The following is a 56,838-nucleotide window of genomic DNA, read 5'->3' on the forward strand; positions in this document are numbered from 1 at the left end:
CTGACGGCCGCTTTGACTGACAGTGATGAGCCTGAGCGCAACGATTGCCCGACAGACTATATTCAGCGCGATAGCCCCCAACAACGTGTAGCTGATCTGGATGCGGTTTTAAAGCAGCTGCAAAGCCAGATCCGCTATGAAAAGTTGTTTGCCGTGGGTGGCAGCGAGGGAGCGGTGATTGTTCATTTGCTGGCGGCTCAGACTTCTTATCTGGATGCGGCCGTCAGCTTCAATGGTGGCGGGCGCTGGTTTCAGGACGATGTGCTCTATAGCCTGTCGATGGAAGAGATGCCAGCTGCTGACAAGAAAGCCATGCTGGAGGGGGTGGGTGATTTTCTGAAGCAGGCCAAGGCCGGCTTGGATACCGAGATGAGTGGGCATGGACGCGATTGGTGGCAGCAGATGCTGAACTTGGATCAGGCCGAGGTGCTGCGACAGATTGTGATCCCCACACTGGTGATTCAGTCCGGGCGCGATACTTCGGTCTCGCCGCAAGCCACTGCCCAGATGGTGGCACAGGTGGATAACCCGCATGTGGTGTGGCGCACCTATCCCGATCTGGATCACGTCATGACGCAGGCCGATGGCAGCTCGGCCATGCCCCAGGTCGTGGGCGACATTGCCCAGTGGTTGAGCCAACTCAAAACTGAGACCCCTTAAGTCTTTTATATGGTCGATGACGTGATGAATTTGCCGTCATTGCCCTTTTTATATTGGAGTAGTGAATGAGCGAGATAGTCTTCTTGCGCGCTGCAGTGCCTGACGACGCCCGCGAATGCCTGCGTATCCGGGGACTGACTCGTGAAAATGCTTTTTCTGAAGAGGATCTGGCCTCCTTGGGAATTACCGCCGAAAGCTGGGCCGCAGGTATTGAGGATGGTAGTTGCCCCGGCTATGTGGCCCTGGTCGATGAGCAGATGGCTGGCTATTGCTTCGGTGATAGCCAGAGCGGCGAGATCATGGTGCTGGCGCTGTTGCCCGACTATGAAAGCCTGGGCCTGGGCCGTCGTTTGCTGACACAGATGATGCAGGACTTGCAGGGGCGTGGTTTTACGCGCCTGTTCCTGGCTTGTAATAGTGATCCTCAGGTGCGCTCCTATGGTTTCTATCGTCATTTAGGCTGGAGCGAAAGCGGCCAGCGTGATGAGTTCGGTGACGATATTTTGGAATATCACTTTGCTGATTAGGTTTGGAGCTGTGTGTGGCCCTTTGTCCGGCAACCGATACGTTAACTTTGCGCCAAGGTATAAAAAACGCCCCAAAAGCACACAGGCTTTTGGGGCGTTTTGTTGGGTTGTGCCGTTCAGGCTGCCGGTACTCTTAGACCGACTGGGCGTTTTGCAAAGCCTGGATACGTGCCGCGATAGGGGGGTGGGAAGCGAAGATCGCGCTGATCGAACGACCACCCGAAATACCGGAGGCTTCAAAGTTCTTGGGCAGTTCGCCTGGTGCCATGCCGCCCAGACGGGCCAGCGCGTGAATCATGGGTTGACGCGAACCCAGCAACTGAGCGGAACCGGCATCAGCACGGTATTCACGCTGACGCGAGAACCAGGCCACGATGATGGAGGCCAGCACGCCAAAAATCAGCTCAAACACAAAGACCGAGGCGTAGTAACCCATGCCCACATCGCGATCATTGCGCAATAGCACGCGGTCAACAAAGTAGCCGGCCAGACGGGCCAGAAAGATCACAAAGGTGTTCACCACGCCTTGGATCAAGGTCAGGGTGACCATGTCGCCATTGGCAATGTGGGCAACTTCGTGGCCCAGTACGGCCATGACTTCTTCTTCGGTCATGCCGCGCAGCAAGCCGGTGGACACCGCGACCAGAGCATCATTCTTGAAAGCGCCGGTGGCAAAGGCATTGGGCTCGCCTTCGTAAATGGCGACTTCAGGGCGGCCAATACCGGCACGGTCGGCCAGTTGGTGCACGGTATCGACCAGCCAGGCCTCTTCGGCATTGGCGGGGGCGTTCGGGTCAATGACACGGGCGTTCACGCTTTGCTTGGCCATCCATTTGCTCATCAGCAAGGAGATAATGGCGCCGGTAAAACCGACCAAAGCCGAGAAGATCAGCAATTGAGTCAGGTCCAGACCTTGCGCGTTCAGGTAACGTCCCACACCCAAAATATTCATGGAGGCGCTGAGCACCAGCATGACGGCCAGGTTGGTGATTAAGAAAAGGACAATTCGTTTCATGAATGCGGATTCCGGTGTAACAGAAAAAATCGTGATCGTGAGAACACGATCTGCGCGAATTTTAGCCTTGATTCCAGGCGTGAAAATAAAATATTCAGCTTTTAGTCAGCTTCCGGGCAAGATAGTTTCTTGCGCTGCGGTTCTTGCTGTTGCGTAAGTGGTTTGGATATGGGGTTACCGGTCCACTTTTACAAGGTGGGGAGTATAGTAATGGCTTTCCCTTATTACTGAATCTGGTTTGATCACATGCAGTCATTATGGATGCTGGTAGCCTGCGCCATGTTTGCCATTATGGGGGCCTGTGTCAAAGTGTCCGCCGATGCCGGGGCGTCGATGGCGCAAATCGTTTTGTTCCGGGGCGTGCCCTCGGTTCTTCTTCTGGTGTTCTGGGCTAAAAGCCGTGGTTTGAGGCTGGCTCCTCAAAGCTGGAAACTGCATGTCCGGCGTAATGTTTCCGGGGTCAGTTCCATGTGGCTGGGCTTTCTGGCTCTGGCTAATCTGCCCTTGTCCACGGCGGTCAGCCTGAACTACACCGCTCCCTTGTTTATTGCTTTCTGGATGCTTGCCTGGGGTGGCACCCAGCGTGACCCTGTGCGTCTGATTGCCGTGTTGCTGGGCTTTATGGGCGTGATCGGTGTCCTGCGCCCCAGCATTACGCCAGACCAATGGTGGGCCGCCATGCTGGGCCTGTGTGCCGGTGCCTTGAGTGCGGTGGCCATGATGCAGGTACGCGCTTTGGGGCGCTCTGGCGAGCCGGAATGGCGCACCGTGCTGCTGTTCTCCTGTTTTGTTGTCTGTTCCAGTCTGGTTGGGCTTTTGTGGGAAGGCTGGCGCGAGCTGAGCTGGCGCGCGTGGCTGGCCTTGCTGGGCGTGGGCCTGTCCGGCTTGTTCGGGCAGTTGACCATGACGCGTGCTTTTGGCTTGGGCTCGGCCTTGTTGACCGCAGCCTTGCAATACACCACCATTATTTTCGCCGCCCTGATTGGCATTGCTTTCTGGGGTGATGTGCCTGACTGGTTAGCCTGGGCAGGTATGGCATTGATTATTGGGTCTGGTCTGTTGTCGGCCTGGCGTACCTACAGCGAGGATCGTATCTTGCGAGGTCAGGCCGCGACAGCGGAGCAGGCTCCCGTCAAGGAGGCAGAACGTGTTTGAATTTCTGATTAGCGCAGAGCAAGTCCAGGCCAATCTGAATAATTCGGAGTGGCTGATTCTGGATGTACGCCATGATTTGGCCGATCATCAGGCAGGACGACGCGCTTACGAACAGGGGCATATTCCGGGTGCCGTGTTTCTGGATCACGAGCTTGATCTGGCTGCACCCAAGACGGGTCTGAATGGTCGTCATCCTTTGCCCAGCCGTCAGGAACTGGCGCAGCTTTTGCAGAAAAACGGCTTGCGTGATGGTATGCAGGTCGTGGTTTACGACGCCCAAGGTTCTTTATTCGCCAGCCATATGTGGTGGATGCTGCGCTGGTTGGGGCATCCTCAAGTCGCTATTCTGGATGGGGGCTGGCAGGTCTGGCAGCAGTTGGACGGAGCCGAAGAAAGCGGCCCGGCCAAGCCTGTACCAGCGGCTGCTAAATTGAATGTGCCTGAGCAGGCCGCCATGCCTACTGTGCAGACCGAGCAGGTACTGAAAAACCTGTCCAAACCTATCTTTACCGTATTGGACGCACGTGCTGCCGAGCGATATCGCGGTGACGTGGAACCGATGGACCCGGTCGCGGGTCATATCCCCGATGCGCTTAACCGGTCGCACCTGAATAATCTGGGCGAGCAAGGGCGTTTCAAACCGGCCGATCAACTGCGCCAGGAGTTTCAGGACTTGCTGGGAGCGATTTCGGCAGAGATGGTTGTGCACCAGTGTGGTTCCGGTATTACAGCTTGTCACAATCTTTTTGCCATGGAGCTGGCCGGTTTGTCTGGCTCCAGCATTTATCCCGGCTCCTGGAGTGAATGGGTCAGTGACGCCAGCCGACCTGTTGCGCGCAGCTAGTTCAACGCCCTGAGTTTCTGGTGCTGAGAAAGCCGCTCCGGAGCGGCTTTTTTGCTGTGGAGCGCTCCCAAAGTAGAAAGTATTCCTTGGGAAGGGCAGCAAGCCGCCGCCTCCCGTACAATGCCACTTCCAATTGGGCCTCAGCCAGTCCTGACGGCCCTCATTGATCAGGAATAGTTATGGTTAAATCTCGCGATGATAATCAAAGCGCCCAGGCGCCAGTCCAGCAGGATTTCGAGTCCGCTCTGGCGCAACTGGAAGCGCTGGTCGCTCGCATGGAAAGCGGGGCATTGCCGCTGGAGCAGGCTTTGCAGGCTTACGAGCAGGGCGTTGAATTAGCCCAGTTGTGTCAGCGCAAGCTGGACCTTGCACAAGAACAAGTCAGCGTATTGCAAGGCAATCTGCTGCGCCCCTTGTCCGGGGATGAAGCTGTTGGAGATAGTTAAGATGAGTTCTACCAGTTTTTCTGATTGGCTGCAGGCGCGGGTTGAGCAGACTGAGACCGTACTGGAGCAATTGCTGCCCCCTGTCAGCCAGGAACCTGCTCGTTTGCACGAAGCCATGCGCTACTCCGTGCTGGGTGGTGGCAAGCGCGTGCGCGCTGCCTTGGTGTATGCCGCCGGTGAGGCTGCCTTGCAAGGCAAGCCCATGGCGGCTGCCCAACTGAAAGCCTTGGAGCTGGCAGCGGCGGCGGTGGAATTGATCCACGCCTACTCGCTGGTTCACGACGACTTGCCGTGCATGGATGACGACAAATTACGTCGTGGTCGCCCGACCACCCATGTTCAGTTTGATGAAGCTTGCGCCATGCTGGCTGGCGATGCCTTGCAACCCTTGGCCTTCGAGTTGTTGGCACAAATGCCGATTGCCCCTGCACTGATTGTGCAAGCCATTACCCAATTGGCTCAGGCCGCGGGCAGTGCCGGGATGGCCGGTGGTCAGGCTATTGATTGCGCCAGCGTGGGCATGGCCCTGGACCGTGATCAGTTGCAAGAGATGCACAGCATGAAAACCGGTGCCATGTTGCAAGCCAGCGTTTTGCTGGGTGGTATTGTGGCGGGGGCTTCCTCTACCGTGCGTAACGGTTTGGAAGAGTACGCCCAGGCCGTGGGTCTGGCCTTCCAGGTGGTGGACGATATTCTGGATGTGACGGCTGATACCGCCACGCTGGGCAAGACAGCCGGTAAAGATGCCGCCGATAACAAGCCCACCTATGTCTCCATCCTGGGTATGGACGGATCGCGCGAGTTGCTCGGTGCTCTGAATGAGCAGGCCCAGTTGGCCTTGCGTCCTTTGGGACCTGCTGCGGCACGTCTGACGCAACTGGCTGATTACATCGTGGGTCGCAATCATTAAGCGACGCGGGCCTGTGCTACTTTGGCACAGGCCGCGAAGCGTTTTACAATAGCCGATTGGCGATTGTTTTTAGACAGTCGTTTCACTTATTTGCCCGGATAGACGTCTTTAGTATGACAACCGTTTCCCTAGAGCAGATCCAGTCTCCCGCCGACTTGCGCCAGCTTGATCAACGTGATCTTCCCGAGCTGGCACGACAACTGCGCGAGTTTGTTCTGCAATCCGTATCCAGAACCGGTGGGCATTTGTCGTCCAATCTGGGCACGGTTGAATTGACCACTGCCTTGCACTATGTGTTCGAGACTCCCCACGACCGTATCGTGTGGGATGTGGGTCACCAGTCTTATCCGCACAAGATTTTGACTGGCCGCCGCGATCAGATGAGTGGTTTGCGTCAGCAAGATGGCATCTCCGGTTTTCCCAAACGCTCCGAGTCCGAGTACGACGACTTTGGTACGGCGCATTCCTCAACCTCGATTTCCGCGGTATTGGGTATGGCCGTGGCCTCGCGCAATGCCGGGATCGAGCGTCAGCACATTGCCGTGATCGGTGATGGCGCGATGACGGCCGGTATGGCGTTTGAAGCCCTGAACAATGCCGGTGTGACGCCCGATGTAAATGTGCTGGTGGTGTTGAACGACAACGACATGTCGATCTCGCCGCCGGTGGGCGCCTTGAATCATTATCTGGCTCGCCTGATGTCGGGCCGGTTCTACGCCGCTGCCAAGAATGTAGGCCGTACTGTCTTGCAGCATGTCCCGCCTGTGCTGGAGCTGGCGCGCAAGTTTGAAGGCCACGCCAAGGGGATTCTGTCTCCGGCCACGCTGTTTGAAGAGCTGGGTTTTAACTACGTAGGCCCGATTGATGGCCACGATCTGGATGCGCTGGTCTCTACCTTGAGCAATCTGCGTGATCTGGGTGGTTTGCAGTTCCTGCATGTGGTGACCCGTAAAGGGCAGGGCTACAAGCTGGCTGAAGCCGATCCGGTGCTCTACCACGGTCCAGGCAAATTCGATCCTTCTGTGGGTTTGGTGACGCCTACGACCAAGCCGCGCCCTACGTTTACGCAGATCTTCGGTCAGTGGCTGTGCGATATGGCCAAGCAGGATCAGCGTCTGTACGGTATTACCCCCGCCATGCGTGAAGGCAGTGGCATGGTGGAGTTCGAGCAACAATTCCCTCGTCGTTATTTCGATGTGGGTATCGCCGAACAGCACGCCGTGACCTTTGCCGGTGGCTTGGCCTGTGAAGGGCAAAAGCCGGTTGTGGCGATTTACTCTACCTTTTTGCAGCGCGGCTACGATCAACTGATTCACGATGTGGCCCTGCAGAATCTGGATGTCACTTTTGCGCTGGATCGCGCCGGTATTGTGGGCGCAGACGGGGCAACGCATGCCGGTAATTACGACATTGCCTTTTTGCGCTGCATTCCGAATATGGTGGTGGCCACGCCTTCGGACGAAAACGAAACCCGCTTGCTGTTGACCTGTTGTTATCAGCACCCAGGGCCCAGCTCGGTGCGCTATCCGCGCGGAGCCGGGATCGGTGCTGAAGTGGATCAGGAGCTCCATACCGTGCCGCTGGGCAAGGCCAATCTGCGCCGTCAGGGCAAGAACCTGGCCATTCTGGCTTTTGGTCCTGTATTGCACGAAGCCCTGAAAGCAGCCGAGGCTCTGGATGCCACCGTGGTAGATATGCGTTTTGTGAAACCCATGGACGAAGCCTTGCTGCAAGAGCTGGCACAAGGCCATCAGGCTTTTGTGACCGTGGAAGAGGGCTGTTTGATGGGTGGCGCAGGCAGCGCGGTGCTGGAGTTTGTCAGCCGTGAAGCGCTGGTAATGCCGGTATTGCAACTGGGTTACCCTGACGAGTTCATCGATCACGGCGATCAGAAGAAAATTGCTCAGGATCTGGGCCTGGATGCCGCTGGCATCGAGCGCTCCATTCGTGAACGTTTCTCAAGTTTGCTTGAGGCGTGAGGCAATTTCTGCACAGTTTAGGGTTTAAATACCCCAATATGCGCGTTCTTGTTAAGGTTATCGAACCTCGCTTGCGATAAGCGTAAGATAATAATTCATTATTGTTTTTATTTACGGTTGCGGCTCTGTCGTGGCTGAACCTGATGGATATGAATACAGTGTCGGAATCGCCTTTGGCCATGCCAGATGTGCAAAGCAGCACGGATACACGCCGTGTTGCGATTCAGCGCGTGGGTGTGCGCGGGGTGCGGCATCCGATGATGCTGGACCTGCAAGGGCAGGCCGTGCCCACCGTGGCGCAATGGGAGTTGACGGTGGCCTTGCCACCCGAAGAAAAAGGCACCCATATGTCGCGCTTTGTGGCTTTGCTGGAAGAGTACCGCCGTCAAGCCATGACGCCCGCCGGTTTTGTGCAGATGGCCCAGGCCATGCTGCCTTTGCTCAATGCCGGGCGTGGCGACATGACAGCCACCTTCCCCGTTTTCCTGGAAAAAGTGGCGCCCGTATCCGGTGTGGCCAGCCTGATGGATTACACCGTCAGCTGGACAGCACGCGTCGGTGTGGATGCCCAGCCCGAATTTGAATTGTCCGTGCTGGTTCCTGTAACCAGCCTGTGCCCGTGCTCCAAGGCAATTTCGGAGTACGGTGCTCATAATCAACGCTCGCACGTTACCGTGCAGGCCGTGTTTGCGGATCCGGCTGCGCTGGACTTGCCTACGTTGATCAAATCGGTTGAAGAGCAGGCGTCCTGCCAGCTGTGGGGCTTGCTCAAGCGCACTGACGAAAAATACGTCACTGAATACGCTTACGACAATCCCAAGTTTGTCGAAGACCTGGTGCGTGATGTGGCCGTCAGCGTGCGCAGCCTGCCCGGAGTGTTGCGTTATAGCATCGAAGCCGAGAATTTTGAGTCGATTCATAATCACTCTGCCTACGCAAGTGTGCAGGGCTAAGGCTTTTGGCTTGTCAGCCAGCCTTTCTTGGTGCTAGTATCTATGGTTTCTTGCTCGACCCGGATTGAATGGGCGGGCTGTCGCGCTTGGTGCCTGACTGGTTTTACAGCAGGTAGCAGGCGATATCCACAAGGAGTTGTTCCATGCGTCACTACGAAGTAGTGTTCATTGTGCATCCCGATCAAAGCGAGCAAGTGCCCGCCATGATCGAGCGCTATTCGGCGATTGTTACTTCCGAAGGCGGTGCTATTCATCGTCTGGAAGACTGGGGCCGCCGTCAACTGGCTTACCCAATCCAGAAACTGGTCAAGGCTCACTACGTGTGCCTGAACATCGAATGCGGTCAGTCCACCCTGGACGAGCTGGAGCATTCCTTCCGCTACAACGACGCTATCTTGCGTTACCTCGTCGCTGGCACGAAGAAAGCCCCTGAAGGCGCTTCGGTCATGATGAAGTCCGTCGAACGCGAAGAAGCACGTAAAGCAAGTACTGAAGCCAGCGCTCCTGCAGCCGCTGAAGCCGAAGCTCAAGCTGAAGAGTAATAGCTCCGACTGCGTGAACCAGTTCTCTCTTGCCGGTCAGCTTATCGACATCAAGCCTTTGCGTTATACGCCGGCGGGTGTCCCAGCTCTGGAATTGGTCCTGGAACACGAATCTTCCGTAATGGAAGCCGGTCACTCCCGGCAAATCGTCTTGACGATGCAGGTAGTGGCTCTGGGAAATAATGCATTGGGTCTGGCAGACACTCCTTTGGGAGCCCGTTTGCAACTACAAGGTTTTATTGCCCCAGCCCGTAAAGGCTCGACGCGACTGGTGCTGCATGTGCAGCAATATCAGCGTCACTTTCCGGGACAAGGCTCTGTTACGGTTTGACTGGTCTGGCTCGATCGTCGCGAAGTGTTCAACACCTCGCTTCACACTGAATTCTTCCGGGTATAGCCCGGTTACTAACGAGGCACAAAATGGCTTTCCGTAGAGGCAAAGACAAAAAACGCAAATTTGCACAACAGAACCCACTGTTCAAGCGCCGCAAATTCTGCCGCTTCACCGTCGCTGGCGTTGAAGAAATTGATTACAAAGATCTGGACACCCTGCGTGATTTCATCCAGGAAAATGGCAAGATCATCCCTGCACGTTTGACGGGCACCAAAGCTCACTACCAGCGTCAGCTGGACACCGCTGTCAAGCGCGCTCGTTTCCTGGCTCTGTTGCCGTACACCGACAACCACAAATAATCCAGAGGAACCTTAGTCATGCAAGTTATTTTGCTCGAAAAAGTCGCCAACCTGGGTAATCTGGGTGATGTCGTGCGCGTACGTGATGGTTACGCTCGTAACTTCCTGCTGCCACGCAAAGTTGCTCGCCGTGCTACGGCTGCCGCTCTGCAAGAGTTCGAGGCACGCCGTGCCGAACTGGAAAAGCTGCAAGCTGAAAAGCTGGCCGCTGCTCAGGCTCAGAACGAAAAGCTGAACGGCCAAACTTTCACTCTGGTTCAAAAAGCCGGCGTGGACGGTCGTCTGTTCGGTTCCGTGACCACCATGGACATCGCCAATGCATTGCAAAATGCTGGCTTTGCCGACCTGGTCAAGACTCAGGTTCGTCTGTCCGACGGTCACCTGAAAGCCGTTGGCGAGTACCCCGTTCAGGTTGTTCTGCACCCTGACGTGATCGCTGAAATCAGCGTTGTGGTTCAAGGCGACGTCGCCTAAGACTAGTGCGTTGACGCATGGTACATTCTTTCATGGAGTGTATCTGCCAAGCTCAAAAAAGCCGGTGCAAGCCGGCTTTTTTGTTTTCTCTTCATTCTGTTCGAAGAGAGCCAGCACGCCTGCCGCGTGACTGTGCTGCCGCATCCGGTCCTGTCAGCCAAACATGCTGTTGAGCCTGACTGTTCTGACCCCAGATACACATACTGTTCAAGCCCGCACAACACATTCTGTTGGCTGCGGCGTCGATTTTTTTCCTTGATTTGAAGGTATATGCATGGAAAGCACGTCAGCCAAATCCGATTCAACGCTGGATTACCTCAGGGTCCCGCCTCATTCCATTGAGGCGGAGCAGTCGGTGCTCGGTGGCTTGTTGCTCGATAATGCCGCGTTTGACCGGGTGGCCGATATTGTCACCGACGAGGATTTTTATCGTTTTGATCACAAGCTGATCTGGCAACACATTACCCGCTTGATTGGTCTGGCCCGTCCTGCTGACGTCGTCACGGTCTTTGAGTCCTTGTCGGTTGCAGGCAAGCAGGAAGAGGTGGGTGGGCTGGCCTATTTGAATGCTCTGGCTCACAACACGCCATCGGCTGCCAATATTCGCCGCTATGCCGAGATCGTGCGCGAGCGTTCCACGCTGCGCAAGCTGGTCACCGTGGCTGATGATATTTCCTCGGCCGCCTTCAATCCGCAGGGCAAGGAGGCTCGTCAGATTCTGGACGAGGCGGAAACCCGTGTGTTTCAGATTGCCCAGGAAGGGGCGCGTGGCTCGCAAGGCTTTCTGGAAATCCAGCCCCTGCTAAGCCAGGTGGTGGAACGTATTGACGAGCTGTATCACCGCGAAGGTGATTCGGAAGTAACCGGGGTGCCAACTGGCTTTATTGACCTGGACAAGATGACGTCAGGCTTGCAGCCAGGCGACCTGGTGATTGTGGCGGGTCGGCCTTCCATGGGTAAAACCTCGTTCTCCATGAATATTGGCGAGCACGTTGCGATTGCCCAGGGTTTGCCCGTTGCCGTGTTCTCCATGGAAATGGGCGCGGTGCAGTTGGCCATGCGTATGGTCGGTTCGGTCGGGTTGCTGGACCAGCACCGTATGCGTACCGGCAAGCTGACAGCCGACGATTGGCCGCGTCTGACACATGCCGTGCAGCAGGTGCAGGAAGCCCAGATTTACATTGATGAAACGCCCGGCCTGTCGTCCATGGAAGTGCGGGCACGAGCTCGACGTCTGGCACGACAGTGTGGGCAACTGGGCTTGATCATCATCGACTACTTGCAGCTGATGTCCTCAAGCGGTGGCGAGAACCGGGCAACGGAAATTTCTGAAATCAGTCGTTCCTTGAAAGGTCTGGCCAAAGAATTGAATTGTCCCTTGATTGCTTTGTCGCAGTTGAACCGAAGCTTGGAACAACGCCCCAACAAACGTCCTGTGATGAGTGACTTGCGGGAATCGGGGGCTATTGAGCAGGATGCTGACTTGATCTTGTTTATTTACCGAGACGAGGTCTACAACCCAGACTCGCCTGATAAAGGCACGGCTGAAATCATTATTGGTAAGCAGCGTAACGGCCCTATTGGTTCGGTTCGTCTGACCTTTGCTGGCGCCAGTACGCGCTTTCTGGATTACATGCCGAATTAAGAAGCACAGTGGCTGCTTCGGTGTGCGGGCGGTCGAGTCTGTTGAGCAGAGATCAGGAAAAAAAAGAGGCATACCGCGGTATGCCTCTTTTTTATTCATTGTTCAGTCTGTATGGGCAGCTACGCAAGGTGGCTTGCCGTTCTCTTAGTGTTCACTGCGAGCAGCCAGTCTTTTCGCCAGCCACGCGCACACCAGCAACTGCCATTGGTGAAACAACATGATCGGCAAGATGATAGGCCCCACCATGGCGCTGGGGAAAATCACGTTGGCAATCGGGATGCCGCTGCTCAGGCTTTTATTGGAACCACACATCAGCAGGCTGACACGGTCTTCAAAGGAGAAGCCCAGCCAGCGCCCCAGATTCCAGGCCAGCAATTGCGCCAAGGTCAGCAGAACAGCGTTGGAGAGCACAATCAGCCCCAAGGCACTGAGTGGGGTGGAGGACCACAGACCGCCCACCACCGCGCCTGAAAAAGCCGTATACACCACTAGCAGAATCGAGCCTTGATCCACGACTTTCAGCAGTTGCTGGCGCTTCATGACCCAAGAGCCGATCAAGGGACGCAGCATATGCCCAAAGACAAAGGGAAAAAATAGCTGCAGCATGATCTTTCCCACCGCCTCCAGCGACACGGTGGCCTGGGCGCTAGTCGCACCCGCCAGCATGATGCCGACCAGAAGGGGAGTGATGAACACCCCCAGCAAGGTGGAGGCCGAGGCGCTGCAAATCGACACCGGCACATTCCCTCTAGCCATTGCGGTCAGCGCCACCGCAGATTGCACGGTGCTGGGCAGGCAGGCCAGAAACAGAATTCCCAGGTACAGATTGTCGGTTAGCCAGGGACGCAGCACAGCCGCCACGCCACTGCCCAGAATAGGGAAGAGCACAAAGGTGACGGACAGAATCAACAGGTGCAAACGCCAGTGGGACAAGCCGCCCCAGATAGCCTCACGAGACAGGCGGGCACCATGCAGAAAGAACAGCAGGGCAATCGCGATCTGCGTGATGTGTTGAAACAGAGGCACGCCCCAACCTTGGGCGGGCAGCAGGCTGGCAAGAGCAACAGTGGCAAACAGCTTCAGCAAAAACGGGTCAATCGGTAAGCGCTTGATCATGCTTGATGCGCGCTCATGGAAAGAGCCATACGGTAGGCATAGCCCAAGGAGGAGGCGTCGGCCTTGCCCTGTCCGGCAATGTCGTACGCCGTGCCGTGGTCCACACTGGTGCGGATAAAGGGCAGGCCCACCGTCACGTTCACGCCTTCGTCCAGACCCAGCAGCTTGATGGGAATCAGCCCCTGGTCATGGTATTGCGCAACCACAATATCGAACTCTCCCTGACGAGCCCGCATGAAAATCGTATCGCCAGGCCAGGGGCCGCTGGCCTGGATGCCTTCAGCGCAGGCTTGTTCAATAGCCGGTGTGATCTGTTCTATATCTTCCAAACCAAATTTGCCGCCTTCACCCGCGTGGGGGTTCAGGCCAGCGACGGCCACACGGGGCTTGGCGATTCCGGCCTGGGTGCAGGCCAGTTGTGCCAGTCGTATGGTTTGCAGCACGCGTTCTGTAGTAATCAGGGAGGGGACACGGGCCAGCGGTTCGTGAATGGTGACCAGAATGGAGCGCAAGTGTTCGTTAGCCAGCATCATGGCGTAGTGCTCGGTGTGGCTGCGCTCGGCCAGAATCTCGGTATGGCCGGGGGCATCGATACCGCCTTTTTGCATGGCCAGCTTGTTCAGCGGGGCAGTGACGATGGCACGGATCAGGCCAGCCTGGGCGTCATCAATCGCGTGGCACAGGTATTCGTAGGCACCGCGTCCGGCCTGGGCGTGAACTTCACCATAGGGCAGATCTTCGGGCAGGGCTTGCCAGCGATTCAGTACGGCAATTACCCCTTTGGGCGTGCAAACGGGCTGCTCCACTTCCTCGACGTACCAGTCTTGAGCGGCACCAATCAGTACCAGGGCACGGCGCATTGCGCCTGCATCGCCATAAACCACGGCAGGGTGGGGCAAGCCTTCAACAATCAGGCGGGCAATAATTTCCGGGCCTATGCCAGCGGCATCGCCCATGGTAAGCCCGATGGGCTGTGCGGTACGTTTCATAGCAGTCATTAAAAAATCCTCCACGCTGCATCTTTGCTGTGCTTGTTGGCCTTGATGCAGCCTGGCGGTAAAAAAAAACCGGGTCCAGGACCCGGTTTGAGTGAGTAGAGATTCGGTTTAGAGTGCGTCGCTGGCGTAATCGGCCAGACGGGAGCGCTCACCACGTTGCAAGGTAATGTGGCCTGCGTGCGGCCAGCCTTTGAATCGGTCTACCACGTAGGTCAGCCCCGAACTGCCCTCGGTCAGGTAGGGCGTGTCGATCTGGGCAATATTGCCCAGGCAGACAATTTTAGTTCCTGGACCGGCGCGCGTCACCAGTGTTTTCATCTGCTTGGGCGTCAGGTTCTGGGCCTCGTCGATGATCAGGAACTTGTTCATGAAGGTACGGCCCCGCATGAAGCTCAGGGATTTCACCTTGATCTTGGAGCGCACCAGTTCCATGGTGGAGTTGCGCGGAGCCTCGGTGCCTTGCGGATTGTTCAGGTTGCTGGAGGACTTGCCGGTGCCCAGGTGCAGGACTTCCAGGTTGTCTTCCAGCGCACCCATCCAGGGCTGCATTTTCTCTTCCTCGGTACCGGGCAGGAAGCCGATGTCATCCCCTACAGGCACGGTAGCGCGGGTGATGATGATCTCGTTGTAGCGCTTGGTCTCCAGGGTTTGGGTCAACGCACTGGCCAGGGCCAGCAGCGTTTTACCCGTACCGGCATGGCCCAGCAGGGAGACGAAATCAAAATCCGGGTTCATCAACAGATTCAGGGCAAAGTTCTGTTCGCGGTTGCGAGCCGTAATGCCCCAGACGTTGTTCTTGCCGTGACTGTAGTCGCGCAAGGTGGCCAGTACGGCGGTATTGCCAGCGGTTTCGCGTACCTGGGCGTACAAGGGATCGTCGCCTTCGGTAAACACGAACTGGTTGACCATGAACTGGCTGCACAGCGGCCCGCTGATGCGGTAGAAGGTGGTGCCACCCTGTTGCCAGGATTCCATGTTCTTGCCGTGCTTGGTCCAGAAATTGTCCGGCAAGGGCATGACGCCGTCATACAGCAGGTCGGAGTCATCCAGAACGTGATCGTGGCGGTAGTCTTCGGCCAGCAGGCCCAGTGCCTTGGCCTTCAGGCGCATATTGATGTCTTTGGACACCAGCACCACTTCGCGTTTGGGCATGCTCTGGGTCAGGGCATTGACCACGGCCAAAATGGCGTTGTCCGCCTTGCCCAGCGGCAGCTGGATAGGCAGGGTGGTATCCAGAGCGCTGGTCTGGAAGGTGACGGCGCCACGCGCTTCGGTATTGCCGATGCCATCCAGATTGATGGGCTTGTCCAGACCATGATCGCCCACCAGACCTTCCAGGGAGCGGCTGACCTGACGCGCATTGCGAGCCACTTCAGACAGGCCCTTTTTCTGGTGATCCAGTTCTTCGAGCACCATCATGGGCAGGAAGATGTCGTGCTCTTCAAACTTGAACAGCGAATTGGAGTCGTGCAGCAAGACGTTGGTATCCAGCACAAACAATTTGCGCTGGGTGGGGGCCAGACGGGTGCGTTTGCTGGCTGCGCCGGCGACAGGCTTGGGAGCGTGGGCAGGGCTGGCGGCAGCGCTTTTGCTGGGAGCTGCTTTGGCCACACTGGCGGGCGCAGGCGCTGCTGCGGGGGCCGCAGGCGCCGTTTTGACGGGCGCAGGCTTTTTGGAGCGTGGCGTAGCAGCCGCTTTACTGGGGGCGGCTGGGGGGCTGGCGGGGGGAGTGTCGGGTTCGTCTAGTGGTACGGGTGGATCGGCAAGGATGACACTGTCATCTTTTTCGCTAAGCAGGGTTCCCAGCTTGGTGGGCAACGTTGGTAGCGGCATATAACACGTACTCCTGGTTGTGTGCCGACCTGCAGGCCGGCACGGTAAGGTTTCAGGCGGCTTGCTGGACAGCCTGTAATACAGCTTGGACGTGGCCGGGCACTTTGATGCCACGCCATTCTTGAATCAACACACCTTGGGCGTCGATCAAAAAGGTGCTGCGCTCGATGCCACGTACCTGTTTACCGTACATGTTTTTCATTTTCATGACCCCAAACAGTTCGCACAAGCGCTCTTCGGTGTCGGCAAGCAAAGGGAAAGTCAGGGCTTGCTTGTCGATAAAACGTTCGTGCGAACTGAGCGAGTCGCGCGAAACGCCAATGATTTGCGCGCCTGCAGCCTGAAATTCGGGCAGGGCATCGCGGAAATTCTGGGACTCGGTGGTGCAGCCCGGCGTGTTGTCTTTGGGGTAAAAGTACAACACTGTCATTTTTCCTTTCAGGTCAGCGGCGCTGAACTCGCCCTGGGTGGAGGGCACGGAAAAGTCGGGGATGGGGGCACCAATTTGTAGGGCTGTCATGCTTTTTCCTGTATGAGTAAGGCGGCGACAACTTTGCGGCCTTCGGACATGAGGATATTGTAGGTTCTGGCGGCGGCCTGGGTATCCATGATTTCCACACCTATGCCCCACTGCAGCATTTCCTGCGTGACAGCCGGGTGCAAGAAGTGCTGGCGCTGGCCAGTCCCAATCAAGATCAATTCGGGGGCGTTGTCAGGGCGCGCCGGTGGGGCATCGTCCAGAAAGGCCATGGGGTCTTGCTTGACCGATTCCAGTCCGGCAATCCGGCGCAGCAACGGGGCTGTCAGCTCGGTTGCGCTTTGAATGGCCAGGTCCTGCACAGGACCTTCAGGGCTAAAGAAGATGGAATGATCGTGGTTTTGAAAGTTGATTGCCACATAGTCCTCACCGTAAGCGGTGATGGCATTCATGGCTGGATTGTGTTCGCGTTGCAGTTGCACGATGAGTCTCTCCCGTTACAGGGTCGATGATAGCGCAAAGAGTCAGGGACGATGCGGCACCTGATCTGTTTGCAGTGATTCTCAGTAAGTCAATCATGGATTAAACTCTTTGATTTACTTCGCACCTTTTGGTTTGGGTCTTCGCTGTTTTCTTCTCAAGGAATGTCATGATTCGCTTTCCGCGCATCGAGCGTTTGCCGCCTTACGTGTTCAACATTACCGGCGAGCTGAAAATGGCCGCCCGCCGTCGTGGCGAGGACATTATCGACATGTCCATGGGGAACCCGGACGGTGCGACACCGGCGCACATCGTGGAAAAGCTGGTCGAGGCGGCCACCCGCCCGGACACTCATGGTTATTCTGTCTCCAAAGGCATTCCGCGTCTGCGCCGAGCCGTGACCAATTGGTACGAGCGCCGCTACAATGTGCACTTGGATCCTGATAGTGAAGCGATCGTTACCATCGGTTCCAAAGAAGGTCTGGCCCACTTGATGCTGGCAACGCTGGACAAGGGCGATACCGTGCTGGTGCCCAACCCCAGCTACCCCATTCATATCTATGGTGCCGTCATTGCCGGCGCGAATATCCGTTCGGTACCCATGGTCCCAGGCGTGGACTTTTTCGAGGAAATCGAAAAAGCCGTGCGGGAGTCCATTCCCAAGCCCAAAATGATGATTCTGGGTTTTCCCAGCAATCCGACGGCCCAGTGCGTGGAACTGTCCTTTTTTGAGCGTATTGTGGCGCTGGCACGCGAGCACAATATTCTGGTGGTACATGATCTGGCCTATGCCGACATTACCTTTGACGGCTACGTGGCCCCCTCCATCATGCAGGTGGAAGGCGCACGCGATGTAGCGGTCGAGTTTTTCACCATGAGCAAAAGCTACAATATGGCCGGCTGGCGTATTGGTTTCATGGTGGGCAACGAGTCCTTGGTCAATGCTCTGGCACGTATCAAGAGCTATCACGACTACGGCACCTTCACACCGATTCAGGTGGCCGCCATTGCGGCGCTGGAAGGGCCACAAGATTGTGTCAGCGAGGTGGTGGAGCAGTACCGCCGCCGTCGCGACGTACTGGCCAAGGGCCTGCATGAAGCAGGCTGGATGGTCGATGTCCCCAAGGCATCAATGTATATCTGGGCCAAGATTCCCGAGTTCTACAAGGACATCGGTTCGCTGGAGTTTGCCAAGCGCTTACTGAGCGATGCCAAAGTAGCCGTATCCCCCGGCATCGGCTTTGGTGAGTATGGCGACAACTATGTGCGCTTTGCGCTGATCGAAAACGAGCAACGTACCCGTCAGGCGGTACGCGGCATCAAAGAAATGTTCCGTAAGGACGGATTTGTTCAATGAGTCCTATCAAAGTAGGTTTGCTGGGTTTGGGTGTGGTTGGCAGCGGCACCTGGAACGTATTGAAACGCAATGCAGATGAAATCGCTCGCCGCGCCGGTCGCCGTATTGAGGTGGTCGCTATTGCTGTGCGTGACCTGGAAAAGGCACGTGCGCTGGTTGGGGACGACGTCACCCTGACCACAGACGGCATGGATGTGGTGCGCAACCCCGAGATCGATATTGTGGTCGAGCTGGTGGGTGGCGACACCCTGGCACGCGAGTGGGTCATGGAAGCCATTGCCCAGGGCAAGCACGTGGTCACCGCCAACAAGGCGCTGCTGGCCAAGCATGGCAACAAGATTTTTGCCGCGGCTCACGAGCGCAGTGTCATGGTGGCATTTGAAGCCGCTGTGGCCGGTGGTATTCCTATCATCAAGGCAATTCGCGAAGGCCTGACGGCCAACCGTATTCAGTGGCTGGCCGGCATTATCAACGGCACCACCAACTACATCCTGTCCGAAATGCGCAACCGTGGCGTCAGCTTTGCTGAAGCCCTGGCCGATGCCCAGCGTCTGGGCTACGCCGAAGCTGATCCTACTTTCGACATTGAAGGGGTGGACGCGGCGCACAAGCTGAGCCTGCTGGCCTCCCTGGCCTTCGGTATTCCGGTGCAGTTCAGCAAGGCCCACGTGGAAGGCATTACCAGCCTGGCACTGGAAGACCTGCAACACGCACAGCGCCTGGGCTACAACATCAAGCTGCTGGGTATTACCCGCGCCCGTGAAGAAGGTATTGAGCTGCGCGTACACCCCACACTGGTTCCGCTGCAAAGCATGCTGGCCAATGTCCAAGGTGCCATGAACGCGGTACTGGTGCATGGCGATGCCGTGGGCCAGACCGTGTACTACGGTGCCGGTGCCGGCGCCTTGCCAACTGCTTCGGCGGTGGTAGCCGACCTGGTCGACGTGACCCGTCTGCAAACGGCAGAACCCGAACACCGCGTGCCTTACCTGGCCTTCCAGCACAACGCCATGTCCGATACCCCCATCCTGCCTATGGATGAAGTGGTGTCCTCGTACTACCTGCGTTTGCGTGTGGATGACCGTCCTGGCGTTCTGGCTGATGTGGCTCGCATTCTGGCGCAAGCCTCGATCTCGATCGGTTCCATGTTCCAGGAGCCAGCCGGTGAACAGGCTGACATCATCTTCCTGACGCATGAAGCGCGTGAAGGTGCCATTAATGGCGCGATCAGCCAGATTCAGAATTTGCCTTTTGTGCAGTCTGCCGTGACCCGTTTGCGCGTGGAGAACCTGTAATGAATTACATCTCTACTCGTGGCGGCATGAAGGCCCAGCCATTCTCGGACATCCTGCTGGAAGGCCTGGCTCCGGATGGCGGTTTGGCCATGCCAGAAAGCTACCCTCAAGTCAGTGCAGAAACACTGGAATCCTGGCGCGCCCTGAGCTACCCCGAACTGGCCGCCAAAGTGCTGGGCCTGTTTGTCACCGATATTCCGGCTGATGAACTGTCCGCCTTGACGGCACGTGCTTATGCCCCCGGCGTGTTCGACAGCGAGCAGGTGGTACCGGTCAAGGAACTGGAACCCGGTTTCTCCTTGCTGGGCTTGTCCCAAGGCCCAACTCTGGCTTTTAAAGACATGGCCATGCAGTTCCTGGGCCAGGTTTTCGAATACGTGCTGACACAGCGCAACAGCACCTTGAACATTGTGGGTGCCACGTCCGGCGACACGGGTTCGGCGGCTGAATACGCCTTGCGCGGCAAGCGTGGCGTCAGCGTGTTCATGCTCTCGCCTTACGGTCGCATGAGTGCTTTCCAACGCGCTCAGATGTACTCCTTGCAAGACGAAAACATCCACAATCTGTCGGTGAAGGGTGTGTTCGATGATTGCCAGGACATCGTCAAGGCTTTGGCGGGCGATCTGGAATTCAAGTCCAAATGGCATCTGGGTGCCGTGAACTCCATTAACTGGGCCCGTATTTCCGCTCAGGTGGTGTACTACTTCTGGGGCTGGTTGCGAAGCACCAGCCAGGCGGGTCAGAAAGTCTCTTTTGCCGTTCCTTCGGGTAACTTCGGTAATATTCTGTCGGGCCACATTGCTCGTCAGATGGGTCTGCCTATCGCCAAGCTGGTTCTGGCCACCAACGAAAACAACGTGCTGGAAGAATTCTTCCGCACCGGTATTTATCGTCCCCGTGGTTCCGAGCAAACTTACGCCACGTCCAGCCCATCCATGGACATTTCCCGCGCCTCCAACTTCGAGCGCTTCGTGTTTGATCTGCTGGGCCGTGATGGCAGCAAGGTCAAGGCATTGTGGGAGCAACTGGCCAAAGAAGGCCAATTCGACCTGAGCGAGCATCTGCCACGCTTCCAGGAAGAGTTCGGCTTTGTGGCCGGCGCCAGCTCGCACCAGGATCGTCTGAACACCATTGCTCAGGTGAACAAGCAGTACCAGACTCTGATCGACCCGCACACGGCAGACGCCGTCAAGGTGGCTCAGAACTTCCGCGAAGAAGGCATCCCCATGCTGGTGCTGGAAACCGCGCTGCCTGCCAAGTTCTCCGAGACAATCGAAGAAGCGATTGGTCAGCCCGCTCCGGTGCCAGCGCACCTGGCCAGTCTGGCAGACTTGCCACAGAAAGTGGTGGTGATGGATTCGGATGTAGCTCAAGTACGTCGCTACATCGAGGAACACGCCCCAACCTGATGCCCGCTATCTGCGCTGGCCCTGTGCTGGCGCAGCCATGGCGGCCAGGTAGTCGTTTCAAACCCCGATTTTGATATTCCTGCTGGCCTGACTGAAGTTCAGTTTGCTATGCAGGAAAGCAGAAATCGGGGTTTTTGCGTTTTTGGCCGGTTTTGCCGCAAGACTGGTCGGGCTGCGGTTTTGCAGCCAACTGAACTTTTTCTATCAGGCCTTCATCAAAAACACACGATATGCGGGCATGATGTCTATGGCCTTTGGTATAGGCAGATAGGCGGCTCGTCTATCGAACATAGAGAAAGGATAGAAAAATCATGAGTAAAACGACTCACGTTAAATTACGCCCGCTGGAGCGCGAAGACTTGCGCTTTGTGCATTTGCTGGACAATAACGCCAGCGTGATGCGCTACTGGTTCGAGGAACCTTACGAAACCTATGGCGAGCTGGCGGCTCTGTACGATGAGCATATTCACGATCAGCGTGAACGTCGTTTCGTTGTGGAGTGGGAAGGGCAGCCGTCCGGTGTGGTGGAGCTGGTGGAAATTGATTATGTACACCGCCGGGCAGAGTTCCAGATCATTATTGCGCCGGAGTTCCAGGGCAAGGGCATTGCCTCGCGGGCGACCAAGCTGGCTATCGAGTACGGCTTTGGGGTGCTGAACCTGTACAAGATCGTGCTGATTGTGGACAAGGAGAATCACAAGGCTATCCACATTTATCAGAAGTTTGGTTTTCAGGTGGAAGGCGAGCTCAAGCACGAGTTCTTCATTAACGGCCAATATCGGGATGTGGTGCGCATGTGCTTGTTTCAGCAGGAGTTTCTGGCGGCTCATAAGCCCGCGCAGACTTTGCTGACACCGTCGGCGCAATAGTGCTCAGTCGTGGCCCTTACAGATGCGCCGCTTTCAGCCCGCTGCGCACAGCGCCTTCCAGCACACCGGGGTAGCCGGTATCGGTCCAGTCGCCTGCCAGACGAATAGCTGGCCAAGGTGTCGCTACCGATGGGCGACGCAGACCGGGCACAGCCGCAAACGTAGCCCGTTTTTCGATAATCAGCTCGCTGGCCCGTATGGCAGGCATGGCTTTCAGGTGCCGGGTCTGGCTGCGTACCTGCTCGATGATCGCGGCAATGGCTTGCTCGCGGTCCAGCGCTTGCAGGCGCACAGCATCGCTGATGACGATCCCCACCAACGTTTCACCGCTGCCCGGTTTTAGAGTGCTGTGATCAAACAGCCATTGGCCACCACTGCCGCTTTTATCGTCCAGCATCAACATGGAATGGGGCAGATTCCAGGCTTGCTCCAATTCCAGATACAGGGTGGCAATAGGGATGTAGCTGAAGGCTTCCAGATCGGCCAGTAGTTGTTCGCTGGCCGGGCTGCTGGGTAGGCTATGCAGCAGGCGTGCAGCCTGGACGGGCGGGCAGGCCACAATGGCTGCATCAAACTGCAGGCCGTCAATTTGTACACCTGTCTCTGTCAGTTCCAGTCTTTGTACTCTGTGGCCCAGCTGTAGCTGAATATCACGCAGGGCGGGCTCGCACCACAGTTGGCTTAAATCCATCAAGGGAATCAAGGTTTGGCTGGCTTGCCGGGGGCCGCCGAGGCTGTCGCGCAAGACATGGGCAAATAGTTGGGCGCAGGCTTGCTCAATGGGCGTGTTCATGGCCGCCACGCAGAGCGGCTGCCAGAACAAACGGATGACATGGCTGTCTTGCTGATGCTGCTCCAGGAGCTGCAAAACCGTCAGACCATCCGGGGTGCGCCATTGCTGTTTCATCAGCCAGCGGCAAAAACGTGCCAGCTTGATTTTCTGCGTCCAGCTCAGGCCCTGGGCACCCAGCAGGCCGGTCAATAAATGGAACGGGGCAGGCAAGGGGCGGTTGCGCAGGCGAAAGCGCCCATCGGCCGAGATCACGTCCAGATCTTTGCGTTCAAGACGGGATGCTTCGTCCAGCCCGATTTCTCCCATCAAACCCAGAATGACGGAGTAGGCGCCCAGCATGATGTGCTGGCCGTTATCAGTATCACGCCCCAGATTGGGGCTGTGGATGCGGCGGGCACGCCCGCCTATATGGCGCGAGGCTTCAAAGACACTGACCTGATGGCCTTGCGTCTTCAGTCGCCAGGCGGCGGCACAGCCCGCCCAGCCCGCCCCGATAACGGCGACTTTCATCGGCCCAGTTTGCGTTGCAAGCTGTGGCCGCCCGATACCCAGGTTTTCCAGGCCAACCAGAATTTGCGAATGGGTGTCAGCGAAATGCGCTGTTCCAGCACATGCCAACGATCATTGGCAATTTCCACCAGCAGGGCATGGTAGATGGCGGCCATCAACAGGCCTGGGCGTTGCGCCCGGCGATCAGCGGCGGGCAGGGCGCGCATGGCCTGGCGGTACAAGTCCTGGGCGCGTTCGGTTTGAAAGGCCATCAGGGCCTCGAAGCGCTCCGAATGCTGCTGATCCAGGATTTCGTGAGGCGATACACCAAACTTGTCCAGGTCTTCCTGAGGCAGGTAGATACGGCCACGACGAGCGTCATCGCCTACATCACGGATAATATTGGTCAGCTGAAAAGCCAGGCCCAGTTTTTGGGCATAATCGCTGGTCTGCTCCTGGGTTTGGCCAAAAATACGCGCCGACAGCAGCCCCACCACGCTGGCGGCGTGCCAACAGTAGCGTTCCAGCTCGCTCCAGCTTTGGTAGCGAACCTGGTCCAGATCCATTTCCATGCCGTCAATCACGGCCAGCAGTTCGTCCTGAGGCAGGTCGAACGCCTTGATATGAGGCGCCAGGGCCTGCATGACCGGGTGATGGGCACGGCCTTCGTACAGATCGGCCACTTGCGTGCGCCACCAGACCAGCTTCATGCGGGCAACCGATTCTTCGTGAACCTCGTCCACCACGTCGTCTACCTCGCGGCAAAACGCGTACAGCGCCGTGATGGCACGGCGGCGTTCAGGCGGCAGAAACAAAAAGGCGTAGTAAAAACTGGAGCCGCTTTGGGCTGCCTTGTTCTGACAATACTCGTCTGGGCTCATGGACGTTCAGGGTCGGTAAGGGGTACGGCTCAAGCCGCGGGTAATCAGGCGTAGCCAGTCCAGGCGGGACAGGGTGGGACGATGGCTGAAGACATCAAACTTTACCGCTTCCAGGCGTTCCAGAATACGCAGGCCGCCCAATACCATCATTTTCAGTTCCAGGCTGATGCGCCCGGACAGATAGCTGGACAGCAGCAGCCCGGCTTGCAGGCGTTGACGGGCATCGGTAGCCAGCAACTGCATCATTTCCTGCCAGCGTGCATCGGCCTCGGGCTGACGCAGCAGCTGGGTACGGGCCTGGATGTAATCATCATCCAGATCATATTGGGCCAGCAGGTCTTGCGGGATATAGACACGGTTCTTGTGCCAGTCCAGTGCCACGTCCTGCCAGAAATTAACCAATTGCAGCCCCGTACAGGTGGAGTCGGCCATCTCGACCAGCTCCGGGCTGTGGGCTTCATACAGATGCAGCATCAAGCGGCCAACGGGGTTGGCCGAGCGGGTACAGTAATCCAGCACCTGGGCCATATCGCGATAGCGATGGGTGGTGACATCCTGGCGAAACGCAGACAGCAGGTCCAGAAAAGGCTTGAGCGGCAACTGGAAGTTGCTGATGCTGCTGGCCAAAGGAACAAAAATTTCACTGTGCGGGGTATCGGCCAGGACGGGCTGGTGATACTGCAGTTGTTCTATTCCGGCTTCGAACTGCGCCAGCAGTTCCAGGCGCTCGGCAGCGCTTAAATCGCCTTCATCAGCAATGTCGTCGGCGCTGCGGGCAAAACGATAAATATCGGTGACCGGTCGGCGTAGCCGACGAGGTAGCAGCACAGAGGCGACAGGGAAGTTTTCATAGTGCTCGATAGACATAGTCCGCCAGTATACGGCTTTCGTTTCCACTAGGGCTGGTTTAGACTTTCGTATTGCTTCGGGGAGAACCATGCCACGTCCTATCTCGGCCACCATTCATATTGCGTCACTGCGTCACAATCTCGATATGGTTATTCAGAGCCTGAATAACGCCACGGCTCCATCCGGCGTAAAACGGCCCCATATCTGGGCCGTCATGAAGGCCAATGCTTACGGTCATGACATCGAAAATGCGGTGCGGGCATTCAGTGCCGCCGAAGGCATGGCGATGCTGGACCTGAAGGAAGCCATACGTTGTCGGGCTGCCGGTTGGACCGGCCCCATCATGTTGCTGGAAGGTTTTTTCCAGCCTGAAGATCTGGATGTGCTGGCCGAGTTTGGCCTGACCACTGTCATTCATTGCCACGAGCAGCTCAAGATGCTGGAGCAGTGGAAGGGCGGGGTGGCCTTGAATGCCATGGTCAAGCTCAATAGCGGCATGAATCGTCTGGGTTTCAGCGTGGACGATTACCCCGCCGCCTTCGAGCGCGCTCAGCGTCTGCAAAAAGCGGGCAAGCTGGGAACCGTGGGGCGCATGACGCACTTTGCGCGCGCTGACGACAATATCGACGCCACGCTGGAGCAGATTCGCTGCTTTAACCGGATCACCGACGGCTTGCCGGGCCCGGTCAGTGTGTGCAATTCAGCGGCAACACTAAGCCCTGACCTGGGTGCATACATGCCCTCCGGTCCGGATCACTGGGTACGCCCCGGTATCTGTCTGTACGGCAGCTCTCCTTTTGCGGACATCAGCGCCGAGGACTTCGGTTTGCAGCCTGGCATGACGCTGGCAGCCGAGCTGATCAGCGTGCGCGGCGTCAAGCAGGGCGAGGGCATTGGCTACGGCCATACGTACATTGCCGAGCAGGCCATGCGTATTGGCGTGGTGGCTTGTGGCTATGCCGACGGTTACCCGCGTCACGCGGGAACTGGCACCCCCATTACCGTGAACGGTGTGCGCACTCGTTTGCTCGGTCGTGTGTCCATGGACATGCTGGCAGTCGACCTGACCCCGGTGCCCGCCGCCGGTGTAGGCAGTCAGGCGGTGTTGTTCGGTCAAGGCGGGCCCAGTGTGGATGAGGTTGCTGCGGCAGCCGGAACCCTGGGCTACGAATTGATTTGCGCGGTGGCGCCACGCGTGCCGCGCATCATCCAGGATTAACACCAACAAGGCATAGCCATGAAAAATAAATGTGTACTCGTTACCGGCGCTACCAAAGGAATCGGCTGGGCAATCAGCCAAAGACTGGCCGATGCCGGGGCCCACGTTGTGGGTCTGGCCCGCCACACCGAAAGCATTGATTTCCCCGGATATCTGTACTCCTGCGATTTGAGCAATGCAGGCGAAACCGAGGAAATGCTGCGCGTTATCCGCGAAAAATATCCCGTCGATGCGGTGGTGAACAACGTAGGTATGGTCGCGCCCGAACCGATTGGTCAGGTGGACCTGGGCAATCTTTATCAGGTGTTTGACCTGAATGTGCGTGTGGCGGTGCAAGTGGCCCAAGCTTTCATCCCTTCGATGAAAGCGCGCAAGGAAGGCCGCATCGTCAATATTTGCAGTCGTGTTGTGCACGGCGGTTCCGATCGCACCAGCTATGCCGCGGCCAAAAGTGCCTTGCTGGGTTGTACCCGCACCTGGGCACTGGAATTGGCTCCTTACGGCATTACCGTCAATGCGGTCTCTCCTGGTCCGATCGAAACCGAATTGTTCCGTGCCAATCATCCCGTCGGCAGTGAAGCCGAACAGCGCAGCCTGTCCTCCATTCCTTTGGGACGTTTTGGGCAGGCGGCCGAAGTGGCTGCTGCGGTCACCTTCCTGCTAAGCGATGAAGCTGCTTATATCACCGGCCAGAATCTGGGCGTGGATGGCGGCGGCAGCTTGGCCGGACGTTAAGGAATTTCTATGGCCACCAGTACTCGTGCGGCCCGCAAGGCCAAAGTTGTATTTGTTTGCACGGAGTGCGGGGCAGATACACCCAAGTGGGCGGGCAAATGCCCGGCCTGCGGGGCTTGGAACAGCTTGCAGGAAACGGTAGAGACACCGGCTGCGGCCAGTGCGCATCGTTTTGCTTCCCTGGCTGGCTCCAGCCCGGTCCAAAGTCTTTCCGATGTACAGGCGCGGGAACTGCCCCGTGTGCCCACAGGCATAGGCGAGTTCGATCGTGTCCTGGGTGGTGGCCTGGTGGAAGGCGGCGTGATCCTGATCGGGGGCGATCCCGGTGTCGGTAAATCCACGCTGCTGCTGCAAGCCATGGCAGCCTTGGCCCAGCAAACCAAAGTTCTGTATGTGACGGGCGAGGAGTCCGCCGAGCAGGTCGCCTTGCGTGCTCGCCGTTTGGGCGTGCCTACCGAGGGTGTGGATCTGCTGGCTGAAATCCGTCTGGAGTCCATCAGTCAGGCCTTGCAGTCGCACCAGCCTAGCGTGGTGGTAATCGATTCGATTCAAACCCTGTATTCGGATCAGCTCAGTGCGGCTCCAGGCTCGGTATCGCAGGTGCGTGAATGTGCGGCCCAGCTCACCCGTCTGGCCAAGCAAAGCGGTACCTCCATGATTTTTATCGGTCACGTCACCAAAGACGGGACCTTGGCCGGTCCGCGTGTGCTGGAGCACATTGTGGATACGGTGCTGTATTTCGAGGGGGATACCCATTCCTCCTTCCGCATGGTGCGCGCATTCAAGAATCGCTTTGGCGCGGTAAATGAATTGGGCGTGTTTGCCATGACGGAAAAAGGCTTGAAAGGAGTCAGCAATCCTTCGGCCCTGTTCTTGTCCCAGCATTCCCAGTCAGTAGCCGGTTCCTGCGTCATGGCCACCCAGGAAGGCACACGACCCTTGCTGGTGGAAATTCAGGCTTTGGTGGACTCGGCCCATGTGCCCAATCCGCGTCGCCTGTCTGTGGGCTTGGAAAGCTCCCGTCTGGCCATGCTGTTGGCGGTGATGCATCGTCATGCTGGCGTGGTTACTTACGATCAGGACGTGTTCGTGAACGCCGTCGGTGGCGTCAAGATTACCGAGCCAGCCGCTGACTTGGCTGTGTTGCTGGCTATTTTGTCCTCCCTGAATAACCGCCCCTTGCCGCGTGGCCTGGTCGTGTTTGGGGAAATCGGCCTGGCCGGTGAAATTCGTCCGGCCCCGCGTGGGCAGGAGCGTTTGCGCGAAGCGGCCAAGTTGGGGTTCAGTATTGCCTTGATTCCCAAGAGCAATGCCCCGCGTCAGTCTATCGAAGGCCTGGAGATCTGGGCGGTAGATCGGGTGGAAGACGCTGTCGACCGTCTGCGTAATCTGTAACCGCCATGATAAGTATTGAGTTGATCCTGGCCTGCTTGCTGGGAGGCGCGCTTATTGGCTATACCGGCGGGGTCCTGGGGATCGGTGGCGGCTTGCTGGCTATTCCGTTGCTGGGCCTGATTCTGGGCATGGACCAGCAAACCGCTCAGGGTACGGCTCTGATCATGGTGGTGCCTGCGGTGCTGTTGACCGTGCGTCAGTACCATCGTCGCAACCACATTGATTTTCGTCGGGCAGCATTGGGGGCGATCTCCTCTATCATCTTTACCTGGCTGGGCGCACGTCTGGCTCTGGGCATGGATGCGATCTTGCTGCGTCGCATTTACTCTGTATTTGTGATGGCCATTGCCCTGTATTATTTCGACCAGAGTCTAGGCTTGTCCCGGCGGCGCCGTCGCAGTGACAAGCCGCGTCCGGACCCGGAGTCGTTTGGCCAGCTGTGGTATATCGCGGTAGGCATGATGGCGGGCTTGGCCGGTGGCGTGTTTGGTGTGGGCGGTGCGGTGCTGGTGGTGCCGTTCCTGACCAGCCGTATGGGTTATAGCCAGACCGGTGCGCAAGGCTTGGCCCTGTCCATGATTATTCCCGGCACGTTGGTCGCCTTGGCGACGTACGCGTTTCATGGTCAGGCTACCTGGCAGGTCGGCATACCGATGGCGATAGGCAGCCTGCTGCTGGTGCCGTTTGGCGTGCGCTTGGCCTATCGTTTGCCCGAGAATCGTCTGAAGTTTATTTTTGCCTGCATGCTGGTATTGATCATGGCCCTGTTGCTGGTTCGTGCCTGAGGAGCTGCTGTGAGCACCCAATCCGAAACTGTCTACTCTTTGCCCGGTGGCGGTGCCTTGTTGGCACCGGAGCTGGCCAATCAGCTGGATCTGGAGCCAGAGGCCTTGCAGCGCTGGTTCGAGGCCACCTCGTATGGCGACCAGGCCAGCAAGGTGGGACAGGGTGGTCGTCAGGCCGCCTGGTTTGTGAACGGGCCCTTTGGTCAGGCGGTGCTGCGCCACTACCGGCGTGGTGGCCTGGTGGCTAGCTTCAATGAGTCTTCCTACTTGTGGCAAGGGGCATCGCGGACTCGCAGCTGGCGAGAATTTCAGGTGATGTCTTATTTGCACAACAAGGGTTTGGCCGTCCCCAAAGTGCTGGCGGGCGCATGGTGGCAACAGGGTTTTTGGTACCATGCGGCCCTGATAAGCCAGCGGGTGCCCAATGTGCAGCCTTTGACTCTGTGCCTGGACCGTGCCTCCCCCGAAGCGGTGGCACACGAGATTGTCCGCATGCACCAATTCGAGGTTTGGCACGCTGACCTTAACGCCTACAATATTTTGCTGGATGCGAATGACAAAGTCTGGCTGATCGATTTTGACCGTGCACGACAGGGGCCCGTCAGCCCCGCCCAGGCGCTGGGTAATGTGCAACGCCTGAGACGATCTTTGCTCAAAGTGTGTGGGCCGCGTGGCGATCAGTGGTGGCAGCAGATGTTTTCTGCTTACCGTCACCAAACGCAGCGTTAATTACGACTACGGGCTTTAAAAAAGCTTTATCATCTCGCCTTTTGGGTTTTTCGCTTTCGATAGGAAGGGGACTCGTGATGTCTTTTGGGATGAACACACCACAGGTACTCGCCGGCCTGCTGGCCGCTGCTGCCATCATGCCTGTTGCGCAGGCACAAAATCAGGTTGTTAACGTCTATAACTGGGCTGAATATACGGCCCCTGACACCTTGTCCGGCTTTCAGAAAGCCACGGGCATTACCGTGCGTTATGACGTTTACGATAATAACGACACCTTGCAAGCCAAGTTGTTGACGGGCAAGTCGGGTTACGACGTGGTGGTTCCCTCCACGCATTACGCAGCGCGTCAGATCGAAGGCGGTTTGTTCCAGAAGCTGGATAAAAGTCAGATTCCTAACTGGTCCCACCTGGACCCGGACATCATGGCGCTGCTCTCCGATGTTGACCCCGGCAATGAATACCTGATTCCCTGGGGCTACGGCACCAATGGCCTGGGCTACAACGTGACCAAGGTCAAGGAGATCATGGGCGAGCAGGTGGACCTGGGTAACTGGGACATGCTGTTCAAGCCAGAAAATGCCGAGAAGCTGAAAGGCTGTGGCATTTCCATTCTGGACGAAGCTGCCCAGGTGTTCCCGGCCGTGCTGCACTACATTGGCAAAGACCCCAACAGCAGTAACGAAGCCGACTATCGCGAGGCGCTGGACCTGCTCAAGCAGATTCGTCCTTACGTGCGCCAGTTCAGCTCCTCGGGCTATATCGATGAGCTGGCTGCGGGTGATCTGTGCATGGTCTACGGTTTCTCCGGCGACGTGATGATCTCCGCTGATCGTGCGCGCCAGGCTAAAAAGCCGTACGCCATCGACTACTACATTCCGCAAGGCGGGGCGCCGGTCTGGTTTGACACCATGGCCATCCCCAAGAGCGCGAGCAATGTGAAAGAGGCCCACGCTTTCATCAACTACATTGAAACGCCGGAAGTCCATGCTGCCATTACCAACACCATGTTCTACCCGAACGCCAATAAAGATGCGCGCGAGTTCGTGGTCAAGGAAGTAGCTGACAACCCCATGATTTATCCTTCGCCCGAAGTCTCCAAGACTTTGTTCGTCATCAAACCACAGCCACTGAAGGTGCAGCGTCTGCAAACGCGCCTGTGGGCTGAACTCAAGTCTGGACGCTAGGCATCATGCAAGATATCCGTACCGGAACCTCGCCCTGGATGGATGGCGAGGATGCTTTCGTGCGTGTGGACGAAGTCGTCAAGATTTTTGGCGATACGGTGGCCGTCCAGTCTGTAAGTCTGGACGTCGCCCGTCACGAAATTTTTGCGCTGCTGGGTAGTTCAGGCAGTGGCAAATCCACCCTGCTGCGTATGCTGGCAGGTTTCGAGGAGCCGACTTCCGGTCGGATTTATCTGGACAACGAGGATATTACCGACCTGCCGCCTTACCGGCGGCCGGTCAATATGATGTTCCAGTCCTACGCGCTGTTTCCGCACATGTCGGTTGAGGCCAATGTGGCTTTTGGCTTGAAGCAGGAAGGCGTGCCCCGCAACGAAATCCACGAACGCGTATTTGAAGCCCTGGATCTGGTGCAGATGGCGGGTTTTTCACGCCGCAAACCCAATCAGTTGTCAGGCGGGCAGCAACAGCGTGTCGCTTTGGCGCGTAGCCTGGTCAAGCGACCCAAGCTGCTCTTGCTGGATGAACCCATGTCCGCATTGGACAAGCAGATTCGTCAGAAAACCCAGATTGAACTGGTCAAGATTCTGGAGCGTGTGGGAGTGACCTGCATTATGGTGACTCACGACCAGGAAGAGGCCATGACCATGGCCAGCCGACTGGCGGTAATGTCCGATGGGCAGATCATCCAGTCCGGTACGCCTTACGATGTGTACTCCTTCCCGAATTCGCGCTTTGTGGCGGGCTTTATCGGTTCCACCAATTTGTTCACCGGCGTAGTGACGGTGGACGAACCGGACCACGTTCATATCGAGTGCGAGGAGTTAAACCGCCCCTTGTATGTCAGCCACGGGATCAGCGAACCGCTGGGCATGGACGTGTATGTGTCCATTCGTCCCGAGCAGATCAAGGTGAGTCGTGAGTTGCCTTCCGAGGACACCAACTGGGGCCACGGCATTGTGACCCACGTGTCCTGGATGGGTAGCTACACCCGCTACCAGATTCGTCTGGATGCCGGCATGCTGATCGAAGCGCAAATGCCTAGCGGCACCTTGGCCCAGCCAGATGCTCCCGGCGTGGACGAAGAGGTCTACGTGTCCTGGTCCGACGACAGCGCAACGGTACTGAGCACATGAAGAACCTGTCCTGGCGCAAACTGCTGCCCACCAGTCGCACGCTGGTGGTCGCACCCACATTCCTGTGGATGATCCTGTTTCTGCTGGTGCCGTTTTTGCTCGTGCTCAAGATCAGTTTTGCCGATCTTGATTTCGGGGTGCCGCCGTATACGCCCTTGGCCCAGTTTGCCGAGGAAAGCATTTCCTTTGTGCTGAACCTGCGCGGCTATATCCTGCTGTTCAGCGACAATCTGTATTTGGCCACCTACATCAGTTCGCTGAAGATGGCCGCTGTCACCACGATCTTTTGCATTCTGATCGGCTACCCGGTGGCTTACTACATTGCGCGTTCCTCACCAGCCGTGCGCAGCTTGCTCTTGCTGGCGGTGATTCTGCCTTTCTGGACCTCCATGCTGCTGCGCGTCTACGCCTGGGTAGGCATTTTGCGTGGCGATGGCCTGCTCAATCAGGTCTTGCTGTGGATAGGCATTATTGATGCGCCGCTGGAAATCTACCGCACCGATCTGGCCGTCTACATTGGTTTGATCTACGCCTATCTGCCATTTTTCATCCTGCCTTTGTATGCGAATCTGGTAAAGCTGGATATGCGCTTGCTGGAAGCGGCTTACGATCTGGGCGCACGTCCCTGGTCGGCGTTCTGGAATATCACCTTGCCCATGTCCATGTCCGGCGTGATTGCCGGTGCCATGCTGGTGTTTATCCCGGCGGTGGGCGAGTACGTGATTCCGGAAATGCTGGGTGGGGCTGACACCTTGATGATGGGCCGTGTCATGTGGACCGAGTTCTTCAATAATGCGGACTGGCCGATGGCTGCTGCCGTCACTTGCGTGATGGTCCTGCTCTTGATCATTCCCTTGATTTTCTTCCAGTACAGCCAGATGCGACAGATGGAAGCGCAACGGGGAGGCCGCTCATGACCAAGCCTAATCCCTGGCTGCGTGCCATCGTCCTGACGCTGGGCTTTGGTTTTCTGTACATTCCTATCCTGTTCCTGATCGTCTTTTCATTTAATGAATCGGCCATCATGACGTCCTGGTCGGGTTTTTCCTTCCGCTGGTACGAGTCCCTGTTTCAGGATAAAGCGCTGCTCAGTGCTGCCAAGCTGTCTTTCCTGATAGCCGTGCTGACCGCGACCATGGCCACCATTCTGGGCACCTGGGCCGCCTATGTGCTGGCCCGTATGGGGCGCTTCAAGGGCTTTGCTCTGTACATCGGTCTGGTCAGTGCACCGCTGGTCATCCCGGAAGTGGTGCTGGGTATTTCCCTGCTGCTGATGTTTGTGGAGCTGAACTCCCTGTTTGGCTGGCCGGAACAGAACGGTATCTTCACCATCTGGATTGGTCACGTGGTACTGTGCACCGCGTACGCGACCGTGATTCTGCAATCGCGCATGCGTGAGCTGGATCGCTCTCAGGAAGAAGCGGCGCTTGATTTGGGTGCCACCCCCTTGAGGGCGTTTTTCCAGGTGGTCCTGCCTTCGATCGTGCCTGCCTTGATGGCGGCCTGGTTGCTGGCCTTTACCTTGTCGCTGGACGATGTGGTGATCGCCTCCTTCCTGTCCGGTCCTGGCTTTACCACTTTGCCGGTGGAAGTGTTTTCGCGCGTACGCTTGGGCCTCAAGCCCGAGATCAATGCGTTGGCAACCCTGTTGATTTTGGTGATTGGTATTTTTGTTGTAGTCGCCAGCCGCTTGCAGGTACGCCGCGAGCGTCGCGCCTGATTGATAAGGAGTATTGCCGTGTTCACGATGTATGGTTTGAAAAATTGCAGCACCTGCCAAAAGGCGATTGCCTGGTTTGAGCAAAACGGTCTGCCTTTGAACTTTGTGGATTACCGCGAACATCCCTTGGAAGCGGCCCGCTTGCAACAATGGGCGCAGGAGCTGGGTGGCTGGCCCAAGCTGGTTAACCGCGCCTCCATGACCTGGCGTAATTTGCCTGCGGAACGTAAAGAGCCGCAGGACGATGCCCAATGGCTGGCCTTGATTGCTGAATTTCCGGCGCTGGTGCGCCGCCCCTTGCTGATTACGCCCGAGGGCGAGGTCAGTGTGGGTTTCAACGAAGGCAAATTTGCCGCTCGTTTTCTTAAATAAACCAAGGGGGGCCAAGCCCCCCCATTTTTATATCTGCCATGTACACACAGACCGAACTCAAACAACAGGTGGCTCAGGCCGCGGTTGATTACGTCCTTCCTTTCCTGACCCCGGATTCCATTCTGGGTGTGGGTACGGGTTCCACGGTTGATTTGTTTATTGATGCTCTGGCGGCGCACAAACATGCCTTCAAGGCTGCTGCTTCCAGCTCGGAGCGCTCGACCGCTCGCCTGCAAAGTCTGGGTATTGCAGTGCAAGACTTGAACACCATCGAACGTATGGACTGGTATGTGGATGGTGCCGACGAAATCGATGCGGCGTTGAACATGACCAAGGGCGGCGGTGGCGCTTTGACCCGCGAGAAAATCGTGGCATCGGTCTCGGACAAGTTCCTGTGCATTGTGGACGATTCCAAACTGGTGGATCGCCTGGGTGCGTTCCCCTTGCCGGTGGAAGTCATCCCCATGGCCAAGAATGCCGTGGCTCGTCAATTGCGTGCCTTGGGCGGTAATCCCGTCGAGCGTACGGGCTTTGTCACCGATAACGGTGGCCTGATTCTGGACGTGTCCGGTTTGTCGATTGCAGACCCGGCTGCTCTGGAAGCCCAGATCAACAATATGCCCGGTGTGGTGTGCTGTGGCCTGTTCGCGATTACCCCAGCCAGCGTGGCCTTGATTGCCGGTCAACAGGGTGTGCGTACCCTGTCTGGCGACGGTTTCTGAATTTTAATGTCTCTGTCATAATCGGTGCTTAATCTATGCACGGATTAAGCGCTGGCGCGAGCCATTTTGCTGTTACAGAAGGCCACTATGAACGAACATACCAATAAGCAGTTTCACTCCGATCTGGAGGCCACCCGTTCGCTGTTCTTGCAGATGGGCGGTATTGTTGAATCTATGGTTCGCAGTGCGACCGAAGCCCTGCAAACCGGGGATATGTCGCTGGTTGACCAGGTTCGCGAGCGTGAAAAAGAAATCAACCGCCTGGAAGTGGAGATTGACGAGCGCATCACCAACTTGATCGCCCGTAATCAGCCCACTGCCATTGACCTGCGCATGCTGCTGTCCATCTCCAAAATGCTGACCGATATGGAACGCTGCGGGGACGAGGCCGAGCGCATCGCCAAGATGGCTCGTCGTCTGCACGAAGGCACCGCTGGCTACGAGCCTGTGGTGGAGCTGCGTCATATGAGCTCCTCGGTTGCTGGCATGATCAACGATGTGCTGGACGCCTTTGCGCGCCAGGATGCCGTACACGCAGCACAGATTGTGCGTAGCGACAAGGAAGTGGATCGTGAGTGGAAGGGTTCGCTGCGTCACATCATCACTTACATGATTGAAGATCCACGCACGATCTCGCACTCCATTGACCTGATCTTTATCGCCCGTGCGCTGGAGCGTATTGGCGACCACGCCAAGAACATGGCTGAACGCGTGATCTACATGGTACGTGGTGACGACGTGCGTCACACCGGTGTGAAAAACACCGAGCGTACTGCGCGTGGTGAGCCCTTGCCCGAACCGGAATCCGAAGACAAGGCCTGATTCCGATCCAGGCCTTCTTGCTACAAGCCTTGCATGGTGTCATGCAAGGCTTGTTTGCTTTTCAAAAACCAAAACCGTAGCCTTTGGGGGCTTGGTCAGGATAGAACTGGGTACGTAGCAGTACCGCATCCTGCACCGTTATCAACACTGCCGAGTCCCACCAGGGCGGGGTCAGTGTTGGCAAGGCCAGCAGATAGCCCTGTACGCCGTGCGCACCGGACTGGCGCACAAACTCCAGATCAGCCTCATCCTCGACACCTTCGATTATCACGTAGGGGCTGTAGTCGGCGCAGACATTGACCAGATTGCGCAGCAAATGGGCTGGCTGACCGGGGCTGCGTGCCCGCAGCAAGATCGAGCGGTCAATTTTGATAATGTCGGCATGGGTCTGCACCAGAAAGGCCAGGGTGCTATTGCCCGATCCCGTGTCGTCCAGAGCGATCCGTACTCCCAGGTTTTGTAGTTGGGCAATCAGGCGTAGCGCCGTGGGCTTGTGGGCGATGGTGCCGGTTTCCGTTACTTCCAGAATCAGGCGCTGGGCTACATCCGGGTGGCTGTCCAGATAGCTGAACAGATCCTGCCACCACAAATCGTCCTGCAGGGAGCCTGCGGAGATATTCACTCCCAAACAAAGACCTGGTTTTGTACTGAGCAGCTCCACCACACTGCCCAAGACACTGCGATCCAGCCGGGATACCAGACCTAATCGCTCCAGAGCGGCGATGGCCTCGGGTAAAGAGTAATCCGCCGTGCCGCAGTGACGAATCAAGGCCTCTTCATAAAAGTTCTTGTTCTTGTGTTTTTCGCCCAGGTGATAGATGGGCTGAAAGGCCAGGGCCAGCAGCCCATTCTGTAAATCATCCAGCATGCGAACTGCCAGACTCATATCGTCCCGGTACGTCTTGGCCCAGACCTTGTGCCAGGCGGCCAGCGTGGCTGGGTGATTATGAGAGCAGGGGTTGGGAGCGGGAGGGTGGAGCTGATTCGTGTCGTACTGACGGCCATCGTAGTGGTAAGCCATCTGGGTGTGCAGGTAGATGCGGTGCTCATCCTGGGTGATGGGGTCACACTCCAGTGCCGCACCCAGCAATTGGGCCAGGGCATTGGGATGGGTACGCTGAAAGCGGTTTTGCTTGCCCAACTGCTTCAAGGCAATCAGGACAAAATCTCCCCGGATAAAGATTTCATTGGTAGTCAGCCCACAGTCCAACAGCCTTTGCTGCACGGTATCCAGCACAAAAGCATGAAACTGCGGCCCATACAAAGCCTCCAAATAGCTCAGGTTGACCAGCCACAGGCGCAAGTGAGTGGAGTACTGGTCAATCTCGGGTAGGTCTAGGCGGCACATGAACTTCTTTTCCTGTGGGTAAAGCAGTAAGCGGCGGTGCTGTGCAGGGCTCGGCGCAAGGCTGCTCAGACATGGACACGTGATGGGCCGGTGTGGCTTGGGCACTGTATGCGCATCAAGGCCAGCCGTGATTTTGTGCCTTAGGGCTTCAGGTAACTGTAGAAAAATCCCATTTCTTTTGATTTTTGACCAGTCTGAAACCAACTTGTCGCGCAACGTTTCATTTAATTACGTTTTGGCTGCGTGCTGAAGGAGGGTTATTTGATAAGAATGCTGGGAAAGGCGGGGGGAGTCGGTAGCAGAAATAAAGAAACCCCGGAGCACGATGGTAATGCTCCGGGGTTTGCGTGCGTGTCCTGAATCGGGACTTAAGCGGAAGGGGCGGTAAAACCGTCGGCTTCCACGTCCTTGTCTTCAAACAGATATTGTTCCATCTGCTCTTTCAAATACGTGCGGGCACGGGCGTCAGCCAGGTTCAGGCGGTTCTCGTTCACCAGACGGGTTTGCACGTCCATCCAGTTGGCCCAGGCCTGTTTGGAAATCGAGTGCCAGATCTTGGTGCCCAGCTCGCCGGGGTAGGGGGGAAACTCCAGGCCCTCGGCTTCCTGTTTCAGCTTCACACAGTGAATCATGCGTGCCATATGTGTTCCTTTTTAATCAAATGCTTGGATGGGCGTATTGTACTTAGGGGCGCAGGAGGGTCAAACCGGCTTACAGCTTTTTAATAAAGACCATGCTGTTGCGCGAACGGTTGTAATGCGACTGCTTGCCCTTGGGCAGATCGGATACGCCACCTTGTACAAAGCCACGCTTGATAAACCAGTGAGAAGTGCGGGTAGTCAGCACAAACAGACGCTTGAAGCCGGCCGCACGGGCTTTGGCTTCGGTATGGCGCAAGAGAATTTCACCTTCGCCCGAGCCTTGCCATTCCGGGTGCACGATGAGACAGGCCATTTCGGCCATGCTTTCTTCTTCGTACGGAATCAAGGCCACACAGCCGTAAATAATGCCGTCGTGTTCCAGAACCGTGAACTGCTCTACCTCGCGCTCGATGACCGAGCGGCCGCGGGGGACCAGGGTGCCGTCAATTTCAAGGGGTTCGATCAGTTGCACGATTGCACCCACATCGTCCAGATTGGCCGGGCGCAAATCGTCCAGTGTGTCTTCCACCACCATGGTGCCCACCCCATCGTGGGTGAAGATCTCCAGCAAAATGCTGCCGTCCTGCTTGTAGGGCACCAGGTGCGCACGGGCAATACCGCGTTTGACGGCTTGCGAGGCGTAGCGCAGGAAGGTGGAGCAGTCCTCGTCCAGCTTGCCCGAGGCCAGCAGGGAGTCGGCATCGGCACGGGCCAGTTCCGAATCGATATCCAGATTATTGGAGTGCCCGATATGCTCCGGGGTCAGGAAAATCAGCTTTTCAGCGCGCAGGGCGATGGCCGTGCTGGTGGCCAGATCTTCCATGTCCAGGGTAAAGGCCTCGCCAGTTGGAGAAAAACCCAATGGGGAGAGTAGAATAAGCGCTCCTTGGCTCATGATCAGCCGCATGGCGTCCACGTCCAGTTTGCGTACCGCCCCAGAATGCTTGAAGTCCAGGCCATCAATCACGCCCACCGGACGCGCGGTCACAAAGTTGCCCGAAATGATGCGAATCTGGGCATGTGACATGGGGGTGTTGGGCAAACCCTGGCTGAAAGCGGCTTCAATATCCAGGCGAATTTCACCAGCGGCTTCTTTGGCGCATTCCAGAGCGACCGCACTGGTTGGCTCGGTACCGCGACCGAATTGCGTGGTTTCGCCTTTCAGGCGCAGTTGCTCATTGACCTGGGGGCGGGAGCCATGCACCAGCACCAGCTTGATGCCCAGTGCTGACAGCAGCGACAAATCCGGGATCAGGGTGTAGAGCAGTCCATCGTTGATGAGCTCGCCCCCAAAGGCCACCACGAACGTCTTGCCACGAAAATCGTGCACATAAGGCGCCACTTCCCTGAACCATCGCACAAATTGTGCCTGGGATTCATCAGGTGGTTCGATGGCGTTGTACGAGTCGGGGATGTCTGTGTTCATTGCGGGGGATCTTTGCGTCCAAATGGTTTCAAGCCAAAATTATAATGATGTCTGTACCAGAAACTACCTTTCATGCACGAGTCCGACGAATTGACTGAAAACCCACACTCTTTACCAACAATTTCTTATCCTGATGACCTGCCAGTCAGCGCCCGACGGGCCGAAATTGCGCAGGCGATCAAAGACCATCAGGTGGTCATTGTGTGTGGTGAAACCGGCTCGGGCAAAACCACCCAATTACCCAAAATCTGTCTGGAGCTGGGCCGTGGCCAGCAGGGCAAGATTATTGGTCATACTCAGCCGCGCCGTCTGGCCGCCACGTCGGTCGCCAAGCGTATTGCCCAGGAGCTGCAATCGGAGATTGGTGACTGGGTAGGGTACCAAATCCGCTTTAACGACAAGACCGGACCGCGCTCGGCCATCAAATTGATGACAGACGGGATCTTGCTGGCCGAGTCCCAGCGCGATCCCCTGTTAAGCCGCTATGACACGATCATTATTGACGAGGCCCATGAACGCAGTCTGAACATCGACTTTCTGCTGGGTTTTTTAAAGCAACTGTTGCCACGTCGTCCGGACCTGAAGCTGATTATTACCTCGGCCACAATTGATGCCGAGCGTTTTGCGCAGCACTTTGCCCACAAGGGCAAGAAGGCGCCTGTCATTGAAGTGTCGGGCCGTCTGTATCCCGTCGATATTGTGTACCGCCCGATTCTGGACCCGTCTTTGGTCGATGCCGAAGAACGCCGTTCCGCCTCCGAGGAAGAGCGGGATCTGATGCAAGGCATTGTGGATGCGGTGCAGGAATGTGCCCGGCATGGTACGGGCGACATTCTGGTGTTCCTGCCCGGCGAGCGCGAAATCCGCGAAGCCACCGAGGCGCTGGAAAAAGAAAAGCCAATCAATACCGTGATCCTGCCCTTGTTTGCGCGTCTGTCACAGGCGGATCAGGAACGTATTTTCCGACCCAAAGGCAATGCGCGCCGTGTGGTGCTGGCGACCAACGTGGCAGAAACCTCGCTGACCGTGCCCGGCATTCGCTTTGTGGTCGATAGTGGTCTGGCGCGTATCAAGCGCTATTCCTGGCGCAACAAGGTCGAGCAACTGCGTATCGAAGCGATCAGTCAGGCATCGGCCAGCCAGCGGGCAGGGCGTTGCGGGCGTATTGGCCCCGGTATCTGTATTCGTCTGTATGACGAGCAGGATTTCAAGAGCCGCCCTCCCTTTACGGATCCCGAGATTTTGCGTTCCTCGCTGGCCTCGGTGATTCTGCGCATGAAGGCCCTGCATCTGGACGATGTGGAAACCTTCCCCTTTGTGGAGCCGCCGACCGGCCGGGCGATTGCCGACGGCTATCAGATTTTGCAAGAGCTGGGTGCGCTGGATGAACAGCAGCGCCTGACCAAGGTGGGCCGTTCCCTGGCCAAGCTGCCTGTGGACCCGCGTGTGGCCCGCATGATTCTGGCTGGCCACGAACATCATTGTTTGACGGAAATGCTGATCGTGGCCTCGGCCATGTCCGTGCAAGATCCACGTGATCGTCCTGTCCATGAGCGCGAAGCGGCCAATCAGGCCCATGCCCGTTTCAACGACGACAAGTCCGAGTTCCTGTCCTATGTGAAGCTGTGGAACTGGTTGGAAGAGCTGTCGCAGGAACAAAGCTCGCAGCGCAAGTTTGCCAATAGCGTTAAACAGGCTTTGCTGTCCCCTTTGCGTATTCGTGAATGGCGAGATGTTCATACCCAATTACGCAGTCTGGTACAGGAGCAGCGCTGGGTCGCCAACCCCTCGGCAGCCACGTATGAGCAGGTGCATCTGGCCTTGTTGACGGGTTTGATCGGCAATATTGGCTACAAGAGTGAAGAAACCGGCGTCTATCAAGGCACGCGTGAATTGCGCTTTGTGATTCACCCCGGCTCCAAGCTGGTCAAGAAAGCAGGCCGTTGGATACTTGCGGGCGAGCTGATGGAAACTACGCGGCTCTTTGCCCGCTGTGTGGCGCGTATCGAGCCGCAGTGGATTGAGAAAGTCGGTGCCCATTTGCTGCGTAAAACCTGGGGCGATCCGCGCTGGGAGAAGAAAGCCGGGCAGGTAGTGGCCAATGAGCGCGCTACCTTGTATGGCTTGCTGATTTACAGTGGCCGTCGCATTCACTTTGGCCGCATTGATCCGGTGCAGGCACGCGAGTTGTTCTTGCGCCAGGCTCTGGTGCCAGGCGAGATCGACTCCAACCTGCCTTTCCTGCGTCATAACCGTCAGCAGATACAGGCGGTAGAGCGTTTGGAGCACCAATCCCGCCGCCCCGATATTCTGGTGGACGAAGAACTGATTTACGCGTTTTACGATCAGCGCATTCCCAAGGACGTGTACCAGACCGCCACATTGGAAAAGTGGTTCAAGGGCTTGTCCAAAGAAGAGGCCAAGGGCCTGGAGCTGAACCGCGACGAATTGATGCAGCACGACGCAGCCGGCATCACCACCGAGGTCTTTCCGCGCTCCGTTGAATGGCAGGGCGTGAAGATGGCGCTGGATTATCACTTCGAGCCGGGCTCGGTGCGCGATGGGGTGACCTTGAGCGTTCCCTTGTTCGCCTTGAACCAGATCGACGCTGCGCGTTGCGAGTGGCTGGTGCCCGGCATGCTGAAAGAAAAAGTGCTGGCTTTGCTGAAATCCTTGCCGCAACGCATCCGCCGCCATTGTGTGCCGCTGCCCGATTATGCTGCCGCCTTTCACCAACGCTGGTTTGAAAAAGCAGCCGATCCGGGCATGAGCCTGCTGGACGCCATTTCGCAGGATATGTGGACTCAGCTCAAGCAAAGGCCGCAGCGCAGTGACTTCAAACCCGAGACGCTGGCGACGCACTTGTTCATGAACTTCCGGGTCATTGACGAGCATGGCCGCATGTTGTCGGGCGGGCGCAATCTGGATCAGCTCAAGGCCGAGCATGGCCGTCAGGCTCAGGCCTCCTTCCAGCAAATGGCCGCCAGCGACGAGCAGGTAGCGCAAGTGCTGGATCACGAGCAGCTAACCAGCTGGAGCTTTGGTGAACTGCCCGAGCTGATGGAAATCAAACGCAAGGGGCGCAGCTTTATTGGCTACCCAGCCTTGATCGACAAGAAAACCCATTGCGATCTGGATGTGTTCGATGACCCCGCTCAGGCCCAGCGTCAGCACCGTCAGGGTTTGCGCCGTTTGTTCCGTTTGGCTCTGCGCGAGCAGGTGCGTTTTCTGGAAAAGAATATTACGGATCTGACTCGTATCAGTATGCTGTACATCAACCTGGGGACGCAGGAGCAATTGCGTGACCAGATTATTGATGTGGCTCTGGAGCAGTCCTGCATGATGGAGCCCTGGCCCAAGAACCAGGCCGAGTTCGAGGCTCGTGTGCAGGAGGGCCGCAGCCGTCTGGGTCTGGTGGCCCAGGAAGTGGCCCGTCTGGCCGGACAGATTCTGACCGAATGGAGTGCCGCCCAGAAGAAACTGGCGCAAATCAAGGCCCACCCCGAGGCTTTGAAAGACATACAGCAGCAATTGAACGCCTTGATGCCCACCATGTTTCTGGAAAGCAATGAATACGCGCAACTGGCCCATATGCCGCGTTACTTGAAAGCGGTACAAACACGGGTGGACAAGCTGCGTGCCGATCCGGCTCGCGATCAACGCCTGATGCAGGATATGTCGGTTCTGCTGACCAAGTACCAGCGTGCCGTGGCGGCCCTGAAAGGTGCGACTGATAGCGGCTTGCGGGACTTCCGCTGGATGCTGGAGGAATTGCGCGTGTCCTTGTTTGCGCAAGAGTTGCGCACCCCCATGCCGGTTTCGGTCAAGCGTCTGGAAAAGGCCTGGGCGGCACTGCAACGCTAAGACGGTAGTCGTTTGAGATCTGCATGGCGATAGTGGGCATTGGGATGCGCCCTTGCGGATCATGTGCTTCGGGTTTGAATGCCTTGCAATACGTTTCAAGGTATTCACCCGTAGCGCCATTTCAGCCTCAACAATGTCCATAGGCTTCAGTACAATTCCATCATGAGCGAAACCACCCCTTCCTTTGTCCATTTGCGATCCCACTCGGAGTTCTCCGTGGTGGACGGCATCGCCCGTATTCCCGAAATGATCAAGAAAGCGCAGGCCTATGGGCAGCCTGCATTGGCTTTGACGGACTTGTGCAACTTGTTTGGACAGATCAAGTTCTATACCTCGGCTCGTAAAGCCGGGCTGAAAGCCATCATGGGCTGTGATATCTGGCTGCAAAACGAGGAAGACCGCGAAAAACCGTCGCGCTTGTTGTTGCTGGTGCAAAACGAGGCCGGTTACTTGAGCCTGTGTGACATTCTGACCCGCGCCTGGTTGGGGAACCAATACAAGGGGCGGGCAGAGGTACAGCGCGCCTGGCTGAAAGAATGTAGTGGTTTGATTGCCTTGTCCGGTGCTCGTATGGGTGATGTCGGCCAGGCTCTGGCCGATGGCAATCTGGATTTGGCCCGTGATTGCGCCCGTCATTGGGCAGACCTGTTTCCCGGCGCCTTCTATATTGAACTGCAGCGCAGCGGTGCGGACGGTGACGAGCTGTATGTACAAGCTGCCATGCGTTTGGCAGCAGAGATGGACCTGCCTGTCGTTGCTACGCACCCGATTCAGTTTATTGCCCCGGACGATTTCCGCGCGCATGAGGTGCGGGTGTGTATTGCCGAAGGCGAACAGCTGGCCAACCCCAAGCGTGTGAAGCGTTTTACGCAAGAGCAATATTTTCTAAGCTCGGACGAAATGCAGCAGCGCTTTGCGGACGTCCCGGCTGCGCTGGAAAACACGCTGGAAATTGCCAAGCGTTGCAACCTGGAGCTGGAGCTGGGCAAACCCTATCTGCCCGATTTTCCCACGCCCGATGGCATGTCGCTGGGTGACTTCCTGATTCAACAGGCCAAAGACGGTCTGGAAATCCGCTTGAAGCAGCTGTATGCCGACCCCGAGGAGCGCGAGAAGCAACGCCCGACCTACGAAGAGCGTTTGATGTGGGAGTGCAATACCATTATTTCCATGGGCTTTCCCGGCTACTTCCTGATCGTGGCGGACTTCATTAACTGGGGCAAGCACAATGGCGTGCCCGTAGGGCCGGGTCGGGGTTCGGGGGCGGGTTCCCTGGTGGCCTACAGCATGGGGATTACTGATCTGGATCCCTTGCGCTATGACTTGCTGTTCGAACGTTTCCTGAACCCTGAGCGGGTGTCCATGCCTGACTTTGACGTGGACTTCTGCCAGGACAACCGCGAACGCGTTATTGATTACGTTAAACAGAAATATGGCCGTCAGGCCGTCAGCCAGATCGCCACGTTCGGTACTCTGGGCGCAAAAGCCGTGGTGCGCGACGTAGGCCGTGTGCTGGAATTGCCTTACAGCCTGTGCGATGGCTTGTCCAAACTGATCCCGTTCAACCCCGCCGATCCCTGGACGCTGGAGCGTGCGCTGGCCGATGAGCCGGCCTTCCGCGAGCGTTACGAGAACGATGAGGAAGTCAAAGCCCTGATCGATCTGGCCCGTCCCTTGGAAGGCCTGACCCGTAGTGTCGGCATGCACGCCGGGGGGGTCTTGATTGCACCCGGCAAATTGATCGATTTTTGCCCGCTGTATGCCCAGTCTGGCCCGGACGCCAACGCCGTGTCGCAATACGACAAGGACGACGTGGAGGCGGCGGGTCTGGTCAAGTTCGACTTTCTGGGGTTGCGTAACCTGACGATTCTGGACTGGGCCGTGCGCTATGTACGCCAGTTCAATGCGGACAAGCGCGAGTTTGACATCATGGCCTTGCCATTGGATGACGACGCCTCCTACAAGCTGTTGTGCGAAGGTAATACGACAGCTGTGTTCCAGCTGGAATCGCGTGGGATGAAGGAGCTGCTGCGCAGTCTGCGGCCTTCCACCTTTGAAGACATTATCGCCATGCTGGCCCTGTATCGTCCGGGGCCGCTGGAGTCGGGCATGGTGGTGGACTTCGTGAACCGTAAACACGGTCGAGCCGAGGTCGATTACTTCCACCCGGATCTGGAAAGCACCTTGAGCAGCACCTACGGGGTCATCGTCTACCAGGAACAGGTGATGCTGATCTCGCAGATTATCGGTGGCTACTCGCTGGGTGGTGCCGACTTGCTGCGTCGTGCCATGGGCAAGAAAAAGCCCGAGGAGATGGCCAAGCACCGGGTTCTGTTTGAGGAAGGGGCGGTCAAGAAAGGCCACGACCCTGAATTGGCGGTCAAGCTGTTTGACCTGATGGAAAAGTTTGCAGGCTATGGCTTTAACAAGAGTCACTCCGCTGCTTACGCTCTCATTGCCTATCAGACGGCCTGGCTTAAAGCCCACCATCCGGCCGAGTTTCTGGCCGCGACTTTGTTGTCCGATATGGACGATACCGACAAGGTCCAGATTTTCTGGAAAGACGCGCTGGCCAATGGCGTGGAAGTCTTGCCGCCAGATATCAATGCGTCCAACTATCGCTTTGAGCCTGTGCAGGATAGCTATACGGAAAAAGGCTTGCCGCCACGTACCATGCGCTATGGTTTGGGCGCCGTGAAGGGTACCGGTCAGGCAGCGGTTGAAGCGATTGTGGATGCTCGCAAGCAAGGCGGTCCTTTCACCAGCCTGTTTGATTTCTGCCGTCGTGTAGACCGCCATCAGGTGAACAAGCGCACCATTGAAGCCTTGGTGCGTGCCGGCGCTTTTGACACGATAGATGAAAACCGCGCCGCTTTGCTGGCCAGTATCGGTGCCGCTACCGAAGCTGCCGAACAGGCCGAACGTAGCGCCAACCAGTCCTCGTTGTTTGACGACGACTCCAACGATATTGTGGAAGGCGAGGTTGCGAAAGTGGCTCCCTGGAGCCTGCAAGATCGCTTGCGTCAGGAAAAGACGGCACTGGGCTTTTACTTCAGTGGCCATTTGTTTGACGCCTGGCGTGATGAGGTCCGCCGTTTTGCACCGACACCCTTGGCACGTCTGGAAGCCTCGCGCAGTCCGCAGTGGTTTGCCGGTGTGCTCTCAGCCGTGCGTGTACGCATGACACGTCGCGGCAAGATGCTTTACGCCATGCTGGATGACGGCTCGGCGCAGCTGGAAGTGGCCATCTTCAATGAGCTGTTTGAAGAGCATCGCCAGCGTCTGAAAGAAGACCAGTTGATCATCATCCAGGGCAAGGTCAGCAACGACGATTACACCGGCGGCTTGCGTATCAATGCTGACGCTATTTTTGACTTGCAGTTGGCCCGTGAGGCCCGTGCCAGTTGCCTGAGCATTGGCCTGAACAATAATGCCGATGCACAGCGACTGCAAACCTTGTTGGCACCACACCGTGCCCAGGAGCAGGGCGGGGTGCCGGTTGAGGTACAACTGCAGCGTCCCGATTATGAGTGCGTGGTGCAATTGGGCCCGCAATGGCGTGTCCGTTTGGCAGACTCCCTGCTGGAGCAGCTGGAAGGCTGGGACGCCACGCGCGAGGTGGAGATCAGCTACCGATGAGGTCCTTGCGCATTCTGCACTCGGAAGCGGCCACCAGCTTTGGTGGTCAGGAAAACTACATCCTGCGAGCCATGCGCATCTTGCGCGAAAGGGGGCATCAGGTGGAGGCCGCCTGCCAACCTCATGCCCAGTTGACCGAGCGCCTGCGCGACGAGGGTTTTGTGGTTCATACCCTGTTGATGGATGGCCCGGCCAATTACATGCGCGGTGTGCGCCAGTTGCGTCGGGTTTTGCGCCAAGGCCAGTTTGATGTGCTGAACAGCCATAGCCGCCGCGACACCATGCTGGCCGGTGTGGCCGGGCGCCTGGCCGGAACCCCCTTGATTGTGCGTACGCGCCATCTGGCCAAGAAAGTGGGCTCCTTGATGTCTTACACCATCGTGCCCAAACGGGTGATTACGCCCAGCGATTATGTGCGCGATCACCTGATCGAGCGGGGCGTGAAACCTGGACATGTTCGGGTGGTCTATCCTTGTGTCGATCCCGGCGTGATTGATTCAGCGCCCCTCCTGGATTTGCGTGCCCAGTTGGGTTTGGCGTCTGATACCTTGCTGGTAGGTTGCGTTGCCGTATTGCGGCGCGAAAAAGGTCATCATGAATTGATCGCCGCCATGCAGCCTTTATTTGATCGCTACCCTCACTTGCACTTGGTGCTGGTGGGGGGCGGCTCTCCGGGCTATGAACAGTTGCAGGCCTTGATCGCGGAGCTGGGGCTGCAAGGGCGGATTCATATGCTGGGCGCTCGTGCAGATGTGCCCTCGATTCTGCCCAATCTGGATATTTTTGCCTTGGCGACCCATATGGAAGCGTCGGGGACTGTTTTTGTAGAAGCTGGAAGCGCCGGCATTCCTGTGCTGGGCAGTCGCGTTGGCGGGGTCCCGGAGATGATGCAAGAAGGCCGCAGCGGTTTGCTGGCGGATTTGCACGACCCGGAGCAGTGGCGCGTCGCCTTGGAAAAAATGATCCAGAGCACAGAGTTGCGTCAGGAAATGGGAGCCGCAGGGCGCCTGTTTTGTCGTAGCGACGAGCGCTTTACCCCGGTTGCCATGGGCGACCGGCTGGAAGGCGCTTATCATGCTTGGTTAAAGGAGCTTCAGGGATGAAAGTGGCAAGCACCGTGCCCGTCATGATGTACCACCATGTCACCCCGGAAGGGGGCATGATCAATGCCAGTCCCGAGCATTTCGAGCAGCATTTGCAATGGTTGAAGAAAAACGGCTGGACCAGCCTGACAACCGAGCAATTTGTAGGCCATCTGCAAGGGCAGGGCGTACCGCCCAAATCGGTACTGATTACCTTTGATGACGGCTACCTGGATAACTGGGTCTACGCTTATCCCTTGTTGAAAAAATATGGCTTCAATGCCGTGATTTTCCTGGTGACGAGCTGGATTAATAAGGGGCCTGTGCGCCCTTATCTGGGCCAGGGCCAGGACGTGCCCGAATGCCCGGCTCATCGTGAATGTGAAGCGCGTATCGAGCAAGGCCGTAGCGACGAGGTGATTTTGCGCTGGAGTGAAATCCACGCCATGCAGGCTGATGGTGTGTTCGAGTTCCACAGTCATACGCATACCCATACTCGCTGGGACCTGAGCGAACAGCGCGATCAAAAGAACGACAAGATGCGTTGGGAACTGGAGCAATCCCGTCAGACCTTGAAGGCCAATATGGGTATGGTCTCTGACCAGCTGTGTTGGCCGCAAGGCTATTTTGATCCTGATTATGTGCAGGTCGCCCAGCAAGCCGGTTTCCGCTATCTGTATACAACGCGCGCCTTCGGCTCCAACCAGCCTGGTAGCGATCCTTTGCACATTTATCGTTTCGCCGTACGTGACACGACGGGCGTATCGGTAGGACGCAGGCTGAATGTTGCGGTACATCCCGTGATCGGTCCGATTTTCAACAGGTGGAAAGCATGGCGTCGTCGTCAACGACAGAAATAGGGCAAAGCGCCGCGCCGAGTTCTGGCAAGCGCCTGTCCGTAATCCTGATCACGAAAAATGAGCAGGCGCATATTCGTGCCTGCCTGGAATCCGTTGCCTTTGCGGACGAGATTATTGTGGTGGACTCGGGCAGTACGGATGAGACGGTGGAAATCGCCCGTTCCATGGGGGCGAACGTTACGGTCACCCCGGATTGGCCCGGCTTTGGGCCGCAGAAGAATCGGGCACTGGATCAGGCCACGGGCGAGTGGGTGCTGTCCATTGATGCGGACGAGCGTGTTACGCCCGAGCTTGCACAACTGATTCAGCAGGAAATGACTCAGCCTCGTGGTACGGCTTACCGGATTGCCCGCCTGTCAGAGTTCGCTGGCCGCTGGATGCGCCATAGCGGTTGGTGGCCAGACCGGGTATTACGACTGTTCAAGCGTGGCACAGCCCGTTTTAACGACGCCAAAGTCCATGAAAGCGTGCAGACCGAGCATCCAGTCCTGGTCTTGGATGGACATTTTCTGCATTACCCCTACGCCAGCCTTGAAGTCTTTATCGACAAGATCAACCGTTATTCCTCGGATGCGGCCCGTCAAATGCAGGTCAAGGGCAAGACCACCAGCCTGCCGGGCATTGCAGGCCATGCCAGCTGGACCTTTGTGCGTCACTATATTGTTCGACGGGGATTTCTGGACGGCCCGCAAGGCTTCATTCTGGCGTGCATGGCCGCTTCTGGCAGCCTGTTTCGATATAGTAAGCTGTGGTATTACACCCGTCAGAAGTCTGATTAGCCCCTTATAATGCCGCCTATGATTCCGATTCTTATGTACCACCAGGTCGGGGTGCCTGCTCCCAAGGGCTCGCCTTACCGTGGTTTGACCGTGCATCCTACTGATTTTCGGCGCCAGATGACTTGGCTCAAGCGCTTGGGTTACCGTGGTTTGTCCATGGCGCAACTGATGCCGTACCTGCGGGGTGAAAAGCAGGGCAAGGTTGTGGGAATCAGCTTTGATGATGGCTACCGTAACGTTTTTCAGAACGCCATGCCGGTGCTGGATGAATTGGGCTTTACGGCGACCAATTACATTGTGGCGCGGCATCTGGACGGTTCGAACTTCTGGGACCAACCCAAAGGAGTGCCGCATTCCGGTCTGATGTCCTTGCCAGAACTGCGCGCCTGGGTGAACGCCGGTCATGAAGCCGGTTCGCATACGCTGGACCATGTGCATCTGACCGATGTGTCCTCGGAAATTGCCCATTACCAGATCGCGCAATCCAAGGCAGAGCTGCAAGACGTGCTGCAAGTGGAAGTCAGCGCGTTTTGCTATCCCTATGGCGATCAGAATCAGGCTATTCGTGAACAGGTGCGTCAGGCTGGTTATCTGAATGCCACCACGACCAATCGCGGTCTGGCCCGTTCAGACGATGATTTGTTTGACTTGCCCCGTGTGACGGTCTCGCGCTCCACTAATATTTTGCGCTTCGTGCAAAAGTGCGTGACACGCCTGGAAGATAAGCGTCGTACGGTTTCCCGCTCATGAGCTCAGATCAAACCCGCGATACTCCCGCTGCGATTCCCGAGCGCCTGCGCATCGCTTTTGTGGTCGACCGATTCGGTAACCGCTTTGGCGGCGCTGAAGCGTATGGGGTGGAATTGATGCGCGAGCTGGCCGAAAAACACGAAATCACTGTGTTTGCGCGCGAATATGACAGTCGCTGTGATTTGAAGCTGGCCTATGTGCCTATTCGACATTGGTCGCATTGGCCGGGCTGGATACGCGGCATCCTGTTTGCCCGTCAGGCCGCCAAGGCCACGGCGCAAGGTTTTGATATTGTGCACTCGCACATGAACGGCTGGTGCGGGGACGTGGAAGTAGTGCATGTCACCCCCGTGCGGTTTAACTGGCGCGTGCGGCCCTTGCCGTTGTTGAAAAAACTGGGCTCTTACTTCAGCCCCAGGGTCTGGGGGTATCTGGGCCTGGAAAAACGCCGTTTGCGCCCCGGTCCTCATGCTGTAGTCGCCGTTTCGGGCCTGATTGCCGAACAATTGCAGCAAGCCTATGGCAGCGTGCACGACTATCCCGTCATTGCTCCCGGTGTGGCCTTGCCGCAAGCCGATGCCCAAGGCCAGGAGCGCACCCAGGTTCGCGAGTCTTTGGGTTTTACGAACGATCAGGTTGTCTGTCTGTTGGTGGCTCGTAATCCGCTGCGTAAAGGCTTGAATACGGTGCTGGAAGCCTTGGCGAAACTGCCTTCTCATTATCGATTGCTGGTGGTGGGCGGAAAGCCGGGTCTGCGTGACCAGATACGACAGCAGCTTCAGGCTCTGAATATGCAGGATCGCGTCATCCTGCAGGGTGAAACTTCTAACGTCGAACCTTTTTATCGCGCTGCCGATATTTACGTGCATCCCACCCTGAATGACAGCTTTGGCATGGCACCGCTGGAAGCCATGTCCTATGGCTTGCCGGTTGTCCTGAGCCCGGCTCCGTGGTGCGGCTTTGCCCAATATGTGCAGGGCGGCTATCACGCATTGCTGCTCAGTCATCCGGAGGATGCTCAGGAACTGGCTCAGGCGATTGAGAAAATCAGCAAGGACCCGGCCATGGCCAGGAACCTGGTCGAGAACTCGCGTGAGTTATTGGTTCAATTCAGCTGGCCTGCCGTCGCGACCCGCTATCAGGACCTGTATCAAAAAGTGTTGCTTCGCCGCCAAGATTAAAGGCAGGTGCAGCCAGGATTTCTCTTTTACCGAGATTAAATCGTCAAAACTGCTGTTCAGTCATTGTTCAGCTTACGCAATAGCGGATACACTTTGTGGCCTGTAGATGCTCGATCCGAGTATTTGCCTGTCATTCACAGCCGCTGACGGAGCGAGTTTTGAAGGTCCTGATCACTGATATTCACCATGGTAATGGCGGTGGCCATGTCACCTATATTCTGGGTTTGTTGCGCGGTTTGGCCCATCAGTGTGAATTCACTCTGGCGGCACCCGCAACGGGCCGACTGTATCGGGAAGCGTCGCAGATACCCGGTGTAAGAGTATTGCCAGGTCTGTATACCGCCCGTATCGGGACGGCCTTGTCGGAAATCTGGAACCTGCGCCGTTTTTTGCAGCGCGAAGCCTTCGATATCGTGCATTGCAATGGCAGTACCGATCATCGTCATGTCATGATCGCCTGCAAAACCTTGTCGAATCCTCCCGTTATTATCTGGACCAAACACAATACCAAGCGTCTACACAGCATGGGTAACCGTTTACGGGCGCGCTTTGGGACTGATCTTTGCATTGCTGTCAGCGATTATGTTGCCCGCCAACTCGCCAATTCCGATTATCGGCGTTGCAACGTTGAGCGGATTTATCACGGTCTGGACTTGGAACATTATTCCCCGGTTTCCGCGCAGGAAAAGCAGGCTGCACGCCAAGCACTTTTCGGCGCTGATTTGGCAGAGAACAGTTTGGTGCTGGGCTCAGTGGGTGGCACGGATCTGGAAAAAGGTTGGTTGCTGCTGGTTGAAGCAGTGTCCCGTCTGGAGCCGGAACTCAAGCAGCGCGTTCGGATTGTGGTAGCAGGTGATCCGCCTGCGGAGGCTGTTCGGGAGCAAGTGCAGGCTTTGGGCTGTGCCGAACAATTGGTTTTCCCCGGCTTGGTGAAGGATGTGCGGTCGATCCTGGCCGCCTGTGATGTGGGGTTTGTGCTTTCGTACAAAGAGTCGGCCTCGTACGCGTGCTACGAATCCTTGGCTTTGGGGCTGCCCGTCTTGATCTCCAATGCGGGTGGCCTACCGGAAAGCATCGAGCATTTGCATGAGGGTTGGGTGGTGCCTTGTGGAGACGTGGCAGCCATTGAGGCGCATGTCCGAGACATGTTATGTCAGAAGTACTGCTTGCATACCGTGGGCAAGCGTGCCAGGCAGCGCGCAGAAAATCGTTTTGATGCGCAGCGTTTTTCGGTGGATACTTATCAGGCCTATTTGAAGGCGCGAGCGCTATAAAGTCAGGTGCAGGCCAAGCCTGTAGTAACAAGCGTTCTGAGTGTATTTCAGAACGCTTTTTTTATGCTTGGTTGTTGAGGGACGGAGCAGTGAGTGTTTCCAGCTCCGTCAGCCAGATCAAGGCATCATCCCGCTTTTCTCCACACATTTCCGGCGAGGCTTGCAAGCCCGAGCAACAGGCAGGGCGCTCGGGTTGGCCAAAAATCCGACAACGTAGCTGTTCGTCCAGCTGAATACAGGGCACACCCGCAGGCTTGCCGTGGGGCATGCCGGGGATAGGACTGGAGATAGAGGGGGCGATACAGCAGGCCCCACATTCAGAACGGCAAATCATGCCCAGCCTCGGGACCAGTACACCAGAATGCCGACATATTCCTTGATGATGGAGCGGCTGGATTGCAGGGCCATCAGATTGGGTTTCCACATGGAAAACTCGGGGCTGTTCGGAACCGTTAGCTGTGGGGCGGCACCAGCCGCAATGACATCGACCCCTTGCTTGCGGAAAATTGCCATGGCGCGCGGCATGTGCAGGGCAGAGGTTACCAACAAGACTTTCTTGGCCTGCTTTTCTTGCAGTAGCTGGGCGGTGTATGCACCATTTTGCTGGGTGGTCAGGCTTTCGTTTTCCATCAGTGTGGCCGAGGCGGGCACATCCAGGTTAGTCAGGGTGTTGGCCATGACCTTGGCTTCACTGATGCCGCCGTCCAGCGCGGCTCCCGACAAGACAATGTAAGGTGCACGGCCCGCTTTATACAGATCGGCCGCTCGTTCTACCCGCGCCGATGTTTTCTGTGCCGTTTGGGGCAAGAACCAATTGCTGCGGTTTTGAGCGGTGTGGCCGCCCAGAACCACAATGGCATCGGCTTGCGTTACCTGCTCAGCCGGCTGATAGGGATACATTTTTTCCAGATAACCGCCCGCATACAGACTGGTGGCAGGCAGGGACCAGGCGCCGGTCCAGAGCAGTCCGGCCAAGGCCAGAGCGGCGGCAGTTTTGCGCAGGCGCAAGATAAAGAGCAGCACCGCCACAAGTAATAGGGCGGCAAACAAATTCAGCGGAATGACCAGGCTGGTCAGGATGCTCGATACATTCATGGGTGCTCCCGCTCTGACTCCAGCACTTGCACCACCTCGTCCAGCGTTGGCCATTGGCCATCGCGCCCCAGGCAAATCGCCCGTGGCGACCAGGGACCGGTGTCTTCAGGGTTGGTGACGCCACATAAGGTCAGCTGCTGGGCCTTGATGGCTGCCGCGATATGGGAGACGCCAGAGTCATTGCAAATAACCCACTGCGCCTGTTGGCAAAGCCGCGCAAACGCTCCTAAAGGCAGGGGCGGCAGGCAACGTGCGCTGGGCGCATTTTGCAGGGCAGCCTCATGCTCGTTGGGCGGGGGGCACATAATGACGGTTTTGCCTTGGGCTTGCAGATGGCGGGTCAGTTGGTCGAAATACGGCCAGACTTTGACGCGGCCTTTGTGCAGTCCCGTTGCGGTAGGGGCGATCAGAATATAGTCACCGGGGCGCAGGGCGGCTTGGCGCAGACTGTTGTCGCCTTCTTGCCGTTGCAGGGGGCTGAGCGTCAAATCCAGGGTGGCTGGGGCTTGTTCAGGCGCCGGGTTCAAATTCCACAGCGCCAAAGCCTGCTGAACAATATAGAACCAGGATTGCACTGCGTGCAACTGCTTTTGCGGCTTATTTAAAGGCCATCGTAATAAAAGGCTACGGCCATCGTCCCGGTAACCGCAGGCCGGCAGACCTGCCAGTTTGAAGCTGAGGGCACTGCTCAGCGAATCGGGTAGCAGCAGACCATATGCTTGGCGATGGCCGTGCTGGCGACGATAACGGCGTATGGCCTTGGCGTCCTGATGCCAGTGGCTGCTCATGGGGATGAAGCCATGCAAGGGGTAGGCCGACAGCAGTTCGCGGGCCCATGGACGGGCGCAAACCACGACGGGCAAACCGGTATCCAGCAGAGCCTGTAAACACGGCAGGCTCATGCATACATCGCCTAGCCAATTAGGCAATCGTAAATAAAGGGCAGAGGGATCAGACATGAACAGGACAACTAGGCAGAACCAACAAGTGCGGAGACGCTCGATTCAGGCAATGAGCGTTAGAATAAACACAATTAGATAGTATATAGGGTGTCCTCGTTGTCCAACGCCATAGAAACCAAAATCAAGCCTGCTGGGCACGATCCTGTCAAATCCGATCTCTGGAAGCGCATTTATAGCCGTTTGCTGCCTTATTGGAAGATAGCGGTGCTGGCGCTGATCCTGGTCAGCATCTCCTCGGCTACCCAGCCGGTGCTGGCGGTGATCATGAAGCCTTTGCTGGATGATGGCTTTACGGGTGCCAATCCGGACTATATGTGGTCCATCCCGCTGGCGGTGATCGGGCTGATGTTTGTGCGCGGCGTGACCAGTTACGGCAGTTCTTATTTGTTTGCCTGGATCGCCAACAAAATGTTGCTGACTTTACGTGGTGACATGTTCTCCCGCTTGCTGGGATTGTCCGATTCGGAGTTCAAGCAAGGGGATACTGGCCGTTTGCTGAACCGCTTCACGATTGATGCCGGCACCATGACTGGCGTGGCCACCGAGGTGGTCACCGTCGTAGTGCGCGAAACCTTGACCGTGATCGCCTTGTTGGGTGTTTTGCTTTACATGTCCTGGCAATTGACCGTCATCGTGTTTCTGGTCATGCCCGCCTCGGTCTTTGTGGCCAAATTGGTGTCGCGTCGCCTGCGCCGCATCAACCGCGATACCGTGAACATGAATGCCGAGCTGACTCGTGTGGTCAGTGAAGCTATCGATGCCCAACGTGTCATCAAGCTGTTTGATGGCTACGAGCGCGAAAACACCCGTTTCATGTATGTGAATGCGCGCCTGCGCCGCTTCGCCATGCGTGCAGCTTCTGCGGATGCCGCTTTGTCGCCCATCACACAGTTGTTTGTGTCGATTGCCGTGGCCGGAGTGATTTTTGTCGCTCTTTACCAGGCTAATACCGGCACGCTGACTATCGGTAGCTTTGCCGCTTTCATGGCTGCCCTGGGACAGATTTTTGACCCTATCAAGCGTTTGACCAATATCACCGGCACGATGCAGCGCATGCTGGTGGCGGCAGAAAGTGTCTTCAAGCTTGTTGATCAGGACCCGGAGCCCGATACCGGGACTCGAGAGTTCACGCAGCCTGTGCATGGTCATATCGAGTTCGACTCGGTGTCACATCGTTTCCCCCACGCGCATCGCGATACCTTGTCCGAGGTCAGTTTTGCGGTGCAGCCCGGCCAGACTATTGCTCTGGTTGGTCGTTCCGGTAGTGGCAAGACCACACTGGCCAATATGTTGCCGCGTTTCTTGATCCCTAGCAGTGGGCAAGTGCGGGTAGACGGCATTCCCTCGGAAGAGCTGACCTTGCGTAGCTTGCGTAGCCAGATTTCTTTGGTCAGCCAGGACGTGGTTCTGTTTGAAGCGACGATTGGCCAAAACGTGGCCTATGGTGCGGGAGCCGATGTTACGCCGGAGCGTATCTGGGAAGCGCTGGAGGCAGCCAATCTGCGCGAGTTCGTGGAAGGCTTGCCACAAGGTCTGGATACGATGGTGGGCGAGAACGCCAATTCCCTGTCTGGTGGCCAGCGTCAGCGTCTGGCCATTGCCCGTGCCTTGATTAAAAATGCTCCCATTCTGATTCTGGATGAAGCCACCTCGGCTCTGGATAATGAGTCCGAGCGTCAGGTTCAGATGTCGCTGGAGACCCTGATGAAGGGACGCAGTACCTTGGTGATTGCGCATCGTCTGTCTACCGTACAAAATGCGGATCAAATCCTGGTGCTGGACGAAGGGCGGATTATTGAGCAGGGCCGTCACGACGAATTGCTGGCCCGCAACGGCGTGTACGCCGGTTTCTACCAAATGCAGTTTCAGTTCAACGAATAAGCAGCCTGGGGCTGCACGATAAGGAACATCATGAAGAAAATCATTCTTGCGCTGGCCGGGCTGGCTGTGTTGGCAGGATGTGCCAAGCAGGGTGCGGAACTGCGAGAACAGGATTTGCGTCGTCCCAGTTATTTCAAGACGGAGCGCCGCATCAATACGGACTTTGTGGGCATTCAGCGTGCCTTGTTCAAGCATCAGGCCGAGTGTGGTAAAGCAGCGGTCTTCAAGATGGATGAGCGTCAGGCCAGCTATGGCACTTTGCGCTACGAACTGGAACCGGGGGCGGGCTGGGATAAAAGTATCCTGATCGATCTGACCATGATGCAAAAGGGTTGGGTAGACGCCAAGGTTTACGCCTACCGCGCTGATGTGAAGCGTGAGATTCAGGAGATCTTCACTTCAATCCGTGCTCCAGGTGTGTGCAATCCGGACGATGCACCAAAAGAAGTGCTGCCCGAGGATGATTTTGTACCGGTTGCGCCGCTGTAAGTGTCCAAGCTTTGTGCTGGGCAACTCGCTCAGCACATGAGGCGCCCTGATCGCAGGA

At 57.0% G+C, this 56,838-nt stretch carries 55 protein-coding genes (1 of these 55 running past the window's edge); 40 read left to right on the forward strand and 15 right to left on the reverse strand.

Going from position 1 to position 56,838, the window contains the following annotated elements:
• Positions 1–660, forward strand: partial view of a prolyl oligopeptidase family serine peptidase gene (locus U2949_RS17055; protein WP_321289008.1) — the 3' portion only. Its footprint begins 285 nt before the window's first position; only the last 660 of its 945 coding nucleotides appear in the window; its start codon lies off the left edge, out of view; its stop codon occupies positions 658–660.
• Positions 661–725: 65 nt separating this feature from the next.
• Positions 726–1,187, forward strand: coding sequence for a GNAT family N-acetyltransferase (locus U2949_RS17060; protein ID WP_321289009.1), 462 nt, complete (start codon positions 726–728; stop codon positions 1,185–1,187).
• Between the two features lie 133 nt (positions 1,188–1,320).
• Here the strand turns inward: U2949_RS17060 and htpX are convergent, their stop codons facing one another.
• On the reverse strand, positions 1,321–2,202 hold the full coding sequence (gene htpX, locus U2949_RS17065; protein ID WP_026484332.1) for a protease HtpX: 882 nt from the start codon (positions 2,200–2,202) through the stop codon (positions 1,321–1,323).
• Between htpX and U2949_RS17070 the strand changes: the two genes are divergently transcribed.
• The 12 genes from U2949_RS17070 to U2949_RS17125 all read left to right on the forward strand — a co-directional run bounded on the left by U2949_RS17070 (position 2,201) and on the right by U2949_RS17125 (position 11,843).
• Positions 2,201–2,359, forward strand: a complete 159-nt coding sequence (locus U2949_RS17070; RefSeq protein ID WP_257723416.1) for a hypothetical protein — start codon at positions 2,201–2,203, stop codon at positions 2,357–2,359. The genes htpX and U2949_RS17070 overlap by 2 nt on opposite strands.
• 89 nt (positions 2,360–2,448) lie before the next feature.
• The gene (locus U2949_RS17075; RefSeq protein ID WP_080655545.1) at positions 2,449–3,357 is read left to right on the forward strand and encodes a DMT family transporter; all 909 of its coding nucleotides are present in this window, start codon (positions 2,449–2,451) and stop codon (positions 3,355–3,357) included.
• Complete coding sequence (locus U2949_RS17080) at positions 3,350–4,201, forward strand: sulfurtransferase (protein ID WP_407654202.1); 852 nt, start codon at positions 3,350–3,352, stop codon at positions 4,199–4,201. The genes U2949_RS17075 and U2949_RS17080 overlap by 8 nt, the downstream gene beginning before the upstream one ends.
• A 179-nt stretch (positions 4,202–4,380) precedes the next feature.
• A complete protein-coding gene (locus tag U2949_RS17085) occupies positions 4,381–4,647 on the forward strand; it encodes an exodeoxyribonuclease VII small subunit (protein WP_257724225.1) in 267 nt (88 codons plus the stop codon).
• A 1-nt stretch (position 4,648) separates the two neighbouring features.
• A complete protein-coding gene (locus U2949_RS17090) occupies positions 4,649–5,557 on the forward strand; it encodes a polyprenyl synthetase family protein (RefSeq protein WP_026484334.1) in 909 nt (302 codons plus the stop codon).
• A gap of 113 nt (positions 5,558–5,670) precedes the next feature.
• A complete protein-coding gene (gene dxs / locus U2949_RS17095; protein ID WP_321289013.1) occupies positions 5,671–7,536 on the forward strand; it encodes a 1-deoxy-D-xylulose-5-phosphate synthase in 1,866 nt (621 codons plus the stop codon).
• Between the two features lie 149 nt (positions 7,537–7,685).
• Positions 7,686–8,489, forward strand: coding sequence for a GTP cyclohydrolase FolE2 (folE2, locus tag U2949_RS17100; RefSeq protein ID WP_026484336.1), 804 nt, complete (start codon positions 7,686–7,688; stop codon positions 8,487–8,489).
• A gap of 143 nt (positions 8,490–8,632) precedes the next feature.
• On the forward strand, positions 8,633–9,031 hold the full coding sequence (gene rpsF, locus U2949_RS17105) for a 30S ribosomal protein S6 (protein WP_026484337.1): 399 nt from the start codon (positions 8,633–8,635) through the stop codon (positions 9,029–9,031).
• Between the two features lie 13 nt (positions 9,032–9,044).
• Positions 9,045–9,362 (forward strand): primosomal replication protein N, encoded by a 318-nt coding sequence (gene priB, locus U2949_RS17110; RefSeq protein ID WP_026484338.1) that lies wholly within the window; start codon positions 9,045–9,047, stop codon positions 9,360–9,362.
• An 89-nt stretch (positions 9,363–9,451) separates the two neighbouring features.
• Positions 9,452–9,724: a 30S ribosomal protein S18 gene (gene rpsR, locus U2949_RS17115; protein ID WP_003802444.1), complete on the forward strand. Its 273-nt coding sequence runs from the start codon at positions 9,452–9,454 to the stop codon at positions 9,722–9,724.
• A gap of 18 nt (positions 9,725–9,742) precedes the next feature.
• A complete protein-coding gene (gene rplI / locus U2949_RS17120; RefSeq protein ID WP_026484339.1) occupies positions 9,743–10,198 on the forward strand; it encodes a 50S ribosomal protein L9 in 456 nt (151 codons plus the stop codon).
• A gap of 274 nt (positions 10,199–10,472) precedes the next feature.
• On the forward strand, positions 10,473–11,843 hold the full coding sequence (locus tag U2949_RS17125; RefSeq protein WP_257724222.1) for a replicative DNA helicase: 1,371 nt from the start codon (positions 10,473–10,475) through the stop codon (positions 11,841–11,843).
• Between the two features lie 144 nt (positions 11,844–11,987).
• Here U2949_RS17125 and U2949_RS17130 read toward each other — a convergent pair whose 3' ends face one another.
• The 5 genes from U2949_RS17130 to U2949_RS17150 form a co-directional block, all read right to left on the reverse strand.
• A complete protein-coding gene (locus U2949_RS17130) occupies positions 11,988–12,959 on the reverse strand; it encodes a bile acid:sodium symporter family protein (RefSeq protein WP_257724221.1) in 972 nt (323 codons plus the stop codon).
• Positions 12,956–13,948 (reverse strand): 4-hydroxythreonine-4-phosphate dehydrogenase PdxA, encoded by a 993-nt coding sequence (gene pdxA, locus U2949_RS17135; protein ID WP_257724227.1) that lies wholly within the window; start codon positions 13,946–13,948, stop codon positions 12,956–12,958. Before pdxA ends, U2949_RS17130 begins: the two co-directional genes overlap by 4 nt.
• 117 nt (positions 13,949–14,065) lie before the next feature.
• Positions 14,066–15,790, reverse strand: a complete 1,725-nt coding sequence (locus tag U2949_RS17140; protein ID WP_026484342.1) for a PhoH family protein — start codon at positions 15,788–15,790, stop codon at positions 14,066–14,068.
• Between the two features lie 52 nt (positions 15,791–15,842).
• The gene (locus U2949_RS17145; RefSeq protein ID WP_009457565.1) at positions 15,843–16,310 is read right to left on the reverse strand and encodes a peroxiredoxin; all 468 of its coding nucleotides are present in this window, start codon (positions 16,308–16,310) and stop codon (positions 15,843–15,845) included.
• On the reverse strand, positions 16,307–16,750 hold the full coding sequence (locus U2949_RS17150; RefSeq protein WP_009457563.1) for an Mth938-like domain-containing protein: 444 nt from the start codon (positions 16,748–16,750) through the stop codon (positions 16,307–16,309). Before U2949_RS17150 ends, U2949_RS17145 begins: the two co-directional genes overlap by 4 nt.
• A gap of 167 nt (positions 16,751–16,917) precedes the next feature.
• Between U2949_RS17150 and alaC the strand changes: the two genes are divergently transcribed.
• The 4 genes from alaC (at position 16,918) to speG (ending at position 21,678) form a co-directional block, all read left to right on the forward strand.
• Positions 16,918–18,105, forward strand: a complete 1,188-nt coding sequence (alaC, locus tag U2949_RS17155) for an alanine transaminase (protein ID WP_026484343.1) — start codon at positions 16,918–16,920, stop codon at positions 18,103–18,105.
• Positions 18,102–19,400: a homoserine dehydrogenase gene (locus U2949_RS17160; protein ID WP_094196014.1), complete on the forward strand. Its 1,299-nt coding sequence runs from the start codon at positions 18,102–18,104 to the stop codon at positions 19,398–19,400. The genes alaC and U2949_RS17160 overlap by 4 nt, the downstream gene beginning before the upstream one ends.
• The gene (gene thrC / locus U2949_RS17165) at positions 19,400–20,809 is read left to right on the forward strand and encodes a threonine synthase (RefSeq protein WP_257724218.1); all 1,410 of its coding nucleotides are present in this window, start codon (positions 19,400–19,402) and stop codon (positions 20,807–20,809) included. Before U2949_RS17160 ends, thrC begins: the two co-directional genes overlap by 1 nt.
• A gap of 311 nt (positions 20,810–21,120) precedes the next feature.
• Positions 21,121–21,678, forward strand: a complete 558-nt coding sequence (speG, locus tag U2949_RS17170; RefSeq protein WP_042484305.1) for a spermidine N1-acetyltransferase — start codon at positions 21,121–21,123, stop codon at positions 21,676–21,678.
• A gap of 16 nt (positions 21,679–21,694) precedes the next feature.
• On the opposite strand, the gene hpnE is transcribed toward speG, so the two are convergent.
• From hpnE to hpnC, 3 genes are read right to left on the reverse strand one after another with little or no spacing between them, the layout of a single operon-like run.
• Positions 21,695–22,981: a hydroxysqualene dehydroxylase HpnE gene (gene hpnE / locus U2949_RS17175; protein WP_257724216.1), complete on the reverse strand. Its 1,287-nt coding sequence runs from the start codon at positions 22,979–22,981 to the stop codon at positions 21,695–21,697.
• A complete protein-coding gene (hpnD, locus tag U2949_RS17180) occupies positions 22,978–23,841 on the reverse strand; it encodes a presqualene diphosphate synthase HpnD (protein WP_257724215.1) in 864 nt (287 codons plus the stop codon). The genes hpnE and hpnD overlap by 4 nt, the downstream gene beginning before the upstream one ends.
• A 6-nt stretch (positions 23,842–23,847) precedes the next feature.
• Entirely contained in the window at positions 23,848–24,708 is an 861-nt protein-coding gene (gene hpnC, locus U2949_RS17185; RefSeq protein WP_321289021.1) for a squalene synthase HpnC, read from the reverse strand.
• Between the two features lie 70 nt (positions 24,709–24,778).
• Between hpnC and alr the strand changes: the two genes are divergently transcribed.
• The 12 genes from alr (at position 24,779) to phoU (ending at position 35,509) form a co-directional block, all read left to right on the forward strand.
• On the forward strand, positions 24,779–25,909 hold the full coding sequence (gene alr, locus U2949_RS17190) for an alanine racemase (protein WP_026484349.1): 1,131 nt from the start codon (positions 24,779–24,781) through the stop codon (positions 25,907–25,909).
• A gap of 18 nt (positions 25,910–25,927) precedes the next feature.
• Positions 25,928–26,644 carry an SDR family oxidoreductase gene (locus U2949_RS17195; protein ID WP_009461640.1) on the forward strand — a complete coding sequence of 239 codons (717 nt, stop codon included), beginning with the start codon at positions 25,928–25,930 and terminating at the stop codon, positions 26,642–26,644.
• Between the two features lie 9 nt (positions 26,645–26,653).
• Positions 26,654–28,039: a DNA repair protein RadA gene (gene radA, locus U2949_RS17200; protein WP_026484350.1), complete on the forward strand. Its 1,386-nt coding sequence runs from the start codon at positions 26,654–26,656 to the stop codon at positions 28,037–28,039.
• Positions 28,040–28,044: 5 nt separating this feature from the next.
• Positions 28,045–28,824: a sulfite exporter TauE/SafE family protein gene (locus U2949_RS17205; protein WP_257724213.1), complete on the forward strand. Its 780-nt coding sequence runs from the start codon at positions 28,045–28,047 to the stop codon at positions 28,822–28,824.
• Between the two features lie 9 nt (positions 28,825–28,833).
• Positions 28,834–29,553: a 3-deoxy-D-manno-octulosonic acid kinase gene (locus tag U2949_RS17210; protein ID WP_321289024.1), complete on the forward strand. Its 720-nt coding sequence runs from the start codon at positions 28,834–28,836 to the stop codon at positions 29,551–29,553.
• Positions 29,554–29,642: 89 nt separating this feature from the next.
• Positions 29,643–30,737 (forward strand): polyamine ABC transporter substrate-binding protein, encoded by a 1,095-nt coding sequence (locus U2949_RS17215; protein ID WP_407654203.1) that lies wholly within the window; start codon positions 29,643–29,645, stop codon positions 30,735–30,737.
• Positions 30,738–30,742: 5 nt separating this feature from the next.
• A complete protein-coding gene (locus tag U2949_RS17220) occupies positions 30,743–31,873 on the forward strand; it encodes an ABC transporter ATP-binding protein (RefSeq protein ID WP_009461650.1) in 1,131 nt (376 codons plus the stop codon).
• The gene (locus tag U2949_RS17225; RefSeq protein WP_083053973.1) at positions 31,870–32,790 is read left to right on the forward strand and encodes an ABC transporter permease subunit; all 921 of its coding nucleotides are present in this window, start codon (positions 31,870–31,872) and stop codon (positions 32,788–32,790) included. The genes U2949_RS17220 and U2949_RS17225 overlap by 4 nt, the downstream gene beginning before the upstream one ends.
• Positions 32,787–33,593: an ABC transporter permease subunit gene (locus U2949_RS17230; protein WP_009461654.1), complete on the forward strand. Its 807-nt coding sequence runs from the start codon at positions 32,787–32,789 to the stop codon at positions 33,591–33,593. Before U2949_RS17225 ends, U2949_RS17230 begins: the two co-directional genes overlap by 4 nt.
• A gap of 27 nt (positions 33,594–33,620) precedes the next feature.
• Entirely contained in the window at positions 33,621–33,965 is a 345-nt protein-coding gene (locus U2949_RS17235; protein ID WP_009461656.1) for a Spx/MgsR family RNA polymerase-binding regulatory protein, read from the forward strand.
• Positions 33,966–34,003: 38 nt separating this feature from the next.
• On the forward strand, positions 34,004–34,687 hold the full coding sequence (rpiA, locus tag U2949_RS17240) for a ribose-5-phosphate isomerase RpiA (protein WP_321289028.1): 684 nt from the start codon (positions 34,004–34,006) through the stop codon (positions 34,685–34,687).
• A gap of 87 nt (positions 34,688–34,774) precedes the next feature.
• On the forward strand, positions 34,775–35,509 hold the full coding sequence (phoU, locus tag U2949_RS17245) for a phosphate signaling complex protein PhoU (RefSeq protein WP_009461659.1): 735 nt from the start codon (positions 34,775–34,777) through the stop codon (positions 35,507–35,509).
• A 61-nt stretch (positions 35,510–35,570) separates the two neighbouring features.
• On the opposite strand, the gene U2949_RS17250 is transcribed toward phoU, so the two are convergent.
• The 3 genes from U2949_RS17250 to argA form a co-directional block, all read right to left on the reverse strand.
• A complete protein-coding gene (locus U2949_RS17250; protein WP_026484355.1) occupies positions 35,571–36,857 on the reverse strand; it encodes an EAL domain-containing protein in 1,287 nt (428 codons plus the stop codon).
• 368 nt (positions 36,858–37,225) lie between these two features.
• A complete protein-coding gene (locus U2949_RS17255) occupies positions 37,226–37,498 on the reverse strand; it encodes an oxidative damage protection protein (RefSeq protein WP_009461661.1) in 273 nt (90 codons plus the stop codon).
• Positions 37,499–37,568: 70 nt separating this feature from the next.
• Complete coding sequence (gene argA / locus U2949_RS17260; RefSeq protein ID WP_009461662.1) at positions 37,569–38,924, reverse strand: amino-acid N-acetyltransferase; 1,356 nt, start codon at positions 38,922–38,924, stop codon at positions 37,569–37,571.
• A gap of 72 nt (positions 38,925–38,996) precedes the next feature.
• Here argA and hrpA point away from each other — a divergent pair, with 72 nt between their 5' ends.
• From hrpA to U2949_RS17300, 8 genes are all read left to right on the forward strand, one after another.
• Entirely contained in the window at positions 38,997–42,788 is a 3,792-nt protein-coding gene (hrpA, locus tag U2949_RS17265) for an ATP-dependent RNA helicase HrpA (RefSeq protein WP_321289032.1), read from the forward strand.
• Positions 42,789–42,950: 162 nt separating this feature from the next.
• On the forward strand, positions 42,951–46,427 hold the full coding sequence (gene dnaE, locus U2949_RS17270) for a DNA polymerase III subunit alpha (protein WP_026484358.1): 3,477 nt from the start codon (positions 42,951–42,953) through the stop codon (positions 46,425–46,427).
• Positions 46,424–47,530, forward strand: coding sequence for a glycosyltransferase family 4 protein (locus U2949_RS17275; protein WP_321289034.1), 1,107 nt, complete (start codon positions 46,424–46,426; stop codon positions 47,528–47,530). The genes dnaE and U2949_RS17275 overlap by 4 nt, the downstream gene beginning before the upstream one ends.
• Positions 47,527–48,369 carry a polysaccharide deacetylase family protein gene (locus U2949_RS17280; RefSeq protein WP_026484360.1) on the forward strand — a complete coding sequence of 281 codons (843 nt, stop codon included), beginning with the start codon at positions 47,527–47,529 and terminating at the stop codon, positions 48,367–48,369. Before U2949_RS17275 ends, U2949_RS17280 begins: the two co-directional genes overlap by 4 nt.
• Positions 48,342–49,148 carry a glycosyltransferase family 2 protein gene (locus U2949_RS17285; protein WP_051316347.1) on the forward strand — a complete coding sequence of 269 codons (807 nt, stop codon included), beginning with the start codon at positions 48,342–48,344 and terminating at the stop codon, positions 49,146–49,148. The genes U2949_RS17280 and U2949_RS17285 overlap by 28 nt, the downstream gene beginning before the upstream one ends.
• A 33-nt stretch (positions 49,149–49,181) precedes the next feature.
• Positions 49,182–49,898, forward strand: a complete 717-nt coding sequence (locus U2949_RS17290) for a polysaccharide deacetylase family protein (RefSeq protein WP_009461672.1) — start codon at positions 49,182–49,184, stop codon at positions 49,896–49,898.
• Positions 49,895–51,079, forward strand: coding sequence for a glycosyltransferase family 4 protein (locus U2949_RS17295; RefSeq protein WP_051316348.1), 1,185 nt, complete (start codon positions 49,895–49,897; stop codon positions 51,077–51,079). Before U2949_RS17290 ends, U2949_RS17295 begins: the two co-directional genes overlap by 4 nt.
• Before the next feature lie 158 nt (positions 51,080–51,237).
• On the forward strand, positions 51,238–52,353 hold the full coding sequence (locus U2949_RS17300; protein WP_026484364.1) for a glycosyltransferase family 4 protein: 1,116 nt from the start codon (positions 51,238–51,240) through the stop codon (positions 52,351–52,353).
• 61 nt (positions 52,354–52,414) lie between these two features.
• On the opposite strand, the gene U2949_RS17305 is transcribed toward U2949_RS17300, so the two are convergent.
• From U2949_RS17305 to U2949_RS17315, 3 genes are read right to left on the reverse strand one after another with little or no spacing between them, the layout of a single operon-like run.
• A complete protein-coding gene (locus U2949_RS17305; protein ID WP_051316349.1) occupies positions 52,415–52,687 on the reverse strand; it encodes a YkgJ family cysteine cluster protein in 273 nt (90 codons plus the stop codon).
• On the reverse strand, positions 52,684–53,448 hold the full coding sequence (locus U2949_RS17310) for a YdcF family protein (protein ID WP_009461680.1): 765 nt from the start codon (positions 53,446–53,448) through the stop codon (positions 52,684–52,686). Before U2949_RS17310 ends, U2949_RS17305 begins: the two co-directional genes overlap by 4 nt.
• A complete protein-coding gene (locus U2949_RS17315) occupies positions 53,445–54,350 on the reverse strand; it encodes a glycosyltransferase family 9 protein (protein ID WP_252606160.1) in 906 nt (301 codons plus the stop codon). Before U2949_RS17315 ends, U2949_RS17310 begins: the two co-directional genes overlap by 4 nt.
• A 147-nt stretch (positions 54,351–54,497) precedes the next feature.
• Here U2949_RS17315 and msbA point away from each other — a divergent pair, with 147 nt between their 5' ends.
• Together msbA and U2949_RS17325 are read left to right on the forward strand one after the other, a co-directional pair.
• Positions 54,498–56,291, forward strand: a complete 1,794-nt coding sequence (gene msbA, locus U2949_RS17320; protein WP_407654204.1) for a lipid A export permease/ATP-binding protein MsbA — start codon at positions 54,498–54,500, stop codon at positions 56,289–56,291.
• Between the two features lie 30 nt (positions 56,292–56,321).
• The gene (locus tag U2949_RS17325; protein ID WP_009461686.1) at positions 56,322–56,780 is read left to right on the forward strand and encodes a hypothetical protein; all 459 of its coding nucleotides are present in this window, start codon (positions 56,322–56,324) and stop codon (positions 56,778–56,780) included.
• The last annotated feature ends 58 nt before the right edge of the window (positions 56,781–56,838 follow it).

Origin of the sequence: Alcaligenes phenolicus (genome assembly GCF_032063905.1) — a bacterium.
GTDB lineage: Bacteria > Pseudomonadota > Gammaproteobacteria > Burkholderiales > Burkholderiaceae_B > Alcaligenes > Alcaligenes phenolicus.

Coding starts and splice junctions, on each gene's coding strand:
- argA (WP_009461662.1), bottom strand. CDS start 38,924: ATGAACACAGACATCCCCGACTCGTACAACGCCATCGAACCACCTGAT.
- U2949_RS17285 (WP_051316347.1), top strand. CDS start 48,342: ATGGCGTCGTCGTCAACGACAGAAATAGGGCAAAGCGCCGCGCCGAGT.
- hpnD (WP_257724215.1), bottom strand. CDS start 23,841: ATGAGCCCAGACGAGTATTGTCAGAACAAGGCAGCCCAAAGCGGCTCC.
- alr (WP_026484349.1), top strand. CDS start 24,779: ATGCCACGTCCTATCTCGGCCACCATTCATATTGCGTCACTGCGTCAC.
- U2949_RS17225 (WP_083053973.1), top strand. CDS start 31,870: ATGAAGAACCTGTCCTGGCGCAAACTGCTGCCCACCAGTCGCACGCTG.
- U2949_RS17215 (WP_407654203.1), top strand. CDS start 29,643: ATGAACACACCACAGGTACTCGCCGGCCTGCTGGCCGCTGCTGCCATC.
- U2949_RS17140 (WP_026484342.1), bottom strand. CDS start 15,790: ATGCCGCTACCAACGTTGCCCACCAAGCTGGGAACCCTGCTTAGCGAA.
- U2949_RS17160 (WP_094196014.1), top strand. CDS start 18,102: ATGAGTCCTATCAAAGTAGGTTTGCTGGGTTTGGGTGTGGTTGGCAGC.
- U2949_RS17305 (WP_051316349.1), bottom strand. CDS start 52,687: ATGATTTGCCGTTCTGAATGTGGGGCCTGCTGTATCGCCCCCTCTATC.
- U2949_RS17085 (WP_257724225.1), top strand. CDS start 4,381: ATGGTTAAATCTCGCGATGATAATCAAAGCGCCCAGGCGCCAGTCCAG.
- thrC (WP_257724218.1), top strand. CDS start 19,400: ATGAATTACATCTCTACTCGTGGCGGCATGAAGGCCCAGCCATTCTCG.
- U2949_RS17290 (WP_009461672.1), top strand. CDS start 49,182: ATGTACCACCAGGTCGGGGTGCCTGCTCCCAAGGGCTCGCCTTACCGT.
- U2949_RS17310 (WP_009461680.1), bottom strand. CDS start 53,448: ATGAATGTATCGAGCATCCTGACCAGCCTGGTCATTCCGCTGAATTTG.
- U2949_RS17060 (WP_321289009.1), top strand. CDS start 726: ATGAGCGAGATAGTCTTCTTGCGCGCTGCAGTGCCTGACGACGCCCGC.
- U2949_RS17195 (WP_009461640.1), top strand. CDS start 25,928: ATGAAAAATAAATGTGTACTCGTTACCGGCGCTACCAAAGGAATCGGC.
- U2949_RS17295 (WP_051316348.1), top strand. CDS start 49,895: ATGAGCTCAGATCAAACCCGCGATACTCCCGCTGCGATTCCCGAGCGC.
- radA (WP_026484350.1), top strand. CDS start 26,654: ATGGCCACCAGTACTCGTGCGGCCCGCAAGGCCAAAGTTGTATTTGTT.
- U2949_RS17090 (WP_026484334.1), top strand. CDS start 4,649: ATGAGTTCTACCAGTTTTTCTGATTGGCTGCAGGCGCGGGTTGAGCAG.
- pdxA (WP_257724227.1), bottom strand. CDS start 13,948: ATGAAACGTACCGCACAGCCCATCGGGCTTACCATGGGCGATGCCGCT.
- U2949_RS17235 (WP_009461656.1), top strand. CDS start 33,621: ATGTATGGTTTGAAAAATTGCAGCACCTGCCAAAAGGCGATTGCCTGG.
- U2949_RS17315 (WP_252606160.1), bottom strand. CDS start 54,350: ATGAGCCTGCCGTGTTTACAGGCTCTGCTGGATACCGGTTTGCCCGTC.
- speG (WP_042484305.1), top strand. CDS start 21,121: ATGAGTAAAACGACTCACGTTAAATTACGCCCGCTGGAGCGCGAAGAC.
- rpiA (WP_321289028.1), top strand. CDS start 34,004: ATGTACACACAGACCGAACTCAAACAACAGGTGGCTCAGGCCGCGGTT.
- rplI (WP_026484339.1), top strand. CDS start 9,743: ATGCAAGTTATTTTGCTCGAAAAAGTCGCCAACCTGGGTAATCTGGGT.
- U2949_RS17125 (WP_257724222.1), top strand. CDS start 10,473: ATGGAAAGCACGTCAGCCAAATCCGATTCAACGCTGGATTACCTCAGG.
- U2949_RS17275 (WP_321289034.1), top strand. CDS start 46,424: ATGAGGTCCTTGCGCATTCTGCACTCGGAAGCGGCCACCAGCTTTGGT.
- U2949_RS17070 (WP_257723416.1), top strand. CDS start 2,201: ATGAATGCGGATTCCGGTGTAACAGAAAAAATCGTGATCGTGAGAACA.
- U2949_RS17205 (WP_257724213.1), top strand. CDS start 28,045: ATGATAAGTATTGAGTTGATCCTGGCCTGCTTGCTGGGAGGCGCGCTT.
- U2949_RS17255 (WP_009461661.1), bottom strand. CDS start 37,498: ATGGCACGCATGATTCACTGTGTGAAGCTGAAACAGGAAGCCGAGGGC.
- U2949_RS17130 (WP_257724221.1), bottom strand. CDS start 12,959: ATGATCAAGCGCTTACCGATTGACCCGTTTTTGCTGAAGCTGTTTGCC.
- phoU (WP_009461659.1), top strand. CDS start 34,775: ATGAACGAACATACCAATAAGCAGTTTCACTCCGATCTGGAGGCCACC.
- U2949_RS17325 (WP_009461686.1), top strand. CDS start 56,322: ATGAAGAAAATCATTCTTGCGCTGGCCGGGCTGGCTGTGTTGGCAGGA.
- dnaE (WP_026484358.1), top strand. CDS start 42,951: ATGAGCGAAACCACCCCTTCCTTTGTCCATTTGCGATCCCACTCGGAG.
- U2949_RS17250 (WP_026484355.1), bottom strand. CDS start 36,857: ATGTGCCGCCTAGACCTACCCGAGATTGACCAGTACTCCACTCACTTG.
- hpnC (WP_321289021.1), bottom strand. CDS start 24,708: ATGTCTATCGAGCACTATGAAAACTTCCCTGTCGCCTCTGTGCTGCTA.
- dxs (WP_321289013.1), top strand. CDS start 5,671: ATGACAACCGTTTCCCTAGAGCAGATCCAGTCTCCCGCCGACTTGCGC.
- htpX (WP_026484332.1), bottom strand. CDS start 2,202: ATGAAACGAATTGTCCTTTTCTTAATCACCAACCTGGCCGTCATGCTG.
- U2949_RS17280 (WP_026484360.1), top strand. CDS start 47,527: ATGAAAGTGGCAAGCACCGTGCCCGTCATGATGTACCACCATGTCACC.
- hrpA (WP_321289032.1), top strand. CDS start 38,997: ATGCACGAGTCCGACGAATTGACTGAAAACCCACACTCTTTACCAACA.
- U2949_RS17075 (WP_080655545.1), top strand. CDS start 2,449: ATGCAGTCATTATGGATGCTGGTAGCCTGCGCCATGTTTGCCATTATG.
- U2949_RS17230 (WP_009461654.1), top strand. CDS start 32,787: ATGACCAAGCCTAATCCCTGGCTGCGTGCCATCGTCCTGACGCTGGGC.
- U2949_RS17220 (WP_009461650.1), top strand. CDS start 30,743: ATGCAAGATATCCGTACCGGAACCTCGCCCTGGATGGATGGCGAGGAT.
- alaC (WP_026484343.1), top strand. CDS start 16,918: ATGATTCGCTTTCCGCGCATCGAGCGTTTGCCGCCTTACGTGTTCAAC.
- folE2 (WP_026484336.1), top strand. CDS start 7,686: ATGAATACAGTGTCGGAATCGCCTTTGGCCATGCCAGATGTGCAAAGC.
- rpsF (WP_026484337.1), top strand. CDS start 8,633: ATGCGTCACTACGAAGTAGTGTTCATTGTGCATCCCGATCAAAGCGAG.
- rpsR (WP_003802444.1), top strand. CDS start 9,452: ATGGCTTTCCGTAGAGGCAAAGACAAAAAACGCAAATTTGCACAACAG.
- hpnE (WP_257724216.1), bottom strand. CDS start 22,981: ATGAAAGTCGCCGTTATCGGGGCGGGCTGGGCGGGCTGTGCCGCCGCC.
- U2949_RS17145 (WP_009457565.1), bottom strand. CDS start 16,310: ATGACAGCCCTACAAATTGGTGCCCCCATCCCCGACTTTTCCGTGCCC.